This is a genomic window from Candidatus Poriferisodalis multihospitum (assembly GCF_028283155.1).
Classification (GTDB): Bacteria; Actinomycetota; Acidimicrobiia; order Acidimicrobiales; family Poriferisodalaceae; genus Poriferisodalis; species Poriferisodalis multihospitum.
Genome location: NZ_JAPYOK010000120.1, coordinates 1 through 57,671, shown reverse-complemented (window position 1 = coordinate 57,671; position 57,671 = coordinate 1). Strand labels below are relative to the sequence as shown.

Sequence of the window (57,671 nt, the reverse complement as noted above, 5' to 3'; positions counted from 1 at the left end):
CCGCAGGCATGCCGCGGTACCTTCGGGCCGCGTGGCCCACGAGGTTCGCACGGAGGCCTTCGCGGGCCCGCTGGATGTGCTGGTGAAGCTGGTCGTGTCCCAGGAGGTGGACATCTGGGAGGTGTCGTTGACGCGCCTGGTCGACGACTTCGTCGCCGTCATGGCCGCAGTCGAATTCCCCGACACTGCAGACCGTGCACCGCGCAGCGAGGCTGTCGGTGCGCCTGCGAGTGACCGCAGGATCGACATGGACGCTGCCAGCGAGTTCGCCCTGCTGGCTGCGACGCTGATCGAGCTGAAATCCCGCCGGCTGCTGCCCGCCCCGCCGGTCGAATTGGATCTGGAGGACGAACTGGCGGCCTACGGCATGCGCGATGCGGCATTGGCACGGCTGGTCGAGGGGCGCACGTTTGGCGCCGCAGCGAGGCTGCTGCGCGAACGCTGGGATGCCGCGGCGCTGCAATGGCCCCGCACGGCGGGGCCCCCTGAACGATTCTTGGTGTTCGCGCCAGACCTGCTGGCCGGCGCCTCACGAGACGACATCACTGCGGCGATGGAACGGGTGCTTGCGCCGCGGCCGGTGCCGCGCGTCGATGTCAGCCACCTGAGGGCAGCCGGCATCACGGTCGACGAGGCCGCGGCCAAGATCATCGAGCAGCTTGCTGACACGGGCACGGCCACCTTCCGTGAACTCACCTGCGACGTGACCGAGCGCATCGTGGTGGTCGTGTACTTCCTGGCCGTGCTGGAGCTGTTCGGATCGGGGCTTGTCGAGCTGACTCAAGCCGAGCGTTTTGGCGACATCGGCGTGGACTGGATCGGCGACGGCGCGGCACTGCCGGTTGCGGCCGGCGGTTACGGGGAAGACGCCGCGTGAGCGCTGTCATATCGGCCGTCGGACGCTTGCGTCTCGAGATCGCGGCGGGCCGCTGCGGCGGAGTTGCTCTGTGAGCGAGCAGCACCCGCCGGTCGAATCTGCGCGCGGCCTGCGGCTCGTCAGCGATGAGGGACGCACGGTTGCCGATCCGCCTGCGCCGTCGGCGGAGCACTCTCCTGGCTCGCCTGCGTCGGGGACCCCGGCGCATCCCCCCTCCCATCCGTCGATGCCCTCCGGGCACAACCAGTCAGTCAACGGCTCGTCGATGTCGCAGCACGGGCTCGCAGAGGGCGCCACGGGCATCGAGACCGGCGACATGCGGCCCGGTGAGCAGCGGACTCTCGACGACGACGTGCTGTACGCGGCCATCGAGGCCGTGCTGATGGTCGCGACCGAGCCGGTGCCGGCCGAAGTGCTGGCTGCGGTCATCGGGGCCCCGGCGACGTCGGTCCAAGCGGTCTGCAACGAGCTGGCACGGGAGTACGCACAGGCCGAGCGCGGCTTCACCCTGATGCAGGTGGCTGGCGGATACCAGTTGCAGACCGCCGCAGAAGTCGCGGAGTACGTGGAACGCTTCGTGGGGAGCCGCCGATCGGCTCGCCTGTCTGCAGCAGCGATGGAGACGCTGGCCGTGGTCGCCTACAAGCAGCCCGTCTCACGGGCGCAGATCAGCGCCATCCGGGGCGTCAACGCCGACGGCGTGGTCCGCACGCTCGCAGATCAGGGCTACATCGCCGAGGTCGCGCGTGATCCGGGTCCGGGCAATGCTGCCCTGCTCGGGACAACGCCGATCTTCCTGGAGCGACTGAGCCTTCGCAGCCTCGACGACCTGCCGTCGCTGGCGGAGCTGCGCGTCGACGGCGATGCCATGGAGGCCATGGATCGCCTCGCAGCCGACAAGCACGGCTAGCAGTGCCGCAGGACGGCCAACAAGACAGCGCTGAGCGAGAGCTGGGCCACAGCGCGCCCGATGTCGGCGATGCAGTGCCGCAGGACGGCCAACAAGAACAGGCCGAGCGGCTGCACAAGGTCATGGCCCGTTGCGGTGTTGCCAGCCGTCGCAGTTGCGAGGAGCTGATCGCCGCGGGACGCGTCACGGTCAACGGCACGATCGCCCGGGTCGGAGACCGAGCGGAACCGGCAGATCTGATCGAAGTCGACGGTGCGGTCGTCACGTGGGACGCGGCGATGGTCCACTACTTGGTGAACAAACCGCGCGGCGTGCTCAGTGCAGCATCGGACGACCGGGGGAGGCGCTGCGTGACCGATCTGGTGCCTGCTGCAGTTCGCGTGTATCCGGTCGGGCGGCTGGATGCCGACTCCGAAGGGCTGATCATCGTGACCAACGACGGCGAGCTGACGCACCGGCTGACGCATCCGTCCTGGGGGGTCCCCAAGGAGTATCTCGCCCACGTGGACGGGATGCCAGCACGCGGTGCGTTAGCGCAGCTGCGCACAGGCGTCGCGCTGGACGATGGGCCCACAGCACCTGCCGTGGTTTCCATGCCCCAGCCGTCGGTGCTGCGCATCGTGATACACGAAGGCCGCAACCGCCAGATCCGGCGCATGTGCGATGCCGTGGGGCATCCGGTCGTGCGACTGGTGCGCACGCGCATCGGGTCGCTCACCGATCCGGCATTGCGTCCCGGGGAACACCGACCGCTCACTGCCGACGAGGTCCGAGAACTGCACCGCGCCGCCAAGAGGCTGAGCCCCGGGCCCGAGCGGCCCGCAAGCGGAGCGAGCTAGAGCGGCGAGCGCAGGGCGCACCTGCCCGCGCAGCAGTGCGCTGCGTCTTGGCCGGCACGGGGTGCGGTTCGGCGTCTTCGCTGTGCCACAAGCAGCGACCACAATGGATGTGACGTACGAAGGGCCTGTGGCATGACCGTCCCGAACCGTTGCCAGCACAAGAGAGTGCACAGATGAGCCTCGCTGAGACGTACCGGCTGTCGGGGCGCTACACCGACGACGGCGGCACCACGTTCATGACCGGGCTGCAAGCCTTGGCTCGCCTGCCGATCGAACAGCTGCGGGCCGACCGGCGTGCGGGCCTGCGCACGGCGGCGTTCGTGTCGGGCTATCCGGGTTCGCCCCTCGGCGGCTACGACGCCGCTGTGGCGGCTGCCCGCAAAGCGACGGATCTGCCGATCGTGCATTCGCCGGCCGTCAACGAGGATCAGGCTGCGACTGCTGTCATGGGCAGCCAGCTGGCCACCACCCGACCCGATGCCGCCTACGACGGCGTCGTCGGGCTCTGGTACGGCAAGGCGCCCGGCGTCGACCGCGCGACCGATGCGCTGCGACATGCTGTCTTCGCGGGCACTGATCCTCGCGGTGGCGCGGTGGCCATTGCCGGCGACGACCCCGCCGCCAAGAGCTCCACGATCCCGTCGAGCTCGGCTGGGTCGATGGCCGACCTGCACATCCCGGTGCTTTACCCGGGCACGCCCGCCGAGGCGCTCGATCTCGGTCGCCATGCCATCGCCATGTCCCGGACGACGGGGCTGTGGACGAGCCTCAAGATCGTGGCCGATGTGGCGGACGGTGCTGCGACGGTCCTGCTGGATCCTGACCGATTCGATCCGGTTATCCCGCTTGTCGACGGCGAACCGTACCGCCACCGGCCCGACGGCTATCTCCTCACGCCCCACACGGTCGACATCGAGCGCGAGATCGTCGAGGTCCGCTACGAGCTCGCCATCGCGTACGCCGCGGCTAACCGCTTGAACGACGCCACGGTCGATCCGCCCGACGCCTGGATTGCGATCGTGGCCTCAGGCATCACCTACCGCGAGGTTCGCGAGGCACTGCGGCGGCTGGGCCTCGACAGCGATGAATCGGTCGCCGAGTCCGGCGTCCGGCTCGTGCGGATGGGCATGCCGATCCCGTTCAGCCCCGATCGGGCCCGGCACTTCGCCCGCGGGGTCACGGAGATCTTCGTGATCGAAGAGAAGAGCCCCAATATCGAGTCCTTGCTCAAAGACTCCCTCTACAACCAATCGCACCATCCCCGCATCGTCGGCAAGACCGACGAGTACGACCGGACGCTGCTCGGTTCGTACGGAGCGCTGACCGCAGACGATCTCATCGGGCCGCTGCGCGGGCGGCTGGAGGGTCGCATCGGTGACCGGCTGGTGCCGCGCCAGCCCGAACGCGTGCGTATCGAGCTTCCCCTCGCATTGCCCCCCGAGCAGAGCCGCTCGCCGTACTTCTGCTCGGGCTGCCCGCACAATCGCTCGACCGAGGTGCCCGACGGTGCCGTGGTGGGCGCCGGGATCGGCTGTCACACGATGGCACTGTTCATGGACCCGGAGCGGGTCGGCGACATCGTGAGCTTGACGTGCATGGGCCAGGAGGGCACGCAGTGGATCGGCATGTCGCCGTTCGTCGAGACGCAGCACATCTTCCAGAACCTGGGTGACGGCACCTACTTCCACAGCGGTCAGCTGGCGATCGCCGGCGCGGTGGCCTCCGGCGTCAACATCACTTACAAGCTGCTGTGGAACCGGGCTGTCGCCATGACGGGCGGGCAGGATCCCGCTGGGCAGCTGGAGGTGCCCGACGTGGCGGCCGGGCTGCTGGCGGGGGGTGTGGCCAGGGTGCTCATCACCACCGACGACCCTGCCGCCTATCGCGGCCGTGCGGTGCCCGCCGGTGTCGAGGTGTGGCATCGCGATCGTTTGACCGAGGCCCAGGAGCTGCTCGCCGGCATCGACGGCGTCACGGTGCTGATCCACGATCAGCAGTGCGCAGCCGAGGCGCGGCGGGGCCGCAAGCGCGGCTCACAGCCCACGCCGCCCAAGCGAGTGCTCATCAACGAGCGAATCTGTGAGGGCTGCGGCGACTGCGGTGCCAAGAGCAACTGCCTGTCGGTGCAGCCCGTCGACACCTTCTTCGGGCGCAAGACCCGCATCGATCAGACGTCGTGCAACCTCGACTACTCGTGCCTCGACGGCGATTGCCCATCGTTCATGACGGTGACCGAGCCGGGGCCATTCCGCACCGCGGTGCGCGAGATGCTGGCGCCGCTGCGGCGCAAGCAGCCGACGGGCGGCAACGACGGTTCCGGCGATGGCGCTCGAACCGAGCCGCCTGCTGAGCTGCCCGATCCGGTGCCGCTCGTCGGGCCCGACGAGGTGTCGGTGCGCATGTGCGGGATCGGCGGGACCGGCGTGGTGACGGTCAACCAGGTGCTCGGCACGGCGGCGATGTTCGATGGCTTCGAGGTGCGAGGTCTCGACCAGATCGGGTTGTCGCAGAAGGCGGGCACTGTGGTGGGCGATCTGCGGCTGAAGCGGATCGGCGGGCCGGCCACGGCACGCCTCGGCAGCGGTCAGGCCGACGTGATCGTGGCGTTCGACCTGCTCGTAGCGGCATCAGCGGCGGGACTCGAGGTCGCCGATCCGACCCGGACGATGGTTGTCGGGTCGACATCGCCGACGCCGACCGGTGCCATGGTCGCCGATCCGAGTATCGACATGCCTGCGACCTCCGAGCTGCTTGAGCGGGTGGCTGCGGTCACCGTCGACGGCAGGCAGCACTGGGCCGATGTTGCTTCGCTGGTGACTGCGCTCTGCGGCTCGGCGGTGACAGCGAATGTGTTTGTCGTGGGCATGGCCGTCCAGGCGGGCGCGCTGCCGATCACGCCGGCGAGCGTGGAGGCGGCCATTGAGCTGAACGGCGTTGCGGTCGACCAGAATCTCGCTGCATTCCGCTGGGGCCGGACGATGATCTGCGATCCGGGTATGGTGACCGCGGCCGCGGCGCAGGGCACCGTGAGCGCAGCGGGTCCTGACGCGAGCATTGCCACAGACACCGGTCCTGACATCGCGGTGCCGGAGCGCGTGGCGGCCCGCATCGACGAATTGACCGAGGGGCTGGCCGGCGAAGTATCAGCGGGAGATCTCCATGGGCTGCGTGAGGCACTGCGCCAGTACGCAGCCGAGCTGTGCGCATACCAGTCGGACAAGCTGGCGGCGCAGTTTCTCGACGCAGTCGAACGCGTGGCGAGGGCAGATCGGGCGGCGGGGGACCGCTCCGGCCGGCTGACTGCGGCTGCTGCCGCAGGGCACTTCAAGCTGATGGCCTACAAGGACGAGTACGAGGTGGCCCGGCTCATGTCCGATCCTGAGGCGAACGCGGCGGCACGGGAATTGGCTGCGTCCGTCGGCGGCACGGTCTCGTGGAGCCTGCACCCACCGCTGCTGCGTGCACTGGGGCGTACCGGCAAGATCCGGTTCTCGACGGCGTGGCGGCCAGTATTCGCGCTGCTGGCGCGAGGCAAGCGCCTCCGGGGACGATGGTGCGATCCGTTCGGTCACACTGAAGTTCGCCGGACCGAGCGGGAGCTGCCTGGCGAGTACCGGGCAGCGCTCGACGCGGCGCTCGAAGCGCTGGAACGGGATGCAGGCGCGGCCCGGTATGAACAGGCCGTCGCCATCGCCGGGCTGGCCGAGCTGGTCCGCGGCTACGAGGACATCAAGATGGCCGCCGTGGACGCCTTCCGTTCGGAACTGGCGGCCCATGTCGCCGGGCTGGCGCCGCCCGACTGAGCCGCCGGAGCCCATCAGGAATCTCGCCGGCCCAAACCGGGGACGATCAGAGCCATCGGTACCCTTCGTTGCGTGGCCGCGAGTTCCGCCGAGACAACGCAATTGCCGTCGCCTGCCGGCGCAGCGGCGGCGCCGCGCTCCAACGAGCCGTCTGGCCGCGCCCAAGTGGTGGGCACGGGCCTGATCGGCGGATCCGTCGCAGCGGCACTGCGAAAGTCGGGATGGCATGTGACGGGGCGCGACGCCGTCGGTGATCACGCGCAGCGGGCACTCGAGCTCGGTTGTCTCGATGCCGTGGGCACCGACCCGGAGGCGACGTTCTGTGTGGTGGCAGTGCCCGCGGCGATGCTGGCCGAGCAGGTCGCGATCGCCCTCGCCGACACTGCTGCTGCGGGCGCGGTGGTGACCGACACCGGCAGCGTCAAGACGCCGGTCGCCCAGGCGATCGCCGATGCTCGCTTCGTGCCGGGCCATCCGATGGCCGGCTCGGAACAAGACGGCATCGAAGGCGCGAACCCCGACATGTTCGCCGGCGCGGTGTGGGCCCTGACGCCGAATGAGACCACCGACGACAGCTCCTTGCGCGCCTGCCAGGCAGTGCTGGCGGGCTTCGGGTCTGACGTCGTGACCATGACGCCCGAACGGCACGACGCCCTCGTTGCGGTGGTGAGCCATGTGCCGCACCTCGCCGCCGCTTCGCTGATGTGCCTCGCCGACGATCGAGCCCTCGATGACGCGCCGCTGCTGCGCCTGGCTGCCGGCGGCTTCCGGGACATGACCCGGATCGCCGCTGGCCACCCCGGCATCTGGCTGGACATCTGCGGCGAGAACCGCGATGCCATCGTGAGCGTGCTCGACGAACTGTCAGAGCGTCTGACGCAGATGCGCGAGGTAGTGGCGGGAGCGGACCGTGACGGCCTGCGGGCCGTGCTCACACAGGCGCGGCGCGCTCGCACCAACCTGCCGTCGCGCTATGTGCGGCCCCAGGAGCTGCTGGAAGTGCGGGTGCCGATCCCGGACCGCAAGGGCCAGATCGCGGCCATCACCATGCTCGCGGCGGACTGCGACGTGAACGTGGCCGACATCGAGGTGGCTCACTCACCCGAGGGCGCCGAGGGCGTGCTGGTGCTCGTAGTCGCACGCACCGAGGCGCAGCGCTTTCTCGCGGCCTTGGCCGGGCAGGGTTACCACCCCACCACGCGCGATCTGGCATGAGCGCGGGTCGGGTCATCGGGGTCATCGACCCTTTCACCAACGGTGCGTCGGGCACGGCGCTGCTGCCGGGTTCCAAGAGCATCACGAACAGGGCCGTGCTGTGCGCGGCCTTGGCCATCGGACGCAGCACGCTCGACGGAGTCCTGTTCGCAGATGACACCGACGCAATGATCGAAGCGGTCACTGCGCTCGGTGCGGTAGTGCGGGTGAATCGCGGCAAACGTCGGCTTGTCATCGATGGCATCGGCGGTGCGCAATCTCGCTTCCCCAGTTCGCCAGATGAGCCGGTCATGGTGCACGCGCGTTCATCAGGAACGACAGCCCGCTTCATCCTGCCCGTGGTTGCAGCTCTCGGCGGCCGCTGGCTGCTTGACGGCGACCCCCAGCTGCGGGCGCGTCCCCAGGATGACCTGCTGGCGGCACAACGCTCGCTGGGTGCCAGAGTGCACGAGCTGGGCGAGCACGGCTGCTTGCCGATCCAGGTGTCGTCGGCGCCCGTCGACGATGAGGCTGCCGCCCTGCGCCATATCCGAATCAGGGCCGATGCTTCCAGCCAGTACGCGAGCGGCCTGCTGCTTGCCGGCCCCCTGCGTGGCGGCATTCATGTGGAGATCGATTCCGAATTCGGCGCCGTCAGCCGCCCGTACATCGACATGACGGTGGCGGTCATGGAGGCTTTTGGCGCCATCGTGACCGTCCCGAGTGCCGACCGCTTCGTGGTGACCGAGGGCCACTACCGGGCCGCCGATTACGTGATCGAGCCGGATGCCTCCGCTGCGAGCTACGTCTGGGCAGCGGCGGCGCTGTGCGGCGGCGAGGTGCGTGTCGAAGGGCTCGGCAGCCACAGCATCCAAGGCGACGTGCGATTCGCTGAGGTCCTAGGCGAGATGGGAGCGGACGTCACCGTCAGCGACGACGCCATAGCGGTCGGTACGCCGCCGAGCGGAGCGTTGCAGGCAGGCTCATTCGACTTGCGCGACTTCTCCGATACCGCCCAGACGCTGGCTGCGGTGGCAGCGTTCGCCGAGGGCACGACCTCCATCGGCGGCATCGGCTTCATCCGCCGCAAGGAGACCGACCGCATCGGCAACACGGCGACCGAGCTCGTCAAGCGCGGCGTCGACGCCGTAGCCGAGCACGACGGCATCACCATCCACGGGAATCCCTTCGGGCTTCGGGCGGGTCTGGTGGACTGTCACGGCGATCACCGCATGGCGATGGCGATGTCGCTGATGGGCCTGCGTGTGGCCGGGATCGACATCGACGATCCCGATTGCGTCGCCAAGACGTTCCCCGACTTCTTCGATGTCATCGAGGCGCTGCGGGGCTCGCCGGAACCAGTCCCGGAGTCGCAGGTGACGGTGATCGCGATCGACGGTCCCGCCGCCTCCGGCAAGTCCAGCGTGGCTCGAGCCGTCGCCGGCGAGCTCGAGATGGACTACCTCGACACGGGCGCGATGTACCGGGCCGTGGCGTGGGCGGCCTTGCAAGCTGGAGTCGATCTCGCCGACCTCACAGCGGTGGCGAGCATTGCCCGCAATGCCGATATCCAGATTTCCACCGTGAGCGACGCCCAGCGCGTGACCGTGGACGGTGCCGATGCCACGGCGGCGATACGCAGCGCAGAGGTGGATCGCAACGTGAGCGTCGTTGCTGCCAACCCGCAGGTGCGGTGGGTGCTGACCCGACGCCAGCGCGACTGGGCGAGCCTCGTCGGCGGGGGGGTGATGGAGGGCCGCGACATCGGCAGCGTGGTGTTCCCTGACGCTCTGCTGAAGGTATTCCTCACTGCTGCACCTGCGGAGCGCGCCCGCCGTCGCCTCGCCCAGCAGGCCGACTCGGCGGGCGGCGTCGACGATGCGAGTCACGACGACGGAGCTGTCGCAGCTTTGGCCGCGGAGTTGAGCGAGCGGGATCGGCTCGACTCTGGCAGGGCCGACTCGCCGCTGCAGGTGGCACCCCGAGCGGTCATTGTCGATACGAGCGAGCTGTCCCGGCATGAGGCCGTCGCGACGATCGCCGAGTTGTACCGCCGTGCAGCCGGGCTCCAGGCCCCGATCCGCCCCAGCTCGGTTCAGGGCCGATGAGCGGACCCGACGGACCCGAGACCGATCTGCGCGACGGGCCGCTCAACATGGCCGTCTACAGGATCATGAAGTACGCGATCTGGGGTGTCTTCCGGGCGTGGAACCGTATCTCGGTCGACGGGCTGGCGAACCTGCCCGATGGCCCGTGCGTATGGGTGCCCAACCATCGCAGCTACATCGACACGCCGATCCATGCAGCGATACCTGCCCGGATGCGCGTCATGGGCAAGGACTCGATGTGGAAGTACCGCTTTCCGGGCTGGCTGTTCACGACGATCGGCTGCTTCCCGGTGAACCGCGACGCACCCGATCGGGCTGCGCTGCGGACCGCGCTGGATGCCCTGACCCATGGCGACGGGCCGGTGGTGATGTTCGGCGAGGGCGAGCGCAAGGACGGCCCGCGGGTGCTGCCGCTCATGGACGGGCCCGTGTACCTGGCGGCGCGGGCGCAAGTCCCGATCGTGCCCGTCGGCATTGGCGGAACTGCCGCAGCCATGCCGAGAGGCGCCAAGTTCATGTACCCCCGCCGGATCAAGTTCATCGTCGGCGAGCCGATGGACCCACCGCCGCTGGGACCGAGTGGCCGGGCATCGCGACGAGCGATACGCGAGCTCACCGAGGAGCTGCGCGAGCGTATCCAGGCGCTCTACGACCAAGCCCAAGCCGCCGTCGGCGCCCCCAACCTGCGCTGAAGGCTCTGCGTCGCCTCAGTACTCCGTGGTGACGAGCGTGGCGAGGACACCGCTCGCCGCCGTCGTCCTGTCAACCGCGCCCAGTCGTGCCCGTGGCGGCACGGCGAGGCTGGCATGAACGGCGGCCTCCATGGCATCCAGCAGGTCGCGCAGCTCTCGCGGCGGGGGGAAGTACTCGTCCTCGTCGGTGATCGTCACCTCGGTAGTGCCCCCAGCGGGCGCCAGGCGTGCGATCACCGCATCCACGAGCTCTTCCGGCGCGGAAGCCCCGGCGGTGACTCCTACCGTGCCGCGCAGGTCGTCGGGCAGCTCAGCGGCGGCGTTCACCCGCAGCACGCGCTCGCAGCCTGACTCCGCTGCCACCTTGGCCAATGCCATGGTGTTCGACGAGTTCGCTGAGCCGATGACGACCACGGCGTCACAGGCCGCAGCGATCTCGGCCAGTGCGCTTTGCCGATTGGTCGTGGCGAAGCACAAGTCGGAGCGACCCGGCATCCAGACGTCGCCGAAGCGATCCTTTGCGGCTTCGGCAACGTCGGACCAGTCGCGGTGGCTGAGCGTGGTCTGGGCCAGCACAGCCACGGGTGCGTCGGTGTCGTCGAGCAAGTCGACATCGGCAGGTTCCGAGACCAGTGAGATCGACTCGGGCGCCACCGCCATCGTCCCGACCGCCTCGTCATGGCCTTCGTGGCCTACATAGACGACCCTGAAGCCCTTGCCGGCACGTACGCGGACCTCGTGGTGCACCTTGGTCACCAAGGGGCAGACGGCGTCCACCACGTAGCCGCCGCGCCGCCGGGCCTCGGCGACCACTTCGGGTGCCGAACCGTGCGCTGAGAGCATGAGCGGCCGGCCGGCCGGCACTTCGGCGACGTCGTCGACGAACACCACGCCGAGTCGCTCGAAGCGATCCACCACGAGGCGGTTGTGGACGATCTCGTGGTAGCAGTACACCGGCGCCGGGAATGAGCGAACGAGCCAGGCGAGCGCCTTGATGGCCATTTCGACGCCGGCGCAGAAGCCACGGGGCGCCGCCAGCAGCACCCGGTCCACAGCCACGGCTGTGACGCTACCGACGGTGTGAGAGGTTCCTATCCTGAACCCTGAGGCTGAGCCGAAAGGCGAAGCCGTGGCCCGAGCGGCCCGTGAGCGATAGCGAACAAGAGCGGGAAATGATGGCCGAGCAACGAGGACGTGAGCCCGTCCGCGCGCCCTCCGGCCACCGGCCGGTTGTGGTGGCGGTGGAGCCCGGCTCGGCGGCCGAGATCGCCGGGCTGGCCCCTGGCGACGAGGTGGTGTCGATCTCCGGTGTTGCTCCGACCGACGTGATCGCCTGGCAGTTGCTGCTCGATGAGGCCGATCCCACGCTGGCCGTGCTGCGCGACGGGCACGAGATTGCCATGGACATACCGAAAGACGCCGGCGTCCCGCTCGGCGCCGAGGTGCATGCCGCGATCTTCGACCGGGTGCAGACCTGTGACAACCACTGCGAGTTCTGCTTCATCTATCAGCTGCCGCCGGGGCTGCGCCGGAGCCTCTATCTCAAGGACGACGACTACCGGCTGTCGTTCCTGTATGGCAATTTCACGACGCTTACCCGTTTCACCGAGCTGGATCTCGAGCGGGTGCTGGACGAGCGCTTGTCACCGCTGTATGTGTCGATTCATGCCACCGATCCAGCGGTGCGGGCTCGGATGCTCCGCAATCCGCGTGGCGCGACAAGCCTGCGCTGGCTGAGCGCGTTGCTCGATGGCGGCATCGAGGTTCACGGCCAGGTGGTGGTGTGCCCGGGCGTGAACGACGGGCAGGTGCTGGCCGACACGCTGGCAGGCGTGCTCGACCGCTACCCGTCGTTGGCCACGTTGGCGGTGGTACCGCTGGGGGTCAGCGCTCACCAGCGGGAGCCCGCCATGCGCCCTCACACTGCGGCGGAAGCGGCGGCAGTCGTGGACCTCTGCGAGGGGTGGCAGCAGCGTTGTGTGGAGGTGCTCGGTCGCCGCCTGGTGTTCGCCGCGGATGAGTACTACCTGCTCGCCGACCGACCCTTTCCTGCGGCCGAAACCTACGGCGACTTCCCGATGCACGAGGACGGCATCGGCATGGCGAGGGCGTTCGAGCGGGAGTTCTGGGCCGCCGGTGAGAGCACGCCCAACGGGGACATCAGGCAGCGCGCGCCGGCCGCGGGATTCTTCTCGTGGGTGGACGGGGCGCCGGCGGAGGGCTACCGCGCAGTGCGGATGCCCGGACATGGCGCAAACCGCAGCGGCGAGATCGACGTCGATGGGTTGCCGCTCAGTCGCGGGCCGACGTCGACACCAGTGGCCGTGACACTGCGGGGATCACCCCGTCATGGCTCTTCTCGAACGATCCACCCGACCGACGGCGAGCCCGCCAGGCAGCGCATCGGGATCCTGACGGGCAGCTACGGAGCTGCCGTGCTGGCACCCCTGGTGAGTCAGTGGCACGCCCATGCCACGTCCCAACAGAAGGGGAGTGCGCCTCGCGCACGGGTCATCGAAGTGCCCAACCGGTTCTTCGGCGGCAACATCGGCGTGACTGGCTTGCTCGCCGGCGTCGACATCGCCGCGGTGTTGGCCGCCGAGCCGGTCGAGCATCGCTACCTGCTGCCCGATGTCTGCCTGTCGGGCGGGAAGTTCCTCGACGGCATGACACCCGCCGAGCTGCCCCGGCTCGTCGAGGTCATCCCCACCAACGGCGGCGCCCTGCGGGAGCTGCTCGACGCTTCGGCCTCAGCCCAGTCCGATGCGGCTCCGGCGCGCGGCACTGCAACTCACCCAGCAGGTGTCTCGCGATGAACGTCGGTCTGCCCGTCGTCGGCATCGTGGGTCGGCCCAACGTCGGCAAGTCCACGCTGTTCAACCGGCTCGTGGGGCGTCGCGATGCCGTGGTGGCGCCCGAGCCCGGCGTGACGCGCGACCGCAAGGCGGCCGAGGCCGCTTGGCGAGGGCACCCTTTCGTCGTGGTGGACACCGGCGGGTGGTCTGCAGACGGCGACACGCTCGACAACAAGGTGTCCGAGCAGAGCGAGCGCGCGATGGGCGATGCCGACGTGCTGCTGCTGGTAGTGGATGTCACTGTCGGCATCACCGAGCCCGACGCTCGTATCGCCGCCATGCTGCGCCGCAGCGGCCGGCCGACTCTGGTGGTTGCCAACATGGCCGACAGCGGGGCCCGTGATGATGGCCGGTGGGAGTTCAACCGCCTGGGGCTTGGCGAAGCCTGGGCCGTGTCCGCCCTGCATGGCCGCAACGTCGGCGATGTGCTCGATCGCGTGCTGGAGTTGTTCGACCTTGATTCAGACGCCGACTCCGGCAGCTGTCCCGGCCGCCTCGACGCAGTCGCGAGTGCTGCCGAGAGGGCGACGCCAGACCGTGACGAATCCATCAGCGACAGCGAGGCCCTCGTCGAGGGCGAAGCGGCCGTGCCCGCAGTGGCGATCGTAGGCCGGCCCAATGTCGGCAAGTCGACACTGTTCAACCGGCTCATCGGCGACGAACGGTCGGTCGTCCACGACCGGCCCGGCACGACCCGCGACAGCATCGACACCCTTGTGGAAACCGAGGCGGGCCCGGTGCGGTTCGTGGACACCGCGGGCATGCGCCGCAAGGCCCGGGTGGACGCGGACACTGAGTACTACGCCAACTTGCGGGCACTGCGGGCCATCGATGCCTGCGACGTGTCGCTGCTGGTCATCGACGCCACTGAAGGAGTGACGGCACAGGACCAGCGTCTCGCCGAGCGCATCGACGCTGCTGGCTGTCCGATCGTGGTGCTGCTCAACAAATGGGAGACACTGGATGCCGAGCATCGTGAAGGCGTCTTAGGAGAGCTGGCGCGTCGCCTGCACTTCGTCGGCGAATCACCCGTGTTGCGCATCAGCGCGCTGACGGGTCGGGGCGTGCATCGGCTGGTGCCCGCAGTCTCTGCCGCGATGGAGGCATACGAATCGAGAGCGCCGACTGCCAAGGTGAACGAGATCGTCCAGCTCGCGCAGTCCGCACAGCCGGCGCCAGGCGGAGCACGGGTGCTGTACGCCACCCAAGCCGCAACGCAGCCGCCGACGTTCACGCTGTTCGCCAACCGGGAGCTCCCAGCTACCTACCTGCGATATCTTGAGCGCCGCTTGCGCGAAGAGCTGGGCCTAGCGAAGACGCCGCTCAAACTGCGAGTGCGCCGACGATGAGGCCGCTGGCCAGACGCGGAGCGGCCTCGACCGCCCAGCGGCAGAATCGCCGCCCGCTTCCAGACGGACCTCGTCATCCCGGCAGGCGCAGGAGCAGCGAAAGCGACCAGGCCCAGGAGCGGCGTTCGGGGGCGCCGTGGCACTTCTGGCTCGTCGTCATCATGGCGACCGTGTACTTGGGCTGGCGTGCGGTCGAAGGCGTCGTGTGGCTGATTCAGTGGTTCGCCGGCGTCATCAGTTGAGCGGCTCGACGTTGAACTGTCCATTCAACCCAGCCGGTATCGTGCCTGCGGAACGGGCTGTGGCGCAGTCTGGTTAGCGCACTGGTCTGGGGGACCAGGGGTCGGAGGTTCAAATCCTCTCAGCCCGACCACAGCGGGGTTTGTCATGGCAAAGGGTGTGCCAGCGGTTGCTCCGGGCGGCAGGGTGTCACGGCGGCTCGCCACAGGAGTCTTCGCATTTGAAGGCGACGACTCCGATGCGGATCTCCGCCAGCAGTTCGGCGTGGCCACGCTCCTGCAGACCGTCCGCGAGCTCAGCGGCCTGAAGTTCATCCGGCGCGACATCGGCACCGCGCCCGAGCTCTTCTACTACGTCCGCAAATGGACAGAGCAGCGCTACTGCGACTATCAGATCGGGCACTTCGGATTTCACGGCAAACCTGGAGAGCTCTGGCTGAGCGGCTCCGCCAAGGTGACCCTGGAGGAACTCGCCGACGTGCTCGATGGGCGGGCCGGCGGTCGGATCATCTATTTCAGCTCGTGCGAGATCATGGGCACCGACGACGCGGCCCTGCGGCGATTCCAGGAGCGATCCGGCGCCGCCGCGGTGATCGGCTTCCTCGAGCGGGTCGGCGGCAGCCTGGAACTGCCGGCATTCGAGCTCCTGCTGCTGCAGGCACTGAACGACGACACGAGGATGGACGCAGTGGAGGACCGCATCCGCAGCCAGCATCCCTATCTGTGCGAATTGCTCGGCCTCAAGATCATCAACTGATCTGTGCTCGATCAGGGCGCCCGGCGCAGCGAACGCATCATCGTCAGTGAGCGCAGTGCCATGATGTGGCCTGCAGCGACACGCTGCCGACGAAGGGGAGCGCTGATGAGCGAGACGGCAACTGAACATCGCAAGCCCGAGATTTCGGTTTTGCAGGAGCCAGGGCGGGTTACCGTCCGGGTTGGCGGCGTGGTCGTGGCCGATTCGACCTCGGCTCTGGTGCTGACCGAAGGACGGCTCCCGCCGCGCCACTACCTGCCGGTTTCAGACGTGAAGATGGAGTTGCTGCACCCGACTGTGCTGTCCACTCATTGACCGTGGAAGGGCGATGCCAGCTACTGGTCAGTAGCAGTCAAGGGTCAGAGCTATGAGGACATCGTGTGGTCCTATCCCGATCCGATCCCCGAGATGGCCGAGATCGCCGGTCTGATGAGCTTCTATGCCGAGCGTGACGAGGTGGACCAGACCGTCAGCTGAGGTCCGCGGCCGACGCGGTACGCACGCATCAGTTCAGCGTGGCCGCAAGCTCCAGCGCGTCGTCCCACGATGGGTGAGCTGCCAGGAGTCGGCGGAATCGCACGAACGGCCTGATCGCGTCGAGCGCCATGACCCCGCTCAGCCGGCCGTTGCGCCGGTAACCGGCCAAGAAGGAGCGGCCTGAATCCGGACCGCCCGTATCGGGGTCGTCTGCAGCCAATCCGACGAGCACCTCCACGTCGTCGTCGGCGTCGGGATGTCCAGCAATCTGGATTCGGGCGTCATATTGATCCGACCAGACAAATGGCACAGAGTTGTAGGGCTGCGCCTCTGCGGGGGCCACCAGGTTGCGGCCCACTGCCATGCCGTGCTCCACCGCTGCGGTCCAGTGCTCGACCCGGATCGGCCGGTCGCCGTGCCACGGGCTGAGCCACCCGTTGGGCGCCCGTGCCACGTCGCCGACGGCGTAAACGCCCGGGGGCCCGCAGCACAGCGTCGCATCGCAGACCACGCCGTTGTCGACCTGCAGGCCCGAGCCCTCCAGCCACGCCGTATTGGGCACCACCCCGATGCCCACGACCACCAGGTCGGCGGGGATCCGGCTGCCGTCCGCCATGGCGACGGCTTCCACCTGATCGGTTCCGAGCACGCCGTCTACCCCGACGCCGAGCCGCAGCTCGACGCCGTTGTGGCCGTGGAGGGCACCGACGCGTGTGCCCATCTCGGCACCCAGCCCGCGCACCAGCGGGGCCGGGGCCGCTTCGATGACCGTCACTTCGCAGCCGCGAGCCGCCGCAGAAGCGGCGACCTCCGAACCGATGAAGCCGCCGCCCACCACGGCGACCCGTGCGCCGGCGATGAGACCTTCCCGGATGGCCATCGAGTCGTCGAGGGTCCGCAGTGTGTGCACGCCTGCCATGTTCCCGACGCCGGGCAGCGGTCGAGCCGCTGCGCCCGTCGCGATGACGAGGCCGTCGAACGGCACTGTCTCGGCGTTCCCGCCCGCCGCCGGGGCGACCATGACGACGCGGGCGTCGGTGTCGAGCCCCACGGCGTGGGTGCTCAGCATGACCTCTACATCGAGGTCGTCGTAGGCGCCATCCGGGTCAAGGGCCAGCGTTCCGGGGTCTTGATCGCCGGTGAGGAACTCCTTGGAGAGGGGAGGCCGGTCGTAGGGGAGATGCGGCTCGGCGCCGATGAGCGTCAGCGGCCCGTCATGACCCGCGGCGCGCACGCTGTGCGCGGCGCGCGCACCTGCCAGCGACGCACCGACGATGACTATGCGTTTCGGGGAATTCGACACGCGAGCAGTGTGTCATCTCCGCGGGGAGGGATGACCGGTGGGCAGTGCCAACGCGGACAGACCGCGCGGCGGCGCGCCGCCGGCGGCCTCGTACTGCGCCAGTTGGCAGGGGATCGGGCCAAGGCGCGCAGCAGCTATCCGGGCGCGCTATAACTGTTCCTCACACCTGTGTAACTACGACAGTGTGATTTGAGCAGTCGCCGTCGCTCCCAAGCACTCGGACGGCACTGCATTCGGCGGGATGAGAGGGACGGAGACCGGCATGATCACCACACGTCGCACAGCGCATCTCGGTGCCTGTCTAGGTCAAGGCGCCGGCAGATGACCGTCACCGATGCATCTGCCGTCGACATCTCGCATCACGCTGACGCAGCGGACACTCCCGGAATGCGCGTGCAGAAGCGCGATGGTTCCATGCAGGCCGTCGATGTCAACAAGATCGTCCGCGCCGTCGAGCGCTGCGCCACCGAACTGGCCGGTGTCGATCCCATGCGGGTTGCGACGCGGACCATCTCGGGTCTTCATGACGGCGCCACCACCACCGAGCTCGACGAACTGTCGATTCGCACGGCCGCGGCGCTGATCTCTGAGGAACCGAACTACTCGAAGCTGGCCGCCCGCCTGCTGGCCACCTACATCGACAAGGAAGTCCGGAACCAGAACATTTACTCGTTCAGTCAGTCCATCTCCGAAGGCGGCGAGTGCGGACTCATCCATCCCGAGGTGGTGGCATTCGTCGCTGCAAACGCCCGCAAGCTCAACGATGCGGTCATAGCGCAGCGCAACGGCGACTTCGAGTTCTTCGGGCTCCGCACCGTGTACGACCGTTACCTGCTGCGGCATCCGCAGCGCCGGACGGTCATCGAGAACCCGCAGTACTTCCTGCTGCGCGTTGCCTGCGGTCTGTCGCAGACAGCCGAAGAGGCCATCGCGTTCTACGAGCTCATCTCCAGCCTGCGCTACCTGCCGTCGTCGCCCACGTTGTTCAACTCGGGCACGGCCCACCCGCAGATGTCGTCGTGCTATCTGCTCGACAGCCCCACCGATTCGCTCGAGGGCATCTACGACCGCTATTCCGACATCGCCAAGCTGTCAAAGTTCGCTGGCGGCATCGGGGTGGGCTGGCACCGGGTGCGGTCGCGCGGCTCGCTGATCAGCGGCACCAACGGCCTGTCGAACGGCATCGTGCCGTGGCTCAAGACGCTCGACTCGTCGGTTGCGGCGGTGAACCAGGGCGGCCGGCGCAAGGGCGCTGCATGTGTGTATCTCGAGTCGTGGCACGCCGATATCGAGGAGTTCCTGGAGCTGAAGGACTCGACCGGCGACCATGCCCGGCGCACCCACAACCTGAACTTGGCGAACTGGGTGCCCGACGAGTTCATGCGCCGGGTCGAGAACGACTGGCAGTGGTCGTTGTTCGATCCCAAGCAGGTACCGCATCTCACCGACCTGTACGGCGACGAGTTCACCGATGCGTACCGGGAAGCTGAAGCAGCCGGCTCGTACGAGCGGCAGGTGTCAGCCCGCGAGCTGTATAGCCGCATGATGCGCACGCTTGCCCAGACCGGCAATGGCTGGATGACATTCAAGGACGCCTCGAACGCCAAGTCCAACCAGACCGGCGAGCCCGGCAACGTCATCCATCTGTCGAACCTGTGCACGGAAATCCTCGAGGTCACCAGCGACGCCGAGACGGCGGTCTGCAACCTCGGCTCGGTCAATCTCGCCAAGTTCGTGCGGGAGAGCCCAGATGGCGGCAGAACTGTCGACTACGACGCACTGGGAGAGGTCGTGCGCACCGCGGTGCCCTACTTGGACCGCGTCATCGACATCAACTACTACCCGACGCCCGAGGCCGCCCGATCGAACGAGCGCTGGCGTCCGGTCGGGCTCGGCGTCATGGGCCTGCAGGACGTGTTCTTCCAGCTCAATCTGGCCTTCGACTCGCCTGAGGCGGTCGAGATTGCCGCTCGGATCGCCGAAGAGATCTACTACTGGGCGGTCTGGTCGAGCTGCGAGCTGGCTCGTAAGCACGGGCCGCACGGGGCGTTCGGCGAGACGCGAGCCGCTGGGGGAGAGCTGCAGTTCGACCTCTGGGACATCGAGCCGTCCCAACCCCAGCGCTGGGCCGAGCTGCGCGAGCGGATCGGCCAGCACGGGTTGCGCAACTCGCTGCTGGTGGCAGTTGCGCCCACTGCCACCATCGCGTCCATCGCTGGCTGCTACGAGTGCATCGAGCCGCAGGTGTCGAACCTGTTCAAGCGAGAAACGCTGTCGGGCGAGTTCATGCAGATCAATCGATATCTGGTACGCGAACTGCAACAGCGTGGCCTGTGGAGCGAGGCCATGGCCAACAAGATCAAGATGGCCGAGGGTTCGGTGCAGGCCATCGCCGAGATACCCGATGACCTCCGCTCGGTGTATCGCACTGCGTGGGAGCTGCCCCAGCGGGCGCTCATCGATATGGCCGCCGCACGAGGCGCCTTCATCGACCAGAGCCAATCGCTGAACCTGTTCATGGAGAGCCCCAACATCGGGAAGCTTTCCTCCATGTACATGCACGCCTGGAAATCAGGCCTGAAGACCACCTACTACCTGCGTTCCCGTCCGGCTACCCGCATCAACCAGACCACGACTGACGGCGCATCGGGCAGCAATGGCGCCCAGCGCAATGCGGGCCGGCCCAACGGCGGCACTGCAACCGAGGCCACCGTTTCGACCATGCCCGACACAGCAGCCGCCGAGGCCGTGGCGTGCTCGCTGGAGAACCCCGAGACCTGCGAAGCCTGCGAATGAGGCGTCGCGAGCTCATCGGCCGAACCACCTGACACAGACAGAGGATCCCCATGGCACTCGTGCAGACAGCGCCCGAATTGGTGCCCGAGCCGCTTCCAGACGGCGAGTCGCAGACCAGCCCGGGCGCCGGTTCCGCTGCCCGCAGCGGCAACATCCTGGACCCTGGCTTCGAGTTGACACTGCGCCCGATGAGGTACCCGCAGTTCTTCGACATGTACCGCGACGCCATCCGCAACACGTGGACGGTCGAGGAGATCGATTTCTCCGACGACATCGTCGACCTCAACCGCAAGCTGGCGCCGGCCGAGCGGCACCTCATCAACCGGCTCGTGGCGTTCTTCGCCACCGGCGACTCGATCGTCGCCAACAACTTGGTGCTGAACCTCTACCAGCACATCAACAGCCCCGAAGCTCGCATGTACCTGAGCCGGCAGCTGTACGAGGAAGCGCTGCACGTGCAGTTCTACCTGACGCTGCTGGATCACTACATCCCTGATCTCGACGAGCGAGCGGCGGCGTTCTCGGCCATCGAGAACATTCCCTCCATTGCCGCCAAGGCCGACTTCTGTTTCCGCTGGATGGACAGCGTGTGGTCGCTCGACCAGCTCTCCACCGCCGAGCACCGCAAGGCGTTCCTGCTGAATCTCATCTGCTTCGCGGCGTGCATCGAGGGGTTGTTCTTCTTCGCGGCGTTCGCCTACGTCTATTTCCTGCGGTCGAAGGGATTGCTGAACGGGCTGGCGGCCGGCACGAACTGGGTGTTCCGTGACGAGTCGGCGCACATGAACTTCGCGTTCGAGGTGGTGCGGACGATCCGCTCAGAGGAGCCCGACCTGTTCGACCAGGATCTCGCCGATCGGATCCGCGAGATGATCGTCGAGGCGGTCGACGTCGAGACGCAGTTCGCGCGCGACGTGCTGTCAGGCGGCGTGGCGGGCATGTCCGTCGCCGACACCCGGTCCTACTTGGAGTTCGTGGCCGATCAGCGGTTGGCTCAGCTCGGGCTGCCGAAGAACTTCGGCTCCAAGAACCCCTTCTCGTTCATGGAACTGCAGGACGTGCAGGAGCTCACCAACTTCTTCGAGCGCACCGTCGCCGCCTACCAGGTCGGCATCGAAGGCGAGGTCGCCTTCGACGAGGACTTCTAGGCGTCAGCCGACCCGTCGAAGGCTGCCATCAGCTGGTCCGCCGCAGCGGTCGGCGTCAGACGGTCGGCTCGCACTTCGTCTTCGAGATCGGCCAGCAGGTCTTGAGCACGCGTCGTCAGCCGTGCGCGCATGCGCTCGGTCAGCATGGCGCGCATCCAGCGCACCCGCTGGTCCGCCCGGCGGGCTGCCAGCTCGCCCGATGCCGACATGAGCCGGCGGTGCTCGGCCACGTGGTCCCACAGCGTCTCGAGGCCATCTGCGGTCAGACCTGAGCAGGTGATCACCGGGGGAGTCCAAGTCGGCGACGCCGGCTTGGTCATGTGCAGCGCCAGCTGGTAGTCGCGTGCCGCGTTGGCGGCCCGCTCGACGTTGTCTCCGTCGGCCTTGTTGACCGCGATCAGGTCTGCGATCTCCAGGATGCCTTTCTTGATGCCTTGCAGGTCGTCGCCGGCGCCCGGCAGCATCAGCACCACAAAGAAGTCCACCATGCTGGCCACGGCCGTCTCTGACTGGCCGACGCCCACGGTCTCCACCAACACCACGTCGAAGCCTGCCGCCTCGAGCACACTGATGGTCTCGCGGGTCACCTGAGTGACCCCGCCGAGCTGGCCGGCTGTGGGCGAGGGCCGCACGAATGCCGCCGGGTCATTGGCCAGTGATGTCATGCGGGTCTTGTCGCCCAAGATGGAGCCGCCGTGCAGCGCCGACGTCGGGTCGACGGCCAGCACGGCCACCCGGTGACCCTGCCTCGTCAGCGCAGTGCCGAGCGTCTCGATGAGCGTGCTCTTGCCCACGCCGGGAACACCGGTGATGCCCACTCGGTGCGCACCGCCGGTGTGCGGCAATAGCTCGGCGAGCAGTTCCTGGGCCGGTTCGGCATCTTCTGCCAGCCGGGACTCGACGAGTGTGATGGCCCGGCCGACGGCGGCGCGGTCGCAGGCGCGCACGCCGGCGGCAAGCTCAGCGACATTGACTTCAGCCATCGGTAGCAAGGTACCGGGAGCCACGGCGACGGCCTGCCTGCGCGGACCGGCACTTCGGGCACAATGTGCGGGTGGGATTGCTGAAGCGGATGCGCACGGGGGACCGTTCTCACCCCGCCGAGCAGTACCTGAACCAAGGCGACCACCTGCACGCACTCGTGCCGGCGCAGGGCGGGCTGCACCCTTTCTCGATGCTGGTGATCGGCGTGGCGGCGCTGGCCGGCATCGTGCTGACAGTGGATCTGCCGTGGGTGCAGGTCAGCCTGATCTCCACGACAGTCTTCGCGACAGCAGCAGTGCTGACCATGTCGCGTTACCGCCTGCTCGCACTGACCGATGCCGACATCGTGGTCATGCGCACCCGGGCGCTGAGGCCGGCCAAGCCGGTCGAGCTGCTCGACCGCATCGAGCGCACAGCGCCGTTCGACATCCGCGGCTCGGCGTGGGGGCAAATCGTCGTCGGCGACGAGAAGCTGTGGGTGCACCGCCGCTACCACGGCCACCTGGAAGAAGCCGATGCGCGGCTCGCGGCCGCGCCGCGCGGCATGCGAGCGGCGTCCAGCTCGGCCTACCGCGCCGCTCGGGCCAAGAAGAAGGTCCGCAACGTGGGACGTCGCCATCGCTGAGCCGGTGGCCGTGGCAGGGCTCTAGCCAGCTCCTTCGAGCAGGTCGAGCATCTCGGCAGCGGCTTCGGCGATGACCGTTCCAGGCGGGTAGATCGCGGCGGCACCGGCCGTGCGCAGCGCGTCGAAGTCTTGGGCCGGGATGACGCCGCCGACGACGATCAGGATGTCGGGCCGGCCGAGTTCGCCAAGCGCTTCTTTCAGCTCCGGCACCAGCGTCAAGTGGCCCGCGGCGAGCGATGAGGCGCCGACGACGTGGACGTCGTTCTCGACGGCCTGGCGAGCTGTCTCGGCAGGTGTGCTGAACAGGGGGCCGATGTCGACGTCGAAGCCGAGGTCGGCGTAGGCGGTGGCCACCACTTTCTGGCCCCGGTCATGGCCGTCCTGGCCCATCTTCGCAATGAGGATGCGCGGCCGCCGCCCGGTCTGTTCGCCGAAAGCAGCAACCCGCTTGCGTACGGCATCGACGGCGGCCGCCATCGGACCGGTACTGCCGTCGCCTGCGTCGCCCGAACTGTCGCCAGCCATCTCGCTCCCGTACACGCCGCTGATCGTGCGTATCTGGGCAGTGTGCCGCCCGAAGGCGTCCTCCATCGCCGCGCTGATCTCCCCCACGGTGGCATGGCAGCGCGCCGCGTCGACGGATGCGGCCAGCAGGTTGCCCTCGCCGCTGCGGGCTACCTCGCGCAACGCGTCCAGCGAGCGTCGCACGACATCGGCGTCGCGGTCGGCTCGCAGACGGTCCAGCTTTGCAAGCTGGGCGCTTCGCACTTCGGCGTTGTCGACGCGCAGGATGTCGACTTCATTGGACAGCTCAGACCTGTAGCGGTTGATCCCGACAACCGTGCGCTGCCCAGCCTCGATGCGAGCCTGGGTGCGGGCCGCCGCTTCTTCGATGCGCATCTTGGGGATGCCGGCCTCGATGGCGCGAGCCATGCCGCCGAGCTGTTCGATTTCGTCGATGTGGGCGGCAGCCCGCTGCGCCAGCTCGGCGGTGAGCCGCTCCACGTAGTAGCTCCCGCCCCAGGGGTCAATCACCCGGGTCGCGCCGGCTTCGTGCTGCAGGAACAGCTGCGTGTTGCGGGCGATGCGGGCGCTGAAGTCGCTCGGCAACGCCAACGCCTCATCGAAAGCGTTGGTGTGCAGGCTCTGGGTGTGGCCGTCGACGGCGGCCATGGCCTCGATGCAGGTGCGCACGACGTTGTTGTACGGATCCTGGGCAGTGAGCGACCAGCCCGAGGTCTGGCAGTGCGTCCGCAACGACAGCGACCGTGGATTCTGGGGCTCGAAGCCGGCGACCAGCTTGGCCCACAGCAGCCGGGCGGCCCGCAGCTTGGCCACCTCCATGAAGAAGTCCATGCCGATGCCCCAGAAGAAGCTCAGGCGCGGGGCGAAGTCGTCGATGCCCATGCCGGCGCCGATGCCGCAGCGCAGGTACTCCAGGCCGTCGGCCAGCGTGTAGCCCAGCTCGAGGTCGGCGGTGGCCCCGGCCTCCTGCATGTGGTAGCCGGAGATGGATATCGAGTTGTAGCGAGGCATCTCGGCGGAGGTGAACTCGAAGATGTCGCTGATGATCCGCATGGAGGGCTGAGGCGGATAGATGTAGGTGTTGCGGACCATGAACTCCTTGAGGATGTCGTTCTGGATGGTCCCAGTGAGCTGGGCGGGAGCAACCCCCTGCTCCTCGGCGGCCACCACATAGAGCGCCAGCACCGGCAGCACAGCGCCGTTCATGGTCATCGACACGCTCATGCGGTCGAGCGGGATGCCGTCGAACAGCGTGCGCATGTCCAGGATCGAATCGATGGCCACACCTGCCATGCCCACGTCTGAGCTCACCCTGGGATGGTCCGAGTCGTAGCCCCGGTGGGTCGCAAGGTCAAAAGCAACCGACAGGCCGCGCTGCCCCGCGGCCAGATTGCGCCGGTAGAACGCGTTGGAGTCTTCGGCGGTGGAGAATCCGGCGTACTGGCGGATCGTCCACGGCTGGTTGGTGTACATCGTCGGGTACGGGCCGCGCAGGTACGGGGCGAAGCCGGGGTAGCCGTCGAGGTATGTGCGCCTTCCGGGGACGTTCCCGCTGGCGCCTGGTTCGCCGTCGTACAGGTCGGCGACGTCCGCAGCGACGTACAGCGGCGCGATGTCGATGCCTTCGGGCGTGGTGCTGGGAGCCGGGGCGCGGCCGGTTTCGGAGGCGAATCGCTCCGCCCACTCTGCTCTTGCCGACCCTTCAGGCAGTGGCGAAGATCCAGGGCCGCTCGCGCCGTTCGGGCCTCCGTGTGCCGGCCCGGTGTCATCAAGCTGGATGTTCGAGAAGTCCCCGATGACACTCATGACCCTGCATCTCCCGTCACAGCTTCGTCATTCGTCCCAGTCTCGTAGGGCGCTGCCCAGCGGTGCACGCCCAGCCCGACCGTAGGCGTGCCGGCCGGTTCGCCAGCGGAGACGCTCGCCCCCGAATCCTGCGCAGCCTGCGAGTCCACGAAGTCGGTGACGCCGACGAGCACGTGCTGGCCCGCGGCGATCTGCTCGTCGCGCAGCGCTCGTTCGGCGGCGATCGATGCCTCCAGATCGCCGCTGGCCATCGCAGCGCATATTCCTCCGGCTGCTTCGATCTCCCCGAAGCGGTCCCAGGCTGCGTGCGCCAGCTTGCGCGTGAGGTCTTCGAGGTACCAGCTTCCCCCGGCAGGATCGATGACCGATCCGATGCGGCTCTCGTGGCGAAGGATCAGCTGTGTGTTGGCGGCGACGCGCCACCCCAGGCTGCTCGATGCCTGACCGGCGCTGACGGCGTCAAAGGGGCGGACTGTGATGGCGTCGACGCCGCCGTTCGCAGCGCCGAATGTCGCCGTGGTGGCGCGCAGCATGTTCACCCACGGGTCAACAGCGCTCAGCATGGCCGTCGCGGTGACGGCGTGGAGCCACATCGGCGGCGCCTCGCCGCTGGCACCGTCGACCCCGCAGGTGCCCAGCACCTGGGTCCAGCACATCCGCAGCGCCCGGCACTTGGCGGTGACCAGGAAAGCGTCGGGTCCTGCGGACAGCGTGAAGCCCAGCAGACGGGCAGCCGCATCCGCGTTGAGGCCCGGCCCGTCGGCGTCGTCGCAGAGCGCCCGCAGCCACGCCACCCCGGTCGCGAGCATCGCAGCCAGCTCGGTGGCGTCGCTCGCGCCGGCATCGGTGAAGACCGATCCGTCAGCCTCCAGCGGCACCGCCCCAGGCGAGCGCTGCGCAATCTCGGCGGCGCCGCGTGCTGCGCTGCACATGGAGGAGTCGAGCGTGGCGCAGTCACCCGGATTGGCCCAGTGCCAACCGCTTGCGGCCGCCGCGATCGGGTCGAGACCCAGCCACGAGCGCAGGCCTGCGAGCTCCACACCGTGACGGTCGAAGACATCCAGCAGTGCCGCGGCGTGTACGGGCGATGCGCCGGACTGCAAGTGGATCGGCACGCCGGCGCCGGCCGCATCGCCGATGCCTGCCGCGAGTGCGACGGCATCACCGTCGGCGTCCCAGCCCCGGGCGACCGTAACGGCATCCACGCCCGATGTCGTGTCCACGGCGACGGCATCGGGCGTGCCCGCGAGTCGTACGTCGTGGATCTGGCGCACCTCCCAGCCCAGTGCGCCGCTTGCGGCGGCGGCGCCTCGGGTGAACGGTGCACTGCCGGGCAAGCCTGACGGATCTGCCTCGGTGCCGTGGCGATGCGCGGTGTACAGCGGGGCGGTCTCGATGCCGTCGAGCAGCGTCGAGTGGAGCGACGACAGCGGCTCGCCCCGCAGCGCGCCTTCGGCCGCGGCCTCCCAGTCGCTCTCGGAGACATCCGCGAAGCCAGGATCGCTGAGCGCGGTGTCGTGCTGCGATGGGGACGTCTCGGCCACGGTCCGCAGGGTAGCGGTCACCTTCCGGACGGGAATGTGGCTCTCTCTTAGTGATTTGCGGGTGACCGTGGCATCCTTTCCCGCATGAATTCCCCCTCATCGGCCGATGTCGCTGTCGCGCATTCAGCTGAGGGGAGCGAGCTCCCTCCGTATCGCTACAACGCCGAGATGGCGAACGAGATCGAGCTGCGCTGGCAGGAGAGGTGGAGAGCCGAAGGCACCTACCGCACACCCAATCCCGGCACGTCGCCGGCGGATCCGGCGACCAACAAGAACAAGCTCTTCATCATGGACATGTTCCCGTACCCGTCGGGTTCGGGCCTGCATGTGGGGCACCCGCTGGGCTACATCGGCACCGACGTGTATGCACGTTTCAAGCGCATGTGCGGCTACGTGGTGCTGCACCCGATGGGCTATGACGCGTTCGGCCTGCCTGCTGAGGAGCATGCTCGCCAGACCGGTGAGCACCCCCGCGTCAATACGGAGCGGAACATTGCCAACATGTCGCGCCAGCTGGCTCGGCTGGGACTCGGGCACGACGACCAGCGATCGCTGGCCACGACCGATGTCGCGTACTACCGCTGGACGCAGTGGATCTTCCTGCAGATCTTCAATTCCTGGTACGACACCGACACGCAGCGAGCCCGCCCGATCGCGGAGTTGATCGAGCTATTCGAGAAGGGGCAGAAGGCCACCACCAGCGGAGCTGTGTGGGCCGGGATGAGCGACGTTGAGCGGCGTACCGAGCTCGACGAGCACCGCCTGGCCTACTTGGGCGAAGCACCGGTCAACTGGTGCCCTGCGCTGGGAACGGTGCTGGCCAATGAGGAGGTCACCAACGAGGGGCGGTCCGACCGGGGCAACCATCCGGTCTTCCGCCGCCCGATGAAGCAGTGGATGATGCGCATCACGGCGTATGCCGACCGGCTGCTGGCCGACCTCGACCGGGTGGACTGGTTCGAGAGCGTCAAGCTCATGCAGCGCAACTGGATCGGCCGAAGCGAAGGCGCATACATCAGCTTCGCGACCGACGCCGAGCCCGGCAGTTCCGGTCCAGCCATCTCCAATGCGAACAGCTCCGGCCCAGCCATCGAGGTATTCACCACCCGTCCCGACACGATCTACGGGACGACGGCGATGCTGCTGGCGCCCGAGCACCCGCTCGTCGACGAGCTGGTCGCAGACGTGTGGCCCCCTGGCACCGATCAGCGCTGGACTGGGGGTGCCGCTACGCCCCGTGAGGCCCTCGACGCGTACCGGGCCCAGGCAGCAGCGATGACCGACTTGCAGCGCCAGACCGAGCGCGACAAGACCGGTGTGTGGCTGGGCGTGAACTGCCGCGTGCCCACAAGCGGCGCGCCAGTGCCGGTGTTCGTCGCCGACTACGTGCTGATCGACTACGGCACGGGCGCGGTCATGTCGGTGCCCGGAGAGGACCAGCGCGACTGGGACTTCTCCGTCCGGTTCGGGCTGCCGATCATGCGCACCGTGCAGCCGCCGCCAGATTTCGACGGCGAGGCCTATGACGGTCCCGGGCCGGCCATCAACAGCGATTTCCTGAACGGCTTGGAAAAGGCCGATGCCATCGACGCCATCTGCGGCTGGCTGGACGAGCGGAGCTGCGGCCGCCGCACGGTCACCTACAAGCTGCGGGACTGGCTGTTCAGCCGGCAGCGCTACTGGGGCGAGCCGTTCCCGATCGTGTTCGACGAGACGGGTCTTGCATTGGCAGTGCCCGAAAGCGAGCTGCCGGTGGAGCTGCCCGAGCTGATCGACTGGGCGCCCCGAGCGCTGGACGAGTCGTCGGAACCGGAGCCGCCGCTGGGTCGTGCCACCGAGTGGGCCACCGCTACCTACGACCTGGGCGACGGCGCGCGCACGTACCGTCGTGAGCTGAGCACGATGCCCCAGTGGGCCGGATCGTGCTGGTACTACTTGCGCTACCTCGATCCCGCCAACGACGAAGCCTTGGTGAATCCCGAGGTGGAGCGGTATTGGATGGCAGACCCCGATGGCGGCGTCGGGGGTGTCGATCTCTATGTCGGCGGTGTGGAGCATGCCGTGCTGCACCTGCTGTATGCCCGCTTCTGGCACAAGGTGCTGTACGACCTGGGTCACGTGAGCGGTCCCGAGCCGTTCGGCCGGTTGTACAACCAGGGCTACATCCAGGCGGCTGCCTACCAGGACAGCCGGGGGGTGTACGTGGAGGCTTCGGAGGTGGTCGAGCGGGACGGCACGTTCTTCTGGGGTGATGTCGAGGTCACCCGTCACTTCGGCAAGATGGGCAAGTCGCTGCGCAACGCGGTCACGCCCGACGACATCTACAGCGCGTATGGGGCCGACACGCTGCGGACCTACGAGATGTTCATGGGTCCGCTGGATCAGGGCCGTCCGTGGGAGACCCACTCGGTGATCGGCTCTCACCGGCTGCTGCAGCGCGTGTGGCGGAGCTTGGTCGACGAGGAGACCGGCGAGATCACGGTCGCCGATGTCGAACCCGACGCTGACCTCGAGCGTCTAGTGCACCGAACAATCGACGCGGTCACCGATGCCATGTCGGATCTGCGCTTCAACTCGGCGATCGCGCGCATCACCGAGCTGAACAACGAGCTGACCCGGCGGGGCGGCGCGACGCCCCGTTATGTCGCCGACGTGCTGGTGCGCCTGCTGGCGCCGCTGGTGCCGCACCTGGCCGAGGAGCTGTGGTCGAAGCTGGGCAATACGACCACGGTGGTCTACGCACCATTCCCACAGGCCGATCCGGCGCTGTTGGCGGCCGAGTTGATCGAGGTGCCCGTGCAGGTGAACGGCAAGGTCCGCAGCCGGATCACGGTCGATGCCGGCATCTCGCCCGCCGGTCTCGAAGCCGCAGCGAAGGCCGACGAACGCATCGCCCAGCTCACCGCCGGCGCAGACATCCGGCGCGTGGTGACCGTACCGGGCAAGCTGGTGAACATCGTGCTGGCGTAGGCCAGCAGCATCAAACACGTGCTGGCAAAGGGGGAGAACGACATGAGCGGCAAGGAACGGCGAGCGCTGGGCGTGACGGCCACCGAGACCCACGGCGGCAAGCTCGCCGCAAGGGCACTGAAGGCAGCCGGGGTGGAATGTGTGTTCACGCTGTCCGGCGGGCACGTCATGGGCATCTATGACGGCTGCCTCGACGAGGGCATCGACGTGATCGACGTCCGCCATGAGCAAGCAGCGACGCATGCCGCCGATGCGTGGGCGCGCCTGCACCCGGGCAAGGTGGGGGTGGCCATCCTCACCGCTGGCCCCGGGGTCACCGACGGCGTCACCGGCGTGGCGAATGCCTGGCGGGCCAACTCGCCAATCCTGGTCTTCGGCGGACAGGGGCCGTTCAAGCACGCCGGCCGCGGTTCGCTGCAGGAGATGGACCACGTGTCGCTCATGCGGCCGGTGACGAAGTGGTCAGGTGCGTGCGGGGAAACCCGCCGCATTGCCGAGTACATCGAGTTGGCCGTGCGCACGGCGCTCAGCGGCGTGCCCGGCCCGGCCTTCCTCGAGATACCCATGGACATCCTGCACGGGCGGGTCGATCTTGATGCCGTCGAGGTGCCCAGCTTTCGCGACTACCGGGTGGCCGCCGCCGCTGCAGCCCCTCTGGTGGAACAGGCAGCCCAGTTGATCGCCTCAGCGGAACGACCCGTCGTGATGGCCGGCACGGCGCTGAAATGGAGCGAAGGCGGCGACGCGTTGGCGGCATTCCTGGATGCCACGTCTGTGCCCTGTTACGTGAACGGCATGGCGCGCGGGGAGATCGCCTGGGATCACCCGTCGTTTCTCTCGCTCACTCGCAAGGAAGCACTCGAAGCCGCTGACGTGGTGATCCTGGCCGGCACGCCGCTCGACTTCCGCATGAAGTTCGGCCGCGCCATCCCCGCAGACGCGCGCATCGTGCAGCTCGACCTGGACGAGACGCTCATCGGCCAGAACCGCCCCGCCGATGTCAGTCTCGTCGGCAACCTCGGTGCCAACTTCGATGCGCTGCTCGACGTGCTCAAGGCCACTGGCGTGACCGTGGACGCCAGCGCACAGCTTGCGGCGCTGCGCACGCGCGAGATCGAGCTGGACGAGGCCCGCAGTGCCGAGCTCAACAGCGACGAGGTGCCGATCGACCCGCTGCGGCTGTGCCGCGAGATCGCCGACGCTGTCACCGACGACATGATCGTGATCGGCGACGGAGGCGACATTGTGGCCCAAGCCTCCAAGGTGATCCGGGTGCCCAGGCGCGGCACCTGGATGGACCCGGGACCGCTCGGCACGCTCGGTGTCGGGATGCCGTTCGCGCTGGCGGCGCAGAAGGCGCACCCGGACAAGCGGGTACTGATCGTTTACGGCGACGGCTCGTTCGGGCTCAACGGCTTCGAGTACGACACTGCCGTGCGATTCGGCCTGCCCATCGTGGGAGTCGTGGGCAACGACGCTGCGTGGGGCCAGATGCTGCGCCCGCAGGCTGGCCTCTACGGCCAGGACCGGGTGGTGGCCACCGAGCTCAACTACACCCGCTACGACAAGGTGGTCGAGGCCATGGGTGGCCACGGCGAGCACGTGACCGAGCCTGACCAGATCGCACCTGCGCTTCAGCGAGCCTTCGACTCGGGTATGCCGGCACTGGTCAATGTGGAGATCCGCCAGGACCGCGGGGCCATGAAGGGCTCCACCTACGTATAGCGGGGCGACGCCACCCGACGAGGCGGCAAGCGCATGTGCGGACGGTTTGTCTCAGCAGCCAGCCTCGAGCAGATAGCAGCCCACTTCGACACCCCGCTGCCGGGTTTCGACGCACCCCGCAGCTACAACGTGGCACCCACTGCCGACATCGTGGCCGTGGTGGCCAACGACAACGCCCGCCAAATCGAGACGTTCCGCTGGGGCCTCGTGCCAGCTTGGTCCAAGGACCCCACGAAGGGCCCGCCGCTGTTCAACGCGCGTTCCGAGACAGCGTCTACCAAGAACACGTTCCGCAGCGCGTTCGTGCGGCGTCGCTGCATCGTGCCGGCAGATGGCTTCTATGAGTGGCCAAAAGCGCCGAAGGGGACGAGTCCCGATGAGCGCCCGCTCCCGCATTACATCACGCGTACGGATGGCGGCATGCTCGCCATGGCGGGATTGTGGGAGCGGTGGTGGCCGCCCGAGGATGCTCCCGACAGCAGCGGCTCAGTCTCGGAACGGCGCGTGCTGCACTCCGCAACGGTGTTGACCACAGCAGCGAACGATTTCATGGTGCCGATTCACGACCGCATGCCGGTGCTGCTGGAGCGTTCGGCGTGGGATGCGTGGCTGGATCCCGCTAACGACGGCATCGACATGCTGTCGGCTATGTGCGCGCCCGCTGCCGAGGGCATTCTGCGCTCGCATCAAGTCGGCCGCGTCCTCGGCAACGTCCGCAACAGCGATGCCAGTCTCATCGAACCCGCGGACCCCACCGAAGCGGCGCCAGACCGGCTTTTCTAATCCAGCGCGGCGCGGATGGCTTCGGCGGGCCCGCTCAGATCCTCGGCCGAGGCCATGGGCAGAGGTCGGGCGAAGTTCATGTCGGCCATCGAGTTCACCGGGCACACATGAATGTGGCAGTGAGGCACTTCGAAGCCGGCGACCACCAGACCGATGCGTTCGGGTCTCAAAGCCTGCATCTGTGCTTGGCCGATGCGTCTGGACACATCGAACAGGTGCGACTGCAGGTCGGCCGGGACGTCCAGCCAGTGGTCAATCTCGGCGATAGGCACGACCAGCGTGTGACCCGGCGACAGCGGATTGATGGACAGGAATGCAACACAGCGGTCGTCGCGCCACACGAATGTCCCGGGCAGCTCGCCCTCGATGATCCGCGTGAACACAGTGCTCATCGCGCGCATCCTAAGGATGCGCCAGAGCTCATGCGCGCAGCCTAAGAGGCTGAGCCGACTGCATCTCAGTACTGTGAGCCGCGTGAGCGAGGCCTCCGATGCGCCGCCGGTCCCCGACCCTGGGTGGCGGCCATTCACCGTGCCGAACCTGATCAGCCTGGCTCGCCTGTGCTGCCTGCCGTGGTTCGTGTGGCTGGTGTTCGGCGCCGAGGACCGTTGGGCCGCGGCATTGCTGCTCGGCGCTCTCGGTGCCACTGACTGGGTCGACGGCTGGGTGGCGCGTCGCTTCAACCAGGTCTCCGAGCTCGGCAAGATCCTGGACCCCACTGCCGATCGGCTGCTGCTGCTGGTCGCGCTCGTCGTGATGATCGCCGATGGCTCGCTGCCGCTGTGGATCGCGGTGCTGGCACTGTTCCGCGAGGGAGTGGTCGCCGTGGCGGCGCTGGTGCTGGGAGCACTCGGCGCTCGCAAGATCGACGTGACCTGGTGGGGCAAGACCGGCACGTTTCTCATGATGTTCGCCGTGCCGTGCTTCCTGGCTTCCCACAGCGATATCGGCGTGGCGGATGCCTTCGGAGTGGCAGCCTGGGTATTCGTTGCGACCGGCCTGCCGATCCATTACTGGTCGGCGGTGGGCTACATCCCCCAGGCCTTCGATGCAGTGCGCGAGGGGCGCGCAGGCAGCGCCAGCGGCTGAGCTATCGGTGTGACAGCTATCCGGTAGGTTCGCGAACATGGAGATACCCGCCGAGCTTCGCTACTCGAGCGATCACGAATGGGTGCGCCCCGCCGATGGCGGGGTGCAGGTAGGCATCACCGATTTCGCACAGGATGCGCTCGGTGATGTCGTGTATGTGGAGTTGCCCGAGATCGGTGCTCAGGTCACTGCCGATGAGCCAATGTGCGAGATCGAGTCCACCAAGTCGGTTTCGGACATCTTTGCCCCGGTCTCGGGCGAGGTCGTCGAGGTGAACGTCGCCCTCGAGGACGAGCCGCAGCTGGTCAACGAATCGCCGTACGGCGACGGGTGGATCTGCGTCATCGCCCCGACTGAAGACGCAGCGCAGGCGTCCGCCGAGATGGAGGCGCTGCTCGATGCCGATGGCTATGCCGCGCTGATCGCCGAGGACATCTGATCGTCATGGCCATCGTCTGCGGAAGGTGCGGGTACTCGAACGCTGACGATGCACGCTTCTGCTCGGGCTGCGGGACGCGTCTCGACCCCTCTGCCGATGCGCCCACCGAGGTGCTCTCGCCTGTCGGTGTCACCGAGGTCCCGCCTTACAGCGGCCAAGCGGAACTCGTGGTCACTTCTGGGCACCGGTCGGGAACCCGGTTCGAATTGGCCGGCGACCGCGTCACCGTCGGTCGCCACCCCGACAGCGATGTGTTCTTGGACGACATCACCGTGTCACGCCGCCATGTGGTGCTCGAGCTCAGTCACGGGGGTCACATCCTGTATGACGTGGGCTCGCTGAACGGCACCTATATCAACGGCGTTCGCACCGACGGCGAGGTCGTCTTGCACAGCGGCGACGAGTTGCAGGTGGGCAAGTTCAAACTGCTCTACCTGGTTGCCTCGGTCGGGCTGTGAGCGCCGGAGTCCAGCCTTCCTCACCTGGAGCACGACTGTCGATCGGCGAGGTCGTTGCGTTGCTGCGGCCCGAGTTCAGTGATCTGACCGATTCCAAGATCCGGTTCCTCGAAGATCGCAAGCTCATCTCGCCTGCCCGCACGCCGGGCGGCTACCGCAGCTTCGGATCCCACGACATCGAAGTGCTGCGCTGGATCCTCACCCGCCAACGCGATCAGTACCTGCCGCTCAGCATCATCGGCGAACGGATCGATCGCGGCGAGCATCTGGCCGACATCTGGGGCATCGGCGTCACCGAGCCCGTCGAGTTGCCAGCCGCCGCTGAGACAGCGCCTGAGTCTGAAGAAGCTGGCGGACATGCAGCCGGTCTGACAGGCGGGAGGCCAGCTGACGACGGGGCCGTTGACCCAGATGCGGGCGACCAAGACCTCGACAACCAAGACCTCGACAACCGAGAGCCCGCTGTCCGCGCAAGAATACCGGCCGAGGTACCGACTCCTGGTGGCACTGGACTGCCGTGGGCTGCAGAGGACGACACCCGCACCTATAGCGCAGCCGACCTGAGTGCCGAGACCGGGCTCACCCTTGACGAGATCGCTGAGCTGACCGATTTCGGGTTGCTCGTGCCGCTCGCCGATGACGACGCGACTCGGCTGACGCCGCCGCAGCCCGGCGCAACACCATCCGACCCAGTGCAGGCCTCGTTGGGCCTGGAACCGCCTGAGCTGCGCTACGGCAGCAGTGCGCTGCTCATCGCCCGCATCTCGCGCGAGTTCGCCACCTACGGTTTGCAGGCTCGCCACCTGCGTGTCATCCGCAATGCGGCGGCGCGGGATGCCTCCATGTTCGAGCAGGGCATCCAGCCGATTCTGCATGCCGGCGGCGCGTCGGCGGAGCTCGACGCGCTGCGGTCCTTGGGCCGTTTGACGGCGCTGTGCGAGCGCTTGCGGTCGGTGGTGATGGGGGAGGCGTTGCGCCGCTACCGGCAATAGCACCAGGTCACTCCGGGCTCGGTGCTCGCAAGGGCCGAAGTAGTGTGCGGGCATGGTCGAGATGGAGCTTCTTGGCGTGCAGGTGGAGATGCCCTCGCAGAGCCCGCTCTTGTTGCTGCGTGAGACCGGCGGTTCTCAGCGAGTGCTGCCGGTGGTCATCGATACCCCCGAGGCCCAGGCGATCTATCGCGGCATCGAGCAGATTCGCGTGCCGAGGCCCCTCACGCACGACCTGATGGCGGCCATCTTGGATGTCCTCGGAGCGACGCTGGTCAAGGTGACAGTCACCGACTTGCGCGATCGCACCTTCTTCGCCGAGATGGAGGTCACCATCGGCTCGGACACCCACACGATCTCCGCCCGGCCGAGCGATGCCGTCGCACTGGCCGTGCGGGCCGACACGCCCATCTTCGCCAGCGAGTCGGTGCTGGACGAAGCGGGGCAGATCATCGAGCTCCCCGCGGATCCCCCCGACGATGTCGACCCCGATGAGCTCCTCGACGAGTTCAAGCAGTTCTTGGACGACGTGCAGCCCGACGATTTCGGTCCCGCGGCGGAGGCCGGCGAAAAAGAGTGAGGCGCGGCGGCCCCACCGCCGCTGCGGCCGATCGATTGTTCGATGCTCGTCCTGAGGGGCCTCTTGCGCTGGCGCGACTGGTCCCCGTACGCTTTGTGAACGTGCAGATCACAGCCCGGTAGTTCGCAGGGTGTGATTTGCTGCGTGTGACCCACGCAGGAGAGGAGATACCGATGGCCGGCCAGCAACCAGCTTCCGACCCTGTGCCGACGACGTCGCAAGAAGCCGGCGCGCCGTCACAGCCTGCCGCCACCTCGGCGAGTGCCGACGTGTCTGGCGAGGCCGCGCCGGAGGTGGCAGGAGCCATTGTCGAGGGATTCTCCAGCAAGCAGGCTGAGAAAATCGTCGGGATCAGCTACCGCCAGCTCGATCACTGGGCCCGCAAGGGCCTGGTGCAACCATCAGTCGCTCAGGCCGAGGGCAGCGGCTCTCGGCGCCGGTATTCCTACAACGACCTCGTCGAGTTCAAGATCGCGAAGAAGATGCGCGACCAAGGCATCGACCTGAAGTCGATTGCCCGAGCGTTCGACTATCTGCGCAACCAGCTCGGCGGCGAGGTTGCCTCGGCGAACATTGTCATCAGCGGCAGCGACGTGTTGTGGGCTGACGATGATCGGGTGCTCAGCCTGCTGCGCCAGGGTCAGGCGGCGATGCTGACCGTGCTGCCGGTGGCGGGCGTTCGCCGTGAACTCGACGCGGACGTCGTGAAGCTGCTGCCCGACGAGCCCATCGCCACCCAGCTCAGCCTCGACTTGGAATAGCGAACTCAGCCCGATTCTTCGGCGGGCGCGAACTGCAGCGACGCCGAGTTCATGCAGAACCGGTTACCGGTCGGACGGGGACCGTCCGGGAACACGTGGCCGAGGTGCGCCCCGCAGGCCTTGCACATCACCTCGGTGCGGATCATGCCGTACGAGCGATCGACCTCGGTGTCCACAGCCTCGCCGGAAACAGGCTGGGTGAAGCTGGGCCAGCCCGAACCGCTCTCGAACTTCGTCGCTGAGTCGAACAGCTCGGCACCGCACACGATGCAGTGATACGCGCCGACATCGTGGTTGTCCCATGTCTCGCCGGTGAACGGACGCTCGGTTCCTGCTTCCTGGGTGACGTGGTACTGCATCGGCGTCAACCGCTCACGCAACTCGGACTCGGTGAACGTAACGACGCGTCCAGTCTCAGATTGCCCAGTCATGTGCACCACGGTAGTGACACGGCCGGCCCCAGTCAGGTCGCCCCGGCGGGCTCGGCGTTGACGGCTTGGACGATGTCGATCATCGCCGCCAGCGTGTCCAGCCGGGCTGCGGCGGTCGCCCCTTCAGGCTGCAGGCGCAGGACATCCACGCCGGCGTCTCGGTACGCCCGCACTTGGTTCATGACCTGTTCGTGGGTGCCCAAGAAGTTGGTCTCGGTCACGAGTCGATCCGGGACTGCAGCCGCTGCTGCGGCCCGATCGCCGTCGAGCCACAGGCGCTGCACGTGGCGACACTCTTCTTCGAAGCCTGCTCGGCGGTAGGCGTCGTTGTAGAAGTTGGCGGTGGCCGATCCCATGGCGCCCAGCGTGAACGCAAGGCCAGGTCGCCGCGGCTCGATGAGGGCGTCGAGATCGTCGCCGAACTCGACTGCGCCGCCGGCCTGGCAGGCCACCGAGCCCGGCGGGCGTCCTGCGGCTGCAACTGCGTCCACTACCTGACCCCAGGTGACCTCGGGGCGACTCGGCACGAAGCACACGCCGACCCAGCCGTCGGCGGCCTCGCCGGTGTAGCGCAGAGACTTGGGACCGAGGGTCGCGAGCCAGATCTCGATCGAATCGTTGGCGGGCTGCGCGAGTCGCAACGACTTGCCCTGCCCGCCTGGCAGCGGGAGCACATGGTGGCGGCCGTCGTAGGCGATCTTCTCGCCGGCAAAGGCCTGGCGGCAGATGTCCACTGTCTCGCGCAGCCGTCCCAGCGGGTCGCCAAAGCGCACCCCGTGCAGGCCCTCGACCACCTGCGGCCCGCTGACCCCGAGCCCCAGGATGAACCGGTCACCGGTCATGGCCGCGAGCGAGAGCGCGGTCATCGCTGTCATGACCGGGGCGCGGGCCGAGATCTGCAAGATGCCCGTGCCGAGCTGGCAGCGTTCGGTCACCGCAGCGAGGTAGGCCAGCGTGCTGACACCGTCCATGCCCCATGCCTCAGCCGACCACAGGATGTCGACGCCGAGGCGGTCGGCCTCCCGCAGGAACTCGACCTGTTCGTCCCAGTCGCGCCGCTTGCCCGACGCCGGCCCTCCGAACCCGATGGCTGTGCGCACGCCCGGAACCCTAGATCGCTAGTGGAAGCTCAGGCGGGGTGCAGCGTCACCAGCCCGCCGAGCTGGGCGAGGTCCTGCAAGGCTTGGTCGTAGAAGAAGCGCGCCGAGCAGGCGTCACGCGCCCACGCCTCCTCCTCCGACGACGGGTAGCGCCCGACGGCGCCGATGCTCAGCTCGCCGGTGGAGGCGGAGCTGATCGTTGTGCGATTGCCCACGAGCAGTTCCTCGAGGGCATCGCTCCGATCGCCCGGTTCATCGAACACGAACAGCCGGCCGCCGTCGGTGACGAACGGTGTGACGTAGTAGGTGCGGTCGCCTGCAGGCGTCTCGGTGTCGAGTCGCAGCATGAGCACGCCGTCGAACGGAGCAAACGGGGCAATGGGCGCAGGCGGCGCCTCGCCTGCGCCGCCGGTTTCAGGAGCCACGGCGGGCAGCGTACCGAGCAGCAGATCGGCGCATCGGTCCGTCTTTTCACTAGGTTCAGCATGCGACCCGCCTCGGAGCGGATCACCTGGCGCAGGGGGCAACGAACCATGTCAAGCGAACAAGCCGGCTACCTGGACACCGAGTACTTCGGATTCGAGCAGGCGCTGGACTCGAACGGAGTGCTGACGGTGACGTTCAACCGGCCCGAGTCGATGAACGCTTCGACCCACTCGATGAAGCGCGACCTGATCGAGCTGATCACCCAGGCTCAGATGGATGACGCTGTGCGGGTACTGCTGTTTACTGGTCAGGGCCGGGCGTTCTGGGCCGGAGACAACCTGGGCAGCTATGAGGCGGAGCATCCCTCGGCAACGCCGGAAATCTTCGGCGGGCACCACAACGCCGCTGGCACGTACAACAGCCTGCGGACGATCTCCCAGGCCGTCAACACCGCTGTGCGCCGTCTGGACAAGCTGACGGTCGCGGCCATCAACGGCTTCGCGATCCAGACAGGCTTCAGCTTCGCCCTTGCATGCGACTTCCGGATCGCGGCACGATCAGCCCGGATGGGATCGGCGACGCTTCGCTTCGGCCTGCTGCCAGACGAGGGGGGCCAGTGGCTGCTGGTGCAGCACCTTGGTGTCGCTCGAGCGACCGATTTCATGATGCGCAAGCGGATCGTGGATGCCGACACCGCACACGAGCTCGGGCTGGTGCACGATGTGGTCGACGACGAGCAGCTTCCTGCTGCGGCCGCCGAACTCGCAGCCGAGATGGCCGACGGACCGCAGGTGGCGATGCGCATGCTCAAGCGATCGATCCTGCTGGCTGCCGAGATGACGTGGGAACAGTCCCTCGACGAGATCGCTTCCAAGACGGCGATCACCGATCACCTGCCCGATGCCGCCGAAGGTGTCTCGGCCTTCCTGTCCAAGCGGCAGCCTGAGTTCAACGACTGGCTTCGCTGAGCGGCTGTTCTGCGGCGCCGCGTGCTGGCATACTGCCGACCGTGGAGCACGCTGAACAGGTCAGCCATATCAAGACACTGCTGGCGCGGCTCGACTCCGGCACCAACGTGGATGCCGGCGGCGTGCGCTACAACCCCACGTCCTCCTATACCGACCGCGAGCTCGCACGCATCGAGCGGCGCGAGTTCTTCGACACCCACCCGCAGATGGTGGGGCTGTCGGGCGACTTGCCCGAGGTCGGCTCATTCATGACCCAAGACGATCTGGGCACGCCGATGCTGCTCGTGCGATCGCCGAGCGGCCGGTTCCGGGCGTTCGTGAATTCCTGCCGCCACCGCGGCGTGGTCATCGAGGCCGAGCCGCGCGGGCGCAAGCGCCGATTTGCCTGCCCGTTCCACAACTGGACCTACGACGCCGACGGCGCGCTTGTGGGCCTGCCGAAGTCGGATCACTTCGGCGAGCTCGACCGCGACGACCTGGGGCTGGTGGAGCTGTCAGCGGTCGAGCGTCACGGCCTGCTGTGGGTGCACCCCCAGCCCGGTGGCACGCTCGACCCCGATGCGCTGCTGGGCGACGAGCTCGCCGCCGACTTCGCGGGCTGGGACTTCGGCAAGTTGCAGTGGCTGGGCTGTGATACCTACGAGGTCGGCTGCAACTGGAAGCTCGCCATGGACACGTTCGGCGAGACCTACCACTTCCCCGTGCTGCACTCCGACACGCTGTCGAATGACTTCTACGGCAACGTGCAGTGCTACGACGAGTTCGGGCGCCATCACCGGCTGATTCTGTGCCGCCGCTCCATCGAGGACGCACGTGAGCGGCCGCCGTCGGAGTGGGACATCACCCGCTATGGACTGCCGGTGTACTGGCTGTTCCCGAACGTGCAGCTCATCCCGTCGCGCGAGGTGCTGTTCCTGGTACGGGCCTATCCCCACCCGACCGAGCCCGGCCGCCACACCAGCCAGATCTCCTTCTACCTGCGGCCCGGCATCGCTCGCGACGACGCCGAGTTCGATTTCATGGCCGAGGCGTCGCGGGCATTCAGCAACGTCATCCGCGACGAGGACTATGTGATGAGCGCCAGCCAGCAGCGTTCGGCCGACAGCGGCGCGCTCGAAAATGTCGTGTTCGGGCGCAACGAGCCGGCGTTGCACCACTTCCACAACACCTACCGGGCTGCGCTGGGCCAGGAACTGCTGCCACTGCACCCGACGCCTTGAGCGGGCGTGGCGGTCCATCAGGCCGCCGGGCGCTCAGCCGCTCACAAGTTCTTCCAGCGCTCCCAGCAGCATCCTGACGTTGCGCATCCGGGCCGTGTGCCCCATGCAGCCAATGCGCCACACCTTGCCGGCAACGGGTCCGAGCCCGCCGCCCACCTCGATGCCGTAGCGGTCCATCAGGGCACGACGCCCGGCAGCGTCGTCGAGGCCGTCCGGCAGAGTGACAGTGGTGAGCTCGGGCAGGCGGTGGCCCTCTTGGGCCCACAGCCCGAATCCGAGCTCGGGCAGGCGCGCGTGCAGTTCGTCGCCGCAGGCCTGGTGACGAGTCCACGCGTTCTGGAGCCCTTCGTCGAGTACAGCGCCGAGGCCGGCGTTCAGCGCATAGAGCATGGAGATCGGTGCGGTGTGGTGGTAGGCGCGGGCGCCTTCGCCTACGACATACGCCCGGATCATGTTCAGGTCCAGGTACCAGCTCTGGGGCCGCTCGACGAGCGATTCCAGCGCCCTATCGCTGACAGTGAGGGGCGCGAGGCCGGGGGGCACGCCGAGGCACTTCTGCGTGCCGCTGTAGGCGATGTCGACGGCCCAGCCGTCGATGTCGACCTCGATGCCCCCCAGAGAGGTGACACAGTCGACGAGCAGCAGAGCATCGCCCTTGCCCTGGCCGAGCGGCGCGATGTCGTTGCGCACGCCGGTGGACGTTTCGGCGTGCACAACGGCGATGATTCTCGGTGAGGGATGGGCGTCGATCAGTCGCTGCGGATCGATGGCGCGGCCCCATTCCTCGTTCACCGCCACGACGTCGGCACCGCACCGTGCTGCTACATCGCACATGCGCGTGCCGAAAACGCCGTTGACGCCGATGACGACAGTGTCGCCAGGCTGGACGAAGTTGCAGAACGCGGCTTCCATGCCCGCGGACCCGGTGGCGCTGACCGGAAACGTGAGCAGGTTGTTCGTCTGCCACACAGTCCGCAGCCGGTCGTTGGTCTCGTCCAGCAGGGCGATGAACTCCGGGTCGAGGTGGCCCAGTACCGGGCGGGTGAACGCCTCCATCACCTCGGGATAGGGATTGGAAGGCCCCGGGCCCATCAGGATTCGGTCGCTGTGTGTCACGGGCCCGCACGGTACCGGTCACACACCGTCTCCGAGTCAGGGAGATCCTGGGGGGCGCAAGAGGGTGATGAGGCTCGAGGTGTCCCAGCGTCCGCCGCCGAGTTCCTGGACACGTTTGTAGAACTGATCGACGAGTGAGGTGACCGGCAGGAACGCGCCGTTTCGCTGCGCCTCGGCGAGCACGATGCCGAGGTCCTTGCGCATCCAGTCCACAGCGAAGCCGAAGTCGAATTCGCCTGCGGTCATCGTGGTACCGCGATTGGACATCTGCCACGACCCCGCCGCGCCCTTCGAGATGGTCTCCAGTACTGCGTCGAGGTCGAGGCCGGCACGGCGGCCGAATTCGAGGCCTTCCGACAGGGCTTGCACCAGCCCGGCAATGCAGATCTGGTTGACCATCTTGGTGAGCTGTCCTGACCCGGCGGGCCCGACGAGCGTGACCGCTCTGGCATACGCGTCCATCGCGGGGCGAGCCCGCTCGAAGTCTCCGCCGTCACCGCCGCACATGACGGTGAGCATGCCGCCCTGTGCCCCGGCCTCGCCGCCGGACACCGGCGCGTCCACAAAGCCCACCCCTCGCTCGGCACAGGCGGCAGCCAGCTCTCGTGCCAGATCGGCCGAGGCGGTCGTGTGATCTACCAGCACAGAGCCTTCGCTCATAGCCCCCAATGCCCCGTCATCGCCGTACGCAACCGCTCGTACGTCGTCATCAGCGCCGACACACATGAACACGATTTCGGCGCCGCTGGCCGCATCCGCCGGCGTCGCGGCGACTCGACCCGAGTGCTCGCCCGACCACCGCTGCGCCACGGTTGCGGTCCGGTTGAAGACAGCCACCCGGTGCCCGGACGCCGCGAGGTGACCGGCCATGGGGTAGCCCATGACGCCGAGCCCGATGAAGGCGACGTCATTGGGCACGGTGTACTCCGTTGTTCTCGGTGAGCATTGCTCGCACCTCGTGTTTGCGGACCTTGCCGAGCGCTGTGCGGGGAAGCTGGTCGGCCCAGAACACTGCCTTGGGGTGCTTGAAGCGTGCGAGCCGCCCATCGAACAGCCGCAGCAGCTCGGCAGCGGTCTCGTCGTCGGCATCGGGCGGACCTGCGTCTGCGCCACCTGAGGCACGCACGGCCACGATCACGGGCACCTCGCCCCAGCGCTCGTGGGGCACGCCCACGACGGTCGCTTCGGCGACAAGGTCAGTGCCCGAGAGCGCTTCCTCAAGCTCGGCGGGGTAGATGTTCTCGCCCCCGGAGATGATCAAGTCGGTGCGGCGATCGTCGATGAATATCCAGCCGTCGGCGTCGGCGTGCCCGATGTCGCCCGTGTGGAACCAGCCGTCCGTGAGGGCCTCGGCGGTGGACTGCGGATCGTTCCAGTACTTCCGCAGCACGCTCGGCCCCCGCACCCACAGCTCGCCGTGCTCGCCTGGCTCCGCGTCGGTCCCGGCATCGGTGACGATGCGCACCTCGCACATCGTGGACGGCTTGCCGCACGAGCCCGGATGGCCGGCCGCCTCGTCGCAGCGCAAGTGCACCGCAATCGGGGCGGTCTCGGTGGACCCGTAGATCTGCCCGACCGGCAGCCCGCGATCGAAGTAGGGCCGTGTGACGGCTGCGGGCACCGGCGATGAGCCCGTCATGATGCCGCGCAGCGAGCTGAGGTCTGCTTCAGAGAATCGCGGATGGGCCGACACGGCGGCGAGCGCTGCGGGGACCAGCACGGTCCAGGTCGGCTGCCACTCCTCGACGTCATCGAGGAACTGTCCGGCATCGAAGGCGCGCTGCAGCCGTACCGCCGCCCCGCCGAGCAGTGCAGGGAGCGATTGGATGTTCAGCCCGCCGACGTGGAACAGCGGGATGGTGGTCAGCACCCGGTCGGTGCTCGTGAGATCGTGCGCGTGGGTGGCGTTGACCGCGTTGGCTGCCATGGCCGCTTGGTCCAGTACGGCGCCCTTGGGGTGCCCGGTCGTGCCCGATGTGTACGCCAGTAGCACCGGATGTTCCGGCGTGCCGACTCGCGGCGGGGCACCGGCAGCGGCGGCTTGGCCGGCGGAGCTGTCCGGCTTGCCGACCCGCGGTTCATCTGCCATCACGTGAACGTCGCAGCGTGAGCCGATCCGTGCCGCGTGGTCGGCGAAGGCCGAGTCCACCGTGAGCAGGCGCGGCTCGGCGTGGTCGAGGATCCACTGGTGCTCAGGCGGCACGAGGCGCGAGTTCAGCGGCAGGTAGACGGCGCCGAGCCAGGAGCAGCCGAGCATCAGCCGCAGCGCTGCTGGCCGGTTGGGACCGAGCCAGGCCACCCGGTCGCCGTCGCCGATGCCTGATGCGGCCAGCCAGGCGGCGGTCTCGGCGATCTGATCGGCGAATTCGCGGTAGGTGTGCTCGACACCCTCGAACGCGACTGCGGGCGCATCAGGTCGATGCTGAGCCCAGCGTTCGACTCGCGCCGCGAGGTCGGCCCCGACCGACAGCGGTGCCGTGTCGCTCACGATGCGTGCCAGCAGCCCGCAGGGTGACCAGATGCGGACAGGCCGCCGCTGGGCCGGCTCAGGCCAGCTCGCCCTGGAGCTGGCCGTCGATGACGACTGCCTCGCCGTCGAGGAACACGCTGTGATTGCGCATCGGCAGGTCGAAGTGGCCCAGCGTGTGCCGGCCGGCGTGCTCGTTGGCCCCGGTTGAGTAGAGGAAGTTGCCGGCGAAGGCTCGCTGCTCGGTTCCGTTGGTCTGGCTCCGGTCATACATCGACAGGGTGTCCCAGCGAGCGCCGGGGTTCATGCCCCACCCCACGTGGCTGGTGGCGTACGCCTCGCGGTCGCCCCATGCGTCGGTGTAGCTGCGGAACAGCTCGGCATCGGTTCCGGCACCCTCCACGTCGACCACGTAGTCGTCGCGGATCTGCAGCGTGACCGGCGATTCGATGTACCGCTTGAAGGTGAGATTCATGTCGCCGCGATCCATCACGATGGTGCCGTTGACGGTGTCGGCCTTCGGGAAGGCCAAGCAGAGCCCGCCGGGCCAGTGGCTGATCGTGCCAGGCCGGGCGGTGTAACCCCAGCCGCCGCCGCAGGGTGCCCCGCTGACGTCGACGACCAGATCGGTTCCTGCCGCCGAGGTGACGTGCAGCTCCGAGGCAGCGATCAGCTTCTTGATGCCCACCTTGACCTTCGGCTCGAGGTCCGGTTCCGGTATGAGACGCTCGAGGGCTTCGGGGTGCTCATTGGAGACCATCAAGACCCGGGTGCCCTCGCCCAGGATCTTCGGAAGCTCCGGGGCGTGCAGCAGCCCCTCCACCGTGCAGTCGACGACGAAGTCCACCGCGCCGAGCGCTGCCAGAACTGCCGCTGAGCCCGCGATGGCGTCGGACGCCCCGGTCGATCTCACCGGTACCGGTGCCGACTGGCGCGGCGTGGGCACCACGACATGAATCGGGGGCATGCCGAGCCGGTCCAATGCCAGTTCGGCCAGGTTCACGTTCACGGATCGGCTTTGGCTTTCCGACAAGATCGCCGCGGTCTGGGGCGGCTCGACGCCGCACATCTCGAATACCGACGAGAATGCGTCGATCCACTTCGCTTCGATTCGCTCGACCAGCATCTGGTCCTCCAGATTCCCGCAGTTCGCTGCCTATGCGCCAAGTTAGAGGCTGGGCGAGCGGGCGCGTCCGCCCGGGAGGCAGCAGGATGCCCTCAGGCCGCTTCGACCGCGGCGAGGTGAGCGGCGTCGTTGAATCGCCGCACCTGCCAGAGGCGTCGTCCGTTCAATTCGAGCAATTCCAGCTCGGTGATGGCGGTTACCGCAGTGACCACGCCGACACCGCGATGGCTGGGCGCGATGCCGAATGCCATCGCCATTGCCGCAGAGGAGATACCGCCGTGGCATCCCACGAAGACGGTCTTGCCCACATGGGCCGCAGCAATGTCGTTGAGTGCCTGAGCAACGCGGTGGCGGAAGCCGGCACGGCTCTCGCCGCCCTCCACCACGGGCGTGTACGGCTGGTCCATCGGCTGGATGAACCCGAAGCGCTCGCGTGCCGCCTCCCACGTCATGCCGTCGGCAGGCCCAAGGCGCATCTCCTCGAGGTCGTCATGGAGATGAACCTCGAGTTTGCCGTGCTCGGGTCCGTTCCCCAGTGCCGGCAGGACGATGTCGGTGGTCTCGCGAGCCCGGGGCAGCGGCGAGGAGTACGCAACGTGCACCTCGGGTTCACGGCCCGAAGCGAATCTGTCGCGCAGCGCCGCGGCCTGAGTTCGGCCCCGGTCAGTGAGGCCCCGGCATCCCCGGGGTCCGCCGACGATCCCCTCGGCCATCGCGACCGACTCGCCATGGCGGACGATCAGCAAGCGCGACAGGAGTTGCTCGTCAGCCATATCGCCTGCTGCCGACATCCACATCGCCAGACTCTACGACCGCGCATCGCCCGCCGTTCGGTGCAGCGTCCGCGACGTCGGGCGGTTCAGCGACCGTGCAGGATGCGGCGAGCTTCAGCGAATTCGGGTGGAACACCGGCACGGCGTCGCTTCGAACGTCTCTGGCCACGCAGAGCCCAGGAATGTCCTCGGCCGCTGTGACGACAGCGCCCACCGCATCGACGAGACGCTCCGCTTGACGCGAGAACACGAGCGCCTGGACGCCGCCGTGGGCCCCGGCAGCCGGATGGGAGAAGCCGCTGCGCTCCAGCCGCTCGACTGTCGATGCAACGGTGAGGTCGGCGCCACCGACAAACAAACAGAACTCATGCGTAGTCATCATGGGTACTTCACCTCTCGCTGCGTCGCCTGATGCCGGAAGCCCTGGTCACATGGCCAAGCGCCCGGCGGGTCTGCGGCACTCTAGTAGTGGTTGCTTACCTGCTGTCAAGAGCATTATTTTTCATCTATTTCCATATTTTCTGTGTAGTTTAGGAATCTGTTTCTGGCGTTGTAGCCTGATACCCGATGACAGGTGACCTGGCGGTGCCAGCTCCGCACAACATCGCCTACCGAGCCATGGCGGCCTCCGATGTCGGCTCGGTGCCTGTGGGCTGCATGGGCGAGGCCGACGAGCTGGACGCGAGAATCGCCACTCTCGGTTCTGCAGCAATCCTGGCGTTCGACGGAGACCGCCACGTCGGCCAACTGCAGTTCCGGCAATACATCGGGGGGCAGCGAAGCCCCGACAGCATCTGGGACCCGCTGTACTGGATGGACTTCGACGACCGGGCACCGAGCCTTCCCCCCGGCACGATCAGCGTTTTCTGCTACCACGTCGGCCAGCTCGACGACACCGACGACCGCGACAGCCGCTACTTCGGTCAGGGCATCGGGGCCGGGCTGCTCGACCACCTCTTGGAGTGGGCGGCCTCCACGGGCGTGGCGGCCGTGGTCGCCAAGGCGTCGCCGTCGTTGAGGCCGGTGATGAGCTTCATGGGCGGTCAACCCGTCGAGGTCTATGAGGAGCGGGGCTTCCAGACCGTCTCGAGCTGGTCCGACCCCGACCTGGCCGCAGCGGTCGTCGAGCGTGGCATCGCGACCGCCGAACAGCTCCCGGCCGCGGCCACCGTCAGCTGCTGCGTCCTGAACCTGCCCGAGATTCGCTGACAGAGCCGTCGGCAGGTGCCTGCGCCGTAGCCTGCGGCCCGGTGGCATCTGGCCTGAGGATGTCAGCGCCGCGAGCAGCAGAGACAGGGGCAGCGATGGGATCGATCACCTCAGACATCGAGCCAGCCGTCGAGCCGGCCGAGGTGGGCTTCGACGCCAGCCGGCTGGGCCGCATCGCCGCGCACCTCGATCGATATGTCGACGACGGGCGTCTGCCGGGTGTGTCGGTGCTGCTGACGCGTGGAGGCCAGATCGCCTACACGCACCGCTACGGCCAGCGGGATTGCGAGCGATCGCTGCCGGTCACGCCTGACACGATCTATCGCATCTATTCGATGACCAAGCCCATCGTGTCGATCGCTGCAATGCAGCTCTACGAGCAGGGGTTCTTCCAGCTGAAAGATCCTGTCTCTCGCTGGATTCCGGAGTTTGCAAATGCACGCGTCTTCGCCGGCGGCAACGTGATGCAGTACCAGACACGAGAACCGGCAAGCGCCCTCACCGTCCACAGCCTGCTGACTCACACTTCCGGGCTCACCTATGACTTCCACTTCGCCAACGAGGTCGACGCGCTCTACCGGGCCAACGGATTCAACTGGGGCGCCCCGGGCAACCTCGAGGAAACCTGTGAAGCCCTCGCAGCGCTCCCGCTGCTGTTCGATCCGGGCACCGAGTGGAACTACAGCTACTCCACCGACGTCTTGGGCCGTGTCGTGGAGCTCGCCTCGGGCCAATCGCTCGACGAGTACCTCATCGAGCACGTGACCGGGCCGCTCGGCATGGTCGACACAGGCTTCGAAGTGCCTCCTGCCGATGTCGAGCGATTCGCGGCCAACTACACGACAGCCGCGCTGGCGGCGCGCGACCCAGCGGGCAACACGGGGCCGACGGTGCCGGCATACCGCGCCGACGATCCGGGCTTGGCGCGCACGCTGATGGACGATCCGCGCACATCGGCCTACCTCGGGCCGCCCAAGATCCTCTCGGGAGGCGGCGGCCTGGTGTCGACCATGGGGGACTATCACCGCTTCACCCAGATGCTGCGCAACGGCGGCGAGCTGGGCGGCGCCCGGGTCATCGGCCGGCGCACCCTCGAGTTCATGACCAGCAATCATCTGCCCGGCGGGACCGATCTCACCGAGTGCGGCCGGGCGCTGTTCTCCGAGGCGGCCTTCGACGGCGTCGGCTTCGGCTTGGGATTCTCGGTCGTGCTCGATCCCGCCAAGGCCAAGGTCGTCTCCAGCAAGGGCGAGTTCGCCTGGGGAGGGGCTGCGTCGACGGCATTCTGGGTGGACCCGGTCGAGGACATCACGCTGGTGTTCCTGACGCAGCTGCTGCCGTCGAGCGTCCACCCGATCCGACCGGAGCTGAAGGCCCTCGTGTACCAAGCACTCGTGTGAGGCGTGCGGCGCCTCGCGGCCAGCAATGCGCCCGGCGTGGCCGGCGCTGATTGACTGCGCCCATGTCAGACTTCGACCTGGTCATCGTCGGAACCGGCTCGGCTAACTCCATCCCCGGCCCTGAATTCGACGACTGGTCGATTGCGATCGTCGAACGGGGCGTCTTCGGCGGCACCTGCCTGAACGTGGGGTGCATCCCCTCCAAGATGTTCGTGTACGCGGCCGACGTCGCAGACACCATCGCGACGGCGGGCAGCTACGGCATCGCCGCCAGCTTTGACAGCGCCGATTGGCCCGCCATTCGGGATCGCGTCTTCGGGCGGATCGATCCGATTGCCGACGGCGGACGTGGCTATCGAATCGGCGCCGAATGCCCCAACATCACTGTGTTCGAGGGCGACGCGCGTTTCGTGAGCGACCGGCGTCTGGCTGTGCGCATGCACGACGGTTCTACCGAGTCGGTTTCGGGCCGCCACATCGTGCTCGGCGCCGGTGCCCGGCCGCACCTCCCGCCTTATCGAGGTCTCGGAACCGTGCCATTCCACACGTCCGACACGGTGATGCGGCTCGATTCCCTGCCGGAGTCGATGATCGTGCTTGGCGGGGGATACATCGCGTGCGAGATGGGCTACGTGTTCTCGGCACTGGGTACCAACGTCACCGTCGTCAACCGGGGCGAGCGGCTGCTGCGAGCCGAGGACGACGATGTGTCTGCTGCGTTCACGTCAGCGGCAGAGCGCCACTTCGACCTGCGACTCGGCGCGACGGTGACCAGCGTCAGTGGCGGCGGCGATACAGGGGAGGGGGCCCGTGGCGATTTCGCCTATGCCGCCGACGGCTCGCCGAGTGCCCGCGGCAATTCCTACACGGTCGAGTTCACCCGCGACGGTCGTGCCGAGTCGGCGCAAGCCGATGTGCTGCTGGTGGCCACCGGCCGGGTGCCCAATGGCGACCAGCTTGCGCTCGACCTCGGAGGGGTGGAGGACCGGGACGGTCGCGTGCTGACCGATGAGTTCTTTCGCACCTCGGCGCCGGGCGTGTGGGCCTTCGGCGACCTGTCCAGCGAGATCCAGCTCAAGCACCTCGCGAACGCGCAGGCGCGAGCGCTGAGACACAACCTGCTGGTGGCCGAAGATCAGGCAGCCGGGCCGATGCGCAGCGTGGATGAGCGACTCGTGCCCCACGCGGTGTTCTCGCACCCCCAGGTCGCGTCGGTGGGCCTCACCGAGCGGGACGCACGTGCATCTGGTCTGCCGATCTCAGTGGCGAACAAGCCATTCGGCCATACCGCCTACGGCTGGGCGATGGAGGACAGCACCAGCTTCGCCAAGCTGATCGCTCACGCGGAGACCCGCGAGCTGCTCGGCGCCCACATCATCGGCCCGCAGGCCTCGACTCTGGTCCAGCAGCTGATCCAGGGCATGTCGTTCGGCCAGACCGTCGACCAGATGGCCCACGGGCAGTTCTATATCCACCCGGCGCTGACCGAGGTGATCGAGAACGCCCTGCTCGAGCTCTAGCCGGGCGGCCTGGCCTGATTCAACCTGCCGCGATCAATCGATGCGGCGGGCGTCGGGGATCAGGTTGATCTCCCAGATCACCTCTTCGAGTCGATCCTCGGCCGAGATTGCCTCATAGCGGCAGGGTCGCTCTGGCGTGACGGTCGACGGCGCTGGCGTGAGGATGGTCGACGGGCGGGGGTGGCAGAACTGCACCACGCTGAGGCGGCTGTCGTGCTGGTCGGGGTCGGCCTTGACGCGATGCCAGCCGGCACCGATCAGGCCATTGGTGACGTGCTCCAGCATGATCCCCGAGTTGATGATGACGTGATCATGCGGCGGCGCCGCATCTATCCATTCGTCATCGATTCGGACCTGCAGCCCGCGGTCGGTCGCTCTGGGCAGGGCAGTGATGAGGTTGATGTCGGCGTGCTCGTCCGCCCAGACGTGGCCCTCGCTGCCGCCGCTCGGGGCGCTCGACATCGGCGGGTAGTGAATGGCCCGGGACAGGTGCGTGCCGTAGGTCGTCATCCTGTCGAAGTAGGTCTCGTGGGCACCGATGCCCTCGGCGATCACCCGCAGGAAGCGCCGCTGCAGCTCGACGAGCCGCCGGTGGAACTCGGTGAGGACGTCGCCGGCATCGGCGATGTCAGCGTCGGGGAAGATCGACGGCCGGTACCACCGGCCGTACCTGGTCGTGAGCGGATGGCCGGCCGGAGGCTGGTCGCTCCAGTTGAACATCTCCTTCCAGTCGGGCAGATCGGAGATGGCGGCGGTCTCGGTCAGGCGGCCGGTGTAGCCGCGGGCGCCGAACGACTCCGCGTCGACGTAGCGCCTCTTGGCGTCGGGCTCGAGTGCGAAGAATCTGCCCAGCACGTTGTAGGCGTCGTCGAGCAGCCCGCCGGAGAGGTCGTGCGCGGTGTACACGAAGCCGGTGCGCAGGCTGGCCATGACACCATCGGTGACGGCCCTGCGCTGCACCGCTGAGCCCTGCTCGAAGGCCAGCAGATCCACATCGAGAATCTCGTCCATTGCGCGTCTCAGTCTCCTTGCTCGGCTCTCAGCCAGGCTTCGTAGTGCGCCGGGTCGGTCCAGGCGCCGGTCGCTGCGTCGAAGCGGGCTGCCTCGGGCGCCATCAGCGCCGGGTCGGTGGTACGGGCCTGGGTGCTCGACACGGCGCCGACCCAATCCGGCAGGTCGAGGACGAGGTCGGCGGGGCAGCCGTGCGGCGGGCGGGCCGCGATGGCGACCGTCGGCAGCGCTGCAATGGAGGCGTCCCGGCGCGATGGGTCGTCGCCATAGAAGACCGGGTCGTGGATCTGCTGCCACTTGTCGGCGCCCATGACGATGACGTCGAATCCGGCAGCAATCTCCGACAGCAGCTGCGCTTCGGTGACGCTGATCTCGAGCCAGTCGAGTTTCTCGGCCATGTCCTCCAGAACGGCAATCCGGTCGACCAGGCGCGGGCGCTGCACGTCTTCCTTGGCGAGTGCTACCCGGCTCACCGACCACACGAGCACATCGAGGTGATGCTGAACCACCACGGCTTCGCTGATGGCGAGATGGGCAGTCGTGGGCGGGTTGAACGAACCGGGAAACACTCCCCGGCGCGTGGTGGTGGCGACCACGGCGAACCTCAGCCGGCGCCGGAGCCTGCGGTGATGGCACGCGCAATGGTGATCGTGCCGCTGCTGCCGGCGACCAGCTCGCCGATCACGGCGGCGTCATGGCCGCTGTCGCGCAGCTCTCGCACGGCATCGTCTGCGCGTGCCGGATCGCAGCTGAACAGCAGGCCTCCCGAGGTCTGCGGATCTGCGAGCACGGCGCGGGTGAGTTCGTCGCCGCCGTCGAGGCGCTCGGCCAGATGGTCGAGATTCCGCCCGGTGCCGCCGGGCACATGGCCGCCGGTCGCGAGCCGGATGACATCGGGCAGCATCGGTACCGCGGCGGCATCCACCACGGCGCTCACGTCGCTGGCCGCAGCGAGCTCTGCGAGGTGACCTACCAGCCCGAAGCCGGTGACGTCGGTGGCCGCTGTTGCTCCAGCCTTGATGGCCACGGCCGCGGCCGTGTTGTTGAGCCTGCACATCTCGGCCACGCCGGCCTCGTAGGTGCCCGACAACGCGCCGCCCCGGGCGACCGCCTCGAGCTCGGAATGCTTCAGCGCCGTCGCGAGCAGGCCGGTGCCCAGCGGCTTGGTGACCACGAGCGCCTGCCCCGGGCGGCCGCCCGCATTGGTGAGCAGGCCCGTGCCGTCGCTGGCCGGCGGGCAGGTGCCGGTGACCGACATCCCGTAGAGCGGCTCTGGCCCGTCGATCGTGTGTCCGCCGGCGACCACCCAGCCGCCTTCGGCGGCGGCATCGGCGCCGCCGGCGAGCACTTCGCCCAGCAGGTCCAGCGGCAGCACATCGCGGGGCCACGCCGCCACGTTGAGGGCGAACAGCGGGCTGGCGCCCATGGCGTAGATGTCGCTGGCGGCGTTGGCTGCCGCGATGCGTCCCCACGTGCGGGCGTCGTCCACGATGGGCGCAAAGAAGTCAGTCGAGGTCACCAGCAGCGCGCCGTCGTCGAGCCGCCAGACGGCGGCGTCGTCGCTCGTGTCGGTGCCGACCAGAAGATTCGGATGCGATGGGGGAGTCAGATGGCGCAGCACCTGCGCCAGCTCGGATGGCCCGAGCTTGCACGCTCAGCCCGCACCATGGCTGTACTGGCTCAGCCGGAACGCTGGGCCGTTCGCTGAACTCGTCTCAGCGCTGTGGGTCGGCACAGCGGCAACGGTACCGACGTGGCGCGCCGAGGTGGCTGTTTCGCCGTCACGCCCCTCAGTCCAGCAAGCCGTACTGGCGCTTCAGCTCCAGCACCCGCTGCGCCGACTCGTAGATCCGCTCCTCGGGGATCTCGCCCGACTCCACAGCAGCCAGGATCGCATCGCGAACGCGCAGCACCCGCTCGGCTTCGTCTTCGTGGATCTGGTTGGCAAGCAGCACCACGTCCACTCCGGCAGTGATGGCGCGCACCGCCGCGTGCTCCAGGGTGAACTCCTCGACGATCGCACCCATGCCCATGTCGTCGGAGATCACCACGCCGTCGAAGCCGAGCTCGTTGCGCAGCAGATCGGTGACGACCGCCGCTGACAGCGTGGCGGGCAGCGCCGTCGGGTCCAGTGAGCGGTTGACGACGTGGTTGGTCATCACCGCTCCGGCGTAGCCCTGCTCGAACAGCATCCGGTACGGAGCGAGCTCGACGTCGCGAACGAAGCTGTCGGTGACGTCGGTGACGCCCAGGTGCGTGTCGCCGACAGCACTGCCGTGGCCGGGGAAATGCTTCAGCGTCGGCACCACCGACTCGGCGCGCATCGCGTCCGCGAACGCGCCGGCATGTGCGGCCACCTCGGCGGGATCGGCGCTGAACGCCCGCCCCAGCGCACCGATCGCCGGGCTGTCGGGATACACATTGACGTCCACCACCGGTGCGAGATTCCAGTTGATGCCCGCTGCACGGAGCTCGTCGGCCAGCGCCGCGGCAGTCTTGGACGTCTCCGCCGCATCGGCGGCGCCCATCTCGGCGGCGGACGGCACCACGACCGGGAAGCCGTACTTCTGCTTCAGCCGGTTGACCAGCCCTCCTTCGGCGTCCACGGCGATCAGCAGACCGATGTCGCTGTGCTCTTGCAGGCTCGCGGTCAGCGCTGCGAGCTGGTCGGGCGAGACGATGTTGCGCGGCTGTGTGCCGCCGCTGCGCACGTCGTAGTCGTACACGATGAGCCCTGCGGGGCCGACCTCATCGAGCAGATCGGCGACTGCGGGCTCCAGGTCGGTGCCGGGAAAGCCGAACAGCAGCATCTGGCCCACCGCTTCGGGCAGCGTCAGGTCTCGCGCCTCAAGCTCGTCGCTGCCGCAGGCTGCCGCGGCGGCGGTTGCCGCCAGCGCCAAGGCGATCAGTGTCGCAATGCGGCGCATCAGCCGTGGCTGCGCACGGCGTCGACGATGAGATCGAGCGCCGTGGGGGTGTCGATGGCGTAGGCGACCTCGCAGTTGGGCACGGCCTCAGTACCCGGGCGCTCGTCCACCACCGTCATGCCGCGCGTCAGCCCGCCTTCGGTTTCCACGTCGACATGCCGCGCGCCGAAGGTGAACAGCTCGGGCCGGCTGACCGCCAGCACCGCACAGGGGTCGTGCATCGGCGCCGCCTCCAGCCCTGCCCGCTCGCGATAGCCGGCCAGGTAGAAGTCGAACAGGTCTGCCATGAACGCCGGCACCGTGCCGCCGTCTGCGCGCAACGCAGCGATGACCTCGGCCCCCAGGCAGAGCTGGTGGGTGAGGTTGAGACCGGCCATGCGCAGCACCTGCGCACCGCTGCGGAACACGATCTGCGCGGCATGCGGGTCGGCCCAGATGTTGAACTCAGCGCTCGGCGTCACATTGCCGGGCCCCACCGCACCGCCCATCAGCGAGATGCCGGCCACCCGCTCGACGATGTCGGGTGCCTGGCGGAAGGCGAGCGCCACGTTGGTGAGCGGCCCCACCGGCACGAGCCACACGTCGTCGTGCGTCCTGACCGTGGAGATGATGCAGCCGACCGCATCGGCGCTGGCAGCCTCGGTGTGCACGCTGGGCCGCGGCGGCCCGTCCAGGCCGGTCTCGCCGTGTGCACGGGGAGCGTGCGCAGCCGGCACCACCAGCGGGCAGTCGGCGCCCGCATGGACGGGAATGTCGAGCCCGGCGAGTTCGCACATGAGCAGGGCGTTCGCTGTGGTCAGATGCAGCGGCGCATTGCCCGACACGGTGGTGATGGCCAGCACGTCGCACTCGCGAGCCGCCAGCAGGATCGCCACGGCATCGTCATGGCCCGGGTCGCAGTCGAGAATGATCTTGGGGCTCACAGCTTGGTGATGCTGGGTGCCGGCGCGTCGGTCTCGCCCCAGTAGTGGGGCAGGCGCAGGTAGCCGAAGCGCGCCAGCTCCACGGCCGGCGGCAGCCCCTGGATTTCCTTGATCCGCTGGATGGAGCGGATGTGCGAAGCCATCTCGTAGAAGAGCATCCAGATCGCGCACTCGAGCGTGTTCACGATCATCCGCTCGTCGCCTGGATCATGCCAAGCCCCCCGGGGAAGCACCGTGATGGCGTCATCCCAGAAAAGCGTGCTGTGACGCGACTCCACCATCTCGCGGAACGTCTCCACCGGATGGGAAGCAACCACGTAGCGCATCCAGCTCAGGCCCAGGTCCAGCTTGTCGAGCAGATCGGGCACGTCCCAGAACAACCCAGGATCCAGCCGCAGCCCGTGCTTGTTGTTGCGCCCCTGGTGATGCTCCGACCACACGATCGGTTCGGGAATGTCGCCGTCGGGCCACAGCAGCAGCCCGCAACGGCGCTTCGCGAAGATCAGCGACACCCAGGCGATGTGGCTGATCTGCCGCCGGATCGACCACCACATCAGCTCCCGGTCGGGAGACTGGTCGTCGAGGTTGAGCTGTTCTTCGGTGAGCCCGTTGATTTCGGCGCGCAGCCACGTGTCGATGTGGGAGAAGTACGGCATCGTGCCGGCCGCAGCATCGTCCGGCATCTCCAGCACTGAAGGATCGACTCGTGCCATGCCCGAACGCTAGGCGCGCCGAGGTCAGTCAGTTTCGAAGGCGCGGGGGTCGGGGCAGGCGCACATCAGGTTGCGGTCGCCGTAGGCACCGTCGATGCGGCTGACCGGTGGCCAGTACTTGTCGGCAACGAGCGTCGCCACCTTGGTGCCCGCCGGATACGCGCCCTCGGCACGCGTGTAGGGGTGATCCCATTCGTCGGCCAGCACGTCGATGGCTGTGTGGGGTGCGTTGGCGAGCGGGTTGTCATCAGCGGGCCACTCGCCGCGCGCAACCCTGTCGATCTCGGATCGGATCGTCGCCATCGCATCGCAGAACCGGTCGATCTCCGCGAGCGACTCGCTCTCGGTCGGCTCGATCATCAGCGTCCCGGCGACCGGGAACGACATGGTCGGGGCGTGGAAACCGAAATCGATGAGCCGCTTGGCCACGTCGTCCACGCTGGCCCAATCCGAGAACGGCCGCAGGTCCACGATGCACTCGTGCGCGACGAGGCCGTAGCGGCCCTGGTACAGGATCGGGAAGTGCTCGCCGAGCCGGGAGGCCAGGTAGTTGGCCGACAAAATCGCCGTCTGGGTGGCTTGGGTGAGCCCCTCGACACCCATCATCGCGATGTACATCCACGGGATCGGCAGGATGCCCGCCGATCCCCAGGGTGCCGACGAGATGGCGCCTGGGCCGGTGTCAGGGCCCGCACTGGGTGCCAGGGGGTGGTTGGGCAGGTACTTGGCCAGGTGCAGCCGGCATGCCACCGGCCCGATGCCCGGCCCGCCCCCGCCATGGGGGATGCAGAACGTCTTGTGCAGGTTCAGGTGGCTGACGTCGGCGCCGAAGGTGCCAGGGGCGGCCAGGCCCACGAGCGCGTTGAGGTTCGCTCCGTCCACGTACACCTGCCCGCCCGCTTCGTGCACCTTCAGGCAGACCTGCCGGATGCCGTCCTCATAGACACCGTGCGTGGAGGGATAGGTGGCCATGAACGCAGCGAGCTGGTCGCCGTGCTCGGCGATCTTGGCGTCGAGGTCGTCGAGGTCGACATCGCCGTCGTCGGTGCAGCCCACTACCACCACCCGCATGCCGGCCATCACCGCGGACGCCGCGTTCGTGCCGTGCGCGGAGGAGGGGATGAGGCACACCGTGCGGTGTGCATCGCCGCGGTCGTCGTGGTAGCCGCGGATGGCGAGCAGCCCGGCCAGCTCGCCCTGGGAGCCGGCGTTGGGCTGCAGCGACACGGTGTCGTAGCCGGTGACCGCTGCCAGCCACCGCTCGAGGTCGGCGATGATCTGCCGGTAGCCCTCCCACTGGCCAGGCGGCGCGAAGGGATGGATGTCGGCGAACTGGGGCCAGGTGACCGGCGTCATCTCCGCAGCGGCGTTGAGCTTCATGGTGCAGCTGCCGAGCGGGATCATCGATCGGTCCAGGGCCACGTCGTACGAGGCAAGGCGGCGCAGGTAGCGCATCATCTCGGTCTCGGAGCGGTACGAACCGAACGTGGGATGGGTGAGGTAGTCGCTGGTGCGCTGCAGTTCGTCGGCGATTCCCGACGGCGCCGAGGCAGCCAGCTCGGCCACGGTGCCGACATCGGGAGTGCTGCCGCCGGGCAGCGTGCCGAACGCGTCGAGGAGGTGCGCCACCGTCGATTCGTCACAGGTCTCGTCCAGCGAGACGCTCACCGTGTCGGCATCGACGCGTCGCAGGTTGAAGCCAGTTGCGAGCGCGGC

Annotated in this window: 48 protein-coding genes, 1 tRNA gene and 2 pseudogenes; 29 read left to right on the top strand and 22 right to left on the bottom strand. The window is 67.9% G+C overall.

The window, feature by feature from the left end:
• The first annotated feature begins 31 nt into the window (after nt 1-31).
• The 7 genes from VI480_RS14600 to VI480_RS14570 all read left to right on the top strand — a co-directional run bounded on the left by VI480_RS14600 (nt 32) and on the right by VI480_RS14570 (nt 10,423).
• The gene (locus VI480_RS14600; RefSeq protein WP_323673594.1) at nt 32-877 is read left to right on the top strand and encodes a ScpA family protein; all 846 of its coding nucleotides are present in this window, start codon (nt 32-34) and stop codon (nt 875-877) included.
• A 70-nt stretch (nt 878-947) separates the two neighbouring features.
• Nucleotides 948-1,787: an SMC-Scp complex subunit ScpB gene (gene scpB, locus VI480_RS14595; RefSeq protein WP_323673593.1), complete on the top strand. Its 840-nt coding sequence runs from the start codon at nt 948-950 to the stop codon at nt 1,785-1,787.
• 2 nt (nt 1,788-1,789) lie between these two features.
• Nucleotides 1,790-2,626 (top strand): pseudouridine synthase, encoded by an 837-nt coding sequence (locus VI480_RS14590; protein ID WP_323673592.1) that lies wholly within the window; start codon nt 1,790-1,792, stop codon nt 2,624-2,626.
• 173 nt (nt 2,627-2,799) lie between these two features.
• The gene (locus VI480_RS14585) at nt 2,800-6,429 is read left to right on the top strand and encodes an indolepyruvate ferredoxin oxidoreductase family protein (RefSeq protein ID WP_323673591.1); all 3,630 of its coding nucleotides are present in this window, start codon (nt 2,800-2,802) and stop codon (nt 6,427-6,429) included.
• 72 nt (nt 6,430-6,501) lie between these two features.
• Nucleotides 6,502-7,644 carry a prephenate dehydrogenase/arogenate dehydrogenase family protein gene (locus VI480_RS14580; RefSeq protein WP_323673590.1) on the top strand — a complete coding sequence of 381 codons (1,143 nt, stop codon included), beginning with the start codon at nt 6,502-6,504 and terminating at the stop codon, nt 7,642-7,644.
• Nucleotides 7,641-9,731, top strand: a complete 2,091-nt coding sequence (gene aroA / locus VI480_RS14575; protein ID WP_323673589.1) for a 3-phosphoshikimate 1-carboxyvinyltransferase — start codon at nt 7,641-7,643, stop codon at nt 9,729-9,731. Before VI480_RS14580 ends, aroA begins: the two co-directional genes overlap by 4 nt.
• On the top strand, nt 9,728-10,423 hold the full coding sequence (locus VI480_RS14570) for a lysophospholipid acyltransferase family protein (RefSeq protein ID WP_323673588.1): 696 nt from the start codon (nt 9,728-9,730) through the stop codon (nt 10,421-10,423). Before aroA ends, VI480_RS14570 begins: the two co-directional genes overlap by 4 nt.
• Before the next feature lie 15 nt (nt 10,424-10,438).
• Here VI480_RS14570 and ispH read toward each other — a convergent pair whose 3' ends face one another.
• Nucleotides 10,439-11,482, bottom strand: coding sequence for a 4-hydroxy-3-methylbut-2-enyl diphosphate reductase (gene ispH / locus VI480_RS14565; RefSeq protein WP_323673587.1), 1,044 nt, complete (start codon nt 11,480-11,482; stop codon nt 10,439-10,441).
• Between the two features lie 86 nt (nt 11,483-11,568).
• On the opposite strand from ispH, the gene VI480_RS14560 reads away from it, so the two are divergent.
• From VI480_RS14560 to VI480_RS14540, 5 genes and pseudogenes are all read left to right on the top strand, one after another.
• On the top strand, nt 11,569-13,239 hold the full coding sequence (locus tag VI480_RS14560; RefSeq protein WP_323673586.1) for a DUF512 domain-containing protein: 1,671 nt from the start codon (nt 11,569-11,571) through the stop codon (nt 13,237-13,239).
• Nucleotides 13,236-14,627, top strand: a complete 1,392-nt coding sequence (gene der, locus VI480_RS14555) for a ribosome biogenesis GTPase Der (RefSeq protein ID WP_323673585.1) — start codon at nt 13,236-13,238, stop codon at nt 14,625-14,627. Before VI480_RS14560 ends, der begins: the two co-directional genes overlap by 4 nt.
• Before the next feature lie 295 nt (nt 14,628-14,922).
• Nucleotides 14,923-15,000 (top strand) — tRNA-Pro (locus VI480_RS14550).
• 14 nt (nt 15,001-15,014) lie between these two features.
• Nucleotides 15,015-15,623: a DUF6642 family protein gene (locus tag VI480_RS14545; RefSeq protein WP_323673584.1), complete on the top strand. Its 609-nt coding sequence runs from the start codon at nt 15,015-15,017 to the stop codon at nt 15,621-15,623.
• Between the two features lie 60 nt (nt 15,624-15,683).
• Nucleotides 15,684-16,100 (top strand): annotated as a pseudogene (locus tag VI480_RS14540) (DUF427 domain-containing protein).
• Between the two features lie 28 nt (nt 16,101-16,128).
• Here the strand turns inward: VI480_RS14540 and VI480_RS14535 are convergent.
• Nucleotides 16,129-17,403, bottom strand: coding sequence for an NAD(P)/FAD-dependent oxidoreductase (locus VI480_RS14535; protein WP_323673583.1), 1,275 nt, complete (start codon nt 17,401-17,403; stop codon nt 16,129-16,131).
• Nucleotides 17,404-17,724: 321 nt separating this feature from the next.
• Between VI480_RS14535 and VI480_RS14530 the strand changes: the two genes are divergently transcribed.
• Both VI480_RS14530 and VI480_RS14525 read left to right on the top strand, forming a co-directional pair.
• Nucleotides 17,725-20,199, top strand: a complete 2,475-nt coding sequence (locus VI480_RS14530) for a ribonucleoside-diphosphate reductase subunit alpha (protein WP_323673582.1) — start codon at nt 17,725-17,727, stop codon at nt 20,197-20,199.
• Between the two features lie 188 nt (nt 20,200-20,387).
• Nucleotides 20,388-21,347 carry a ribonucleotide-diphosphate reductase subunit beta gene (locus VI480_RS14525; RefSeq protein ID WP_416246706.1) on the top strand — a complete coding sequence of 320 codons (960 nt, stop codon included), beginning with the start codon at nt 20,388-20,390 and terminating at the stop codon, nt 21,345-21,347.
• On the opposite strand, the gene meaB is transcribed toward VI480_RS14525, so the two are convergent.
• Nucleotides 21,344-22,330 carry a methylmalonyl Co-A mutase-associated GTPase MeaB gene (meaB, locus tag VI480_RS14520; RefSeq protein ID WP_323673580.1) on the bottom strand — a complete coding sequence of 329 codons (987 nt, stop codon included), beginning with the start codon at nt 22,328-22,330 and terminating at the stop codon, nt 21,344-21,346. The two genes, VI480_RS14525 and meaB, sit on opposite strands and share 4 nt — an antisense overlap.
• A 71-nt stretch (nt 22,331-22,401) precedes the next feature.
• Here meaB and VI480_RS14515 point away from each other — a divergent pair, with 71 nt between their 5' ends.
• On the top strand, nt 22,402-22,956 hold the full coding sequence (locus VI480_RS14515; RefSeq protein WP_323673579.1) for a hypothetical protein: 555 nt from the start codon (nt 22,402-22,404) through the stop codon (nt 22,954-22,956).
• Nucleotides 22,957-22,977: 21 nt separating this feature from the next.
• Here the strand turns inward: VI480_RS14515 and scpA are convergent, their stop codons facing one another.
• Nucleotides 22,978-25,287, bottom strand: coding sequence for a methylmalonyl-CoA mutase (scpA, locus tag VI480_RS14510; protein WP_323673578.1), 2,310 nt, complete (start codon nt 25,285-25,287; stop codon nt 22,978-22,980).
• Complete coding sequence (locus tag VI480_RS14505) at nt 25,284-26,831, bottom strand: methylmalonyl-CoA mutase family protein (RefSeq protein WP_323673577.1); 1,548 nt, start codon at nt 26,829-26,831, stop codon at nt 25,284-25,286. Before VI480_RS14505 ends, scpA begins: the two co-directional genes overlap by 4 nt.
• Nucleotides 26,832-26,915: 84 nt before the next feature.
• On the opposite strand from VI480_RS14505, the gene leuS reads away from it, so the two are divergent.
• The 3 genes from leuS to VI480_RS14490 are packed head-to-tail and all read left to right on the top strand — an operon-like array spanning nt 26,916 to nt 32,309.
• Nucleotides 26,916-29,801, top strand: coding sequence for a leucine--tRNA ligase (gene leuS, locus VI480_RS14500; RefSeq protein ID WP_323673576.1), 2,886 nt, complete (start codon nt 26,916-26,918; stop codon nt 29,799-29,801).
• 18 nt (nt 29,802-29,819) lie between these two features.
• Complete coding sequence (locus VI480_RS14495) at nt 29,820-31,526, top strand: thiamine pyrophosphate-binding protein (protein WP_323673575.1); 1,707 nt, start codon at nt 29,820-29,822, stop codon at nt 31,524-31,526.
• Between the two features lie 33 nt (nt 31,527-31,559).
• Complete coding sequence (locus VI480_RS14490; RefSeq protein WP_323673574.1) at nt 31,560-32,309, top strand: SOS response-associated peptidase; 750 nt, start codon at nt 31,560-31,562, stop codon at nt 32,307-32,309.
• Here the strand turns inward: VI480_RS14490 and VI480_RS14485 are convergent.
• Nucleotides 32,306-32,701, bottom strand: a complete 396-nt coding sequence (locus VI480_RS14485) for an HIT family protein (protein ID WP_323673573.1) — start codon at nt 32,699-32,701, stop codon at nt 32,306-32,308. The two genes, VI480_RS14490 and VI480_RS14485, sit on opposite strands and share 4 nt — an antisense overlap.
• Nucleotides 32,702-32,783: 82 nt before the next feature.
• On the opposite strand from VI480_RS14485, the gene VI480_RS14480 reads away from it, so the two are divergent.
• The 6 genes from VI480_RS14480 (at nt 32,784) to VI480_RS14455 (ending at nt 36,625) form a co-directional block, all read left to right on the top strand.
• Nucleotides 32,784-33,398 (top strand): CDP-alcohol phosphatidyltransferase family protein, encoded by a 615-nt coding sequence (locus tag VI480_RS14480; RefSeq protein WP_323673572.1) that lies wholly within the window; start codon nt 32,784-32,786, stop codon nt 33,396-33,398.
• A gap of 37 nt (nt 33,399-33,435) precedes the next feature.
• Nucleotides 33,436-33,837, top strand: a complete 402-nt coding sequence (gene gcvH, locus VI480_RS14475; protein ID WP_323673571.1) for a glycine cleavage system protein GcvH — start codon at nt 33,436-33,438, stop codon at nt 33,835-33,837.
• A gap of 5 nt (nt 33,838-33,842) precedes the next feature.
• Nucleotides 33,843-34,295 (top strand): FHA domain-containing protein, encoded by a 453-nt coding sequence (locus VI480_RS14470; protein WP_323673570.1) that lies wholly within the window; start codon nt 33,843-33,845, stop codon nt 34,293-34,295.
• Nucleotides 34,292-35,287, top strand: a complete 996-nt coding sequence (locus VI480_RS14465) for a MerR family transcriptional regulator (protein WP_323673569.1) — start codon at nt 34,292-34,294, stop codon at nt 35,285-35,287. The genes VI480_RS14470 and VI480_RS14465 overlap by 4 nt, the downstream gene beginning before the upstream one ends.
• Nucleotides 35,288-35,339: 52 nt before the next feature.
• Nucleotides 35,340-35,864, top strand: a complete 525-nt coding sequence (locus VI480_RS14460; protein ID WP_323673568.1) for a bifunctional nuclease family protein — start codon at nt 35,340-35,342, stop codon at nt 35,862-35,864.
• Nucleotides 35,865-36,037: 173 nt separating this feature from the next.
• On the top strand, nt 36,038-36,625 hold the full coding sequence (locus VI480_RS14455) for a MerR family transcriptional regulator (protein WP_323673567.1): 588 nt from the start codon (nt 36,038-36,040) through the stop codon (nt 36,623-36,625).
• 5 nt (nt 36,626-36,630) lie between these two features.
• On the opposite strand, the gene msrB is transcribed toward VI480_RS14455, so the two are convergent.
• From msrB to VI480_RS14440, 3 genes are read right to left on the bottom strand one after another with little or no spacing between them, the layout of a single operon-like run.
• Nucleotides 36,631-37,056 (bottom strand): peptide-methionine (R)-S-oxide reductase MsrB, encoded by a 426-nt coding sequence (gene msrB, locus VI480_RS14450; RefSeq protein ID WP_323673566.1) that lies wholly within the window; start codon nt 37,054-37,056, stop codon nt 36,631-36,633.
• Nucleotides 37,057-37,088: 32 nt separating this feature from the next.
• On the bottom strand, nt 37,089-38,156 hold the full coding sequence (locus tag VI480_RS14445; protein WP_323673565.1) for an LLM class flavin-dependent oxidoreductase: 1,068 nt from the start codon (nt 38,154-38,156) through the stop codon (nt 37,089-37,091).
• 29 nt (nt 38,157-38,185) lie between these two features.
• Nucleotides 38,186-38,581, bottom strand: a complete 396-nt coding sequence (locus tag VI480_RS14440) for a hypothetical protein (protein ID WP_323673564.1) — start codon at nt 38,579-38,581, stop codon at nt 38,186-38,188.
• A gap of 108 nt (nt 38,582-38,689) precedes the next feature.
• Between VI480_RS14440 and VI480_RS14435 the strand changes: the two genes are divergently transcribed.
• Entirely contained in the window at nt 38,690-39,550 is an 861-nt protein-coding gene (locus tag VI480_RS14435; RefSeq protein ID WP_323673563.1) for an enoyl-CoA hydratase/isomerase family protein, read from the top strand.
• Between the two features lie 41 nt (nt 39,551-39,591).
• Nucleotides 39,592-40,770, top strand: a complete 1,179-nt coding sequence (locus tag VI480_RS14430; RefSeq protein WP_323673562.1) for an aromatic ring-hydroxylating dioxygenase subunit alpha — start codon at nt 39,592-39,594, stop codon at nt 40,768-40,770.
• A gap of 33 nt (nt 40,771-40,803) precedes the next feature.
• On the opposite strand, the gene VI480_RS14425 is transcribed toward VI480_RS14430, so the two are convergent.
• The 6 genes from VI480_RS14425 to VI480_RS14400 form a co-directional block, all read right to left on the bottom strand.
• Nucleotides 40,804-41,886 (bottom strand): alanine--glyoxylate aminotransferase family protein, encoded by a 1,083-nt coding sequence (locus VI480_RS14425; protein WP_323673561.1) that lies wholly within the window; start codon nt 41,884-41,886, stop codon nt 40,804-40,806.
• A 36-nt stretch (nt 41,887-41,922) separates the two neighbouring features.
• A complete protein-coding gene (locus VI480_RS14420) occupies nt 41,923-42,804 on the bottom strand; it encodes an NAD(P)-dependent oxidoreductase (RefSeq protein ID WP_323673560.1) in 882 nt (293 codons plus the stop codon).
• Nucleotides 42,794-44,374: a class I adenylate-forming enzyme family protein gene (locus VI480_RS14415; protein ID WP_323673559.1), complete on the bottom strand. Its 1,581-nt coding sequence runs from the start codon at nt 44,372-44,374 to the stop codon at nt 42,794-42,796. Before VI480_RS14415 ends, VI480_RS14420 begins: the two co-directional genes overlap by 11 nt.
• Before the next feature lie 58 nt (nt 44,375-44,432).
• Complete coding sequence (locus tag VI480_RS14410; RefSeq protein WP_323673558.1) at nt 44,433-45,479, bottom strand: hypothetical protein; 1,047 nt, start codon at nt 45,477-45,479, stop codon at nt 44,433-44,435.
• A 92-nt stretch (nt 45,480-45,571) separates the two neighbouring features.
• Nucleotides 45,572-46,276, bottom strand: a complete 705-nt coding sequence (locus VI480_RS14405; RefSeq protein WP_323673557.1) for a histidine phosphatase family protein — start codon at nt 46,274-46,276, stop codon at nt 45,572-45,574.
• On the bottom strand, nt 46,245-46,634 hold the full coding sequence (locus VI480_RS14400; RefSeq protein ID WP_323673556.1) for a hypothetical protein: 390 nt from the start codon (nt 46,632-46,634) through the stop codon (nt 46,245-46,247). The genes VI480_RS14405 and VI480_RS14400 overlap by 32 nt, the downstream gene beginning before the upstream one ends.
• Nucleotides 46,635-46,819: 185 nt before the next feature.
• Between VI480_RS14400 and VI480_RS14395 the strand changes: the two genes are divergently transcribed.
• From VI480_RS14395 to VI480_RS14385, 3 genes are all read left to right on the top strand, one after another.
• Complete coding sequence (locus VI480_RS14395) at nt 46,820-47,461, top strand: GNAT family N-acetyltransferase (protein ID WP_323673555.1); 642 nt, start codon at nt 46,820-46,822, stop codon at nt 47,459-47,461.
• A gap of 95 nt (nt 47,462-47,556) precedes the next feature.
• On the top strand, nt 47,557-48,861 hold the full coding sequence (locus tag VI480_RS14390) for a serine hydrolase domain-containing protein (protein WP_323673554.1): 1,305 nt from the start codon (nt 47,557-47,559) through the stop codon (nt 48,859-48,861).
• A gap of 62 nt (nt 48,862-48,923) precedes the next feature.
• Complete coding sequence (locus VI480_RS14385; protein ID WP_323673553.1) at nt 48,924-50,381, top strand: mycothione reductase; 1,458 nt, start codon at nt 48,924-48,926, stop codon at nt 50,379-50,381.
• Between the two features lie 33 nt (nt 50,382-50,414).
• Here the strand turns inward: VI480_RS14385 and VI480_RS14380 are convergent, their stop codons facing one another.
• From VI480_RS14380 to VI480_RS14350, 7 genes and pseudogenes are all read right to left on the bottom strand, one after another.
• Entirely contained in the window at nt 50,415-51,392 is a 978-nt protein-coding gene (locus VI480_RS14380; RefSeq protein WP_323673552.1) for an isopenicillin N synthase family dioxygenase, read from the bottom strand.
• An 8-nt stretch (nt 51,393-51,400) separates the two neighbouring features.
• A complete protein-coding gene (locus tag VI480_RS14375; RefSeq protein ID WP_323673551.1) occupies nt 51,401-51,988 on the bottom strand; it encodes a hypothetical protein in 588 nt (195 codons plus the stop codon).
• Between the two features lie 8 nt (nt 51,989-51,996).
• Nucleotides 51,997-53,076 (bottom strand): selenide, water dikinase SelD, encoded by a 1,080-nt coding sequence (gene selD / locus VI480_RS14370; protein ID WP_416246705.1) that lies wholly within the window; start codon nt 53,074-53,076, stop codon nt 51,997-51,999.
• Between the two features lie 106 nt (nt 53,077-53,182).
• Nucleotides 53,183-54,319 carry a glycoside hydrolase family 3 protein gene (locus VI480_RS14365; protein WP_323673549.1) on the bottom strand — a complete coding sequence of 379 codons (1,137 nt, stop codon included), beginning with the start codon at nt 54,317-54,319 and terminating at the stop codon, nt 53,183-53,185.
• A complete protein-coding gene (locus tag VI480_RS14360; protein ID WP_323673548.1) occupies nt 54,319-55,242 on the bottom strand; it encodes a nucleoside hydrolase in 924 nt (307 codons plus the stop codon). Before VI480_RS14360 ends, VI480_RS14365 begins: the two co-directional genes overlap by 1 nt.
• A complete protein-coding gene (locus tag VI480_RS14355; RefSeq protein WP_323673547.1) occupies nt 55,239-55,955 on the bottom strand; it encodes a hypothetical protein in 717 nt (238 codons plus the stop codon). Before VI480_RS14355 ends, VI480_RS14360 begins: the two co-directional genes overlap by 4 nt.
• Nucleotides 55,956-55,979: 24 nt before the next feature.
• Nucleotides 55,980-57,671: pseudogene (locus VI480_RS14350) on the bottom strand (glycine dehydrogenase (aminomethyl-transferring)); the annotation flags it as partial.

Bases quoted from the DNA above. Each gene is read 5' to 3' on its own strand.
- VI480_RS14390 (WP_323673554.1), top strand. From the start codon at position 47,557: ATGGGATCGATCACCTCAGACATCGAGCCAGCCGTCGAGCCGGCCGAG.
- VI480_RS14365 (WP_323673549.1), bottom strand. From the start codon at position 54,319: ATGCGCCGCATTGCGACACTGATCGCCTTGGCGCTGGCGGCAACCGCC.
- VI480_RS14470 (WP_323673570.1), top strand. From the start codon at position 33,843: ATGGCCATCGTCTGCGGAAGGTGCGGGTACTCGAACGCTGACGATGCA.
- VI480_RS14380 (WP_323673552.1), bottom strand. From the start codon at position 51,392: ATGGACGAGATTCTCGATGTGGATCTGCTGGCCTTCGAGCAGGGCTCA.
- VI480_RS14485 (WP_323673573.1), bottom strand. From the start codon at position 32,701: ATGAGCACTGTGTTCACGCGGATCATCGAGGGCGAGCTGCCCGGGACA.
- VI480_RS14585 (WP_323673591.1), top strand. From the start codon at position 2,800: ATGAGCCTCGCTGAGACGTACCGGCTGTCGGGGCGCTACACCGACGAC.
- VI480_RS14545 (WP_323673584.1), top strand. From the start codon at position 15,015: ATGGCAAAGGGTGTGCCAGCGGTTGCTCCGGGCGGCAGGGTGTCACGG.
- VI480_RS14530 (WP_323673582.1), top strand. From the start codon at position 17,725: ATGACCGTCACCGATGCATCTGCCGTCGACATCTCGCATCACGCTGAC.
- aroA (WP_323673589.1), top strand. From the start codon at position 7,641: ATGAGCGCGGGTCGGGTCATCGGGGTCATCGACCCTTTCACCAACGGT.
- scpA (WP_323673578.1), bottom strand. From the start codon at position 25,287: ATGAGTGTCATCGGGGACTTCTCGAACATCCAGCTTGATGACACCGGG.
- VI480_RS14355 (WP_323673547.1), bottom strand. From the start codon at position 55,955: ATGGCACGAGTCGATCCTTCAGTGCTGGAGATGCCGGACGATGCTGCG.
- VI480_RS14460 (WP_323673568.1), top strand. From the start codon at position 35,340: ATGGTCGAGATGGAGCTTCTTGGCGTGCAGGTGGAGATGCCCTCGCAG.
- VI480_RS14410 (WP_323673558.1), bottom strand. From the start codon at position 45,479: ATGCTGGTCGAGCGAATCGAAGCGAAGTGGATCGACGCATTCTCGTCG.
- VI480_RS14455 (WP_323673567.1), top strand. From the start codon at position 36,038: ATGGCCGGCCAGCAACCAGCTTCCGACCCTGTGCCGACGACGTCGCAA.
- leuS (WP_323673576.1), top strand. From the start codon at position 26,916: ATGAATTCCCCCTCATCGGCCGATGTCGCTGTCGCGCATTCAGCTGAG.
- msrB (WP_323673566.1), bottom strand. From the start codon at position 37,056: ATGACTGGGCAATCTGAGACTGGACGCGTCGTTACGTTCACCGAGTCC.
- VI480_RS14525 (WP_416246706.1), top strand. From the start codon at position 20,388: ATGAGGTACCCGCAGTTCTTCGACATGTACCGCGACGCCATCCGCAAC.
- gcvH (WP_323673571.1), top strand. From the start codon at position 33,436: ATGGAGATACCCGCCGAGCTTCGCTACTCGAGCGATCACGAATGGGTG.
- VI480_RS14385 (WP_323673553.1), top strand. From the start codon at position 48,924: ATGTCAGACTTCGACCTGGTCATCGTCGGAACCGGCTCGGCTAACTCC.
- VI480_RS14400 (WP_323673556.1), bottom strand. From the start codon at position 46,634: ATGATGACTACGCATGAGTTCTGTTTGTTTGTCGGTGGCGCCGACCTC.
- VI480_RS14435 (WP_323673563.1), top strand. From the start codon at position 38,690: ATGTCAAGCGAACAAGCCGGCTACCTGGACACCGAGTACTTCGGATTC.
- meaB (WP_323673580.1), bottom strand. From the start codon at position 22,330: ATGGCTGAAGTCAATGTCGCTGAGCTTGCCGCCGGCGTGCGCGCCTGC.
- der (WP_323673585.1), top strand. From the start codon at position 13,236: ATGAACGTCGGTCTGCCCGTCGTCGGCATCGTGGGTCGGCCCAACGTC.
- VI480_RS14490 (WP_323673574.1), top strand. From the start codon at position 31,560: ATGTGCGGACGGTTTGTCTCAGCAGCCAGCCTCGAGCAGATAGCAGCC.
- VI480_RS14570 (WP_323673588.1), top strand. From the start codon at position 9,728: ATGAGCGGACCCGACGGACCCGAGACCGATCTGCGCGACGGGCCGCTC.
- VI480_RS14395 (WP_323673555.1), top strand. From the start codon at position 46,820: ATGACAGGTGACCTGGCGGTGCCAGCTCCGCACAACATCGCCTACCGA.
- VI480_RS14405 (WP_323673557.1), bottom strand. From the start codon at position 46,276: ATGTGGATGTCGGCAGCAGGCGATATGGCTGACGAGCAACTCCTGTCG.